Annotated in this window: 44 protein-coding genes and 1 pseudogene (1 of these 45 running past the window's edge); 24 read left to right on the forward strand and 21 right to left on the reverse strand. The window is 56.4% G+C overall.

Annotated features, from left to right (window positions below):
- Window positions 1-93: 93 nt before the first annotated feature.
- From radC to P3W75_RS06050, 3 genes are all read right to left on the reverse strand, one after another.
- Window positions 94-588, reverse strand: coding sequence for a RadC family protein (radC, locus tag P3W75_RS06040; RefSeq protein ID WP_034020995.1), 495 nt, complete (start codon window positions 586-588; stop codon window positions 94-96).
- Window positions 589-698: 110 nt separating this feature from the next.
- Window positions 699-1,172: a hypothetical protein gene (locus tag P3W75_RS06045; protein WP_276226457.1), complete on the reverse strand. Its 474-nt coding sequence runs from the start codon at window positions 1,170-1,172 to the stop codon at window positions 699-701.
- A gap of 10 nt (window positions 1,173-1,182) precedes the next feature.
- On the reverse strand, window positions 1,183-2,205 hold the full coding sequence (locus P3W75_RS06050) for a hypothetical protein (RefSeq protein ID WP_276226458.1): 1,023 nt from the start codon (window positions 2,203-2,205) through the stop codon (window positions 1,183-1,185).
- Between the two features lie 185 nt (window positions 2,206-2,390).
- On the opposite strand from P3W75_RS06050, the gene P3W75_RS06055 reads away from it, so the two are divergent.
- Window positions 2,391-2,753, forward strand: coding sequence for a helix-turn-helix domain-containing protein (locus tag P3W75_RS06055; RefSeq protein ID WP_034021032.1), 363 nt, complete (start codon window positions 2,391-2,393; stop codon window positions 2,751-2,753).
- A 1-nt stretch (window position 2,754) separates the two neighbouring features.
- On the opposite strand, the gene P3W75_RS06060 is transcribed toward P3W75_RS06055, so the two are convergent.
- The 10 genes from P3W75_RS06060 to P3W75_RS06105 all read right to left on the reverse strand — a co-directional run bounded on the left by P3W75_RS06060 (window position 2,755) and on the right by P3W75_RS06105 (window position 10,885).
- Window positions 2,755-3,318 (reverse strand): hypothetical protein, encoded by a 564-nt coding sequence (locus P3W75_RS06060; protein ID WP_276226459.1) that lies wholly within the window; start codon window positions 3,316-3,318, stop codon window positions 2,755-2,757.
- A gap of 92 nt (window positions 3,319-3,410) precedes the next feature.
- Window positions 3,411-4,352, reverse strand: a complete 942-nt coding sequence (locus tag P3W75_RS06065; protein ID WP_276226460.1) for a hydrolase or metal-binding protein — start codon at window positions 4,350-4,352, stop codon at window positions 3,411-3,413.
- Between the two features lie 76 nt (window positions 4,353-4,428).
- Window positions 4,429-5,430: a YqaJ viral recombinase family protein gene (locus P3W75_RS06070; protein WP_276226461.1), complete on the reverse strand. Its 1,002-nt coding sequence runs from the start codon at window positions 5,428-5,430 to the stop codon at window positions 4,429-4,431.
- Window positions 5,431-5,505: 75 nt separating this feature from the next.
- Window positions 5,506-6,474, reverse strand: coding sequence for a DUF932 domain-containing protein (locus P3W75_RS06075; protein WP_276226462.1), 969 nt, complete (start codon window positions 6,472-6,474; stop codon window positions 5,506-5,508).
- Between the two features lie 120 nt (window positions 6,475-6,594).
- Window positions 6,595-6,927 (reverse strand): hypothetical protein, encoded by a 333-nt coding sequence (locus P3W75_RS06080; RefSeq protein ID WP_276226463.1) that lies wholly within the window; start codon window positions 6,925-6,927, stop codon window positions 6,595-6,597.
- A 172-nt stretch (window positions 6,928-7,099) separates the two neighbouring features.
- On the reverse strand, window positions 7,100-7,393 hold the full coding sequence (locus P3W75_RS06085) for a hypothetical protein (protein WP_276226464.1): 294 nt from the start codon (window positions 7,391-7,393) through the stop codon (window positions 7,100-7,102).
- Window positions 7,394-7,626: 233 nt separating this feature from the next.
- Window positions 7,627-8,613, reverse strand: a complete 987-nt coding sequence (locus P3W75_RS06090; protein WP_276226465.1) for a hypothetical protein — start codon at window positions 8,611-8,613, stop codon at window positions 7,627-7,629.
- 226 nt (window positions 8,614-8,839) lie between these two features.
- Window positions 8,840-9,463, reverse strand: a complete 624-nt coding sequence (locus tag P3W75_RS06095) for a hypothetical protein (RefSeq protein WP_276226466.1) — start codon at window positions 9,461-9,463, stop codon at window positions 8,840-8,842.
- A gap of 188 nt (window positions 9,464-9,651) precedes the next feature.
- Entirely contained in the window at window positions 9,652-9,816 is a 165-nt protein-coding gene (locus P3W75_RS06100; RefSeq protein ID WP_276226467.1) for a hypothetical protein, read from the reverse strand.
- Between the two features lie 70 nt (window positions 9,817-9,886).
- The gene (locus P3W75_RS06105) at window positions 9,887-10,885 is read right to left on the reverse strand and encodes a helix-turn-helix transcriptional regulator (protein WP_276226468.1); all 999 of its coding nucleotides are present in this window, start codon (window positions 10,883-10,885) and stop codon (window positions 9,887-9,889) included.
- 274 nt (window positions 10,886-11,159) lie between these two features.
- On the opposite strand from P3W75_RS06105, the gene P3W75_RS06110 reads away from it, so the two are divergent.
- The 5 genes from P3W75_RS06110 (at window position 11,160) to recD (ending at window position 21,593) form a co-directional block, all read left to right on the forward strand.
- Entirely contained in the window at window positions 11,160-11,792 is a 633-nt protein-coding gene (locus P3W75_RS06110) for a hypothetical protein (protein ID WP_276226469.1), read from the forward strand.
- Window positions 11,793-11,804: 12 nt separating this feature from the next.
- Window positions 11,805-12,419, forward strand: coding sequence for a hypothetical protein (locus P3W75_RS06115; RefSeq protein WP_276226470.1), 615 nt, complete (start codon window positions 11,805-11,807; stop codon window positions 12,417-12,419).
- A 116-nt stretch (window positions 12,420-12,535) separates the two neighbouring features.
- Window positions 12,536-15,934, forward strand: a complete 3,399-nt coding sequence (recC, locus tag P3W75_RS06120; RefSeq protein ID WP_276226471.1) for an exodeoxyribonuclease V subunit gamma — start codon at window positions 12,536-12,538, stop codon at window positions 15,932-15,934.
- The gene (gene recB, locus P3W75_RS06125) at window positions 15,931-19,563 is read left to right on the forward strand and encodes an exodeoxyribonuclease V subunit beta (protein WP_276226472.1); all 3,633 of its coding nucleotides are present in this window, start codon (window positions 15,931-15,933) and stop codon (window positions 19,561-19,563) included. Before recC ends, recB begins: the two co-directional genes overlap by 4 nt.
- A complete protein-coding gene (gene recD / locus P3W75_RS06130; RefSeq protein ID WP_276226473.1) occupies window positions 19,560-21,593 on the forward strand; it encodes an exodeoxyribonuclease V subunit alpha in 2,034 nt (677 codons plus the stop codon). The genes recB and recD overlap by 4 nt, the downstream gene beginning before the upstream one ends.
- A gap of 194 nt (window positions 21,594-21,787) precedes the next feature.
- On the opposite strand, the gene P3W75_RS06135 is transcribed toward recD, so the two are convergent.
- The 6 genes from P3W75_RS06135 to P3W75_RS06160 all read right to left on the reverse strand — a co-directional run bounded on the left by P3W75_RS06135 (window position 21,788) and on the right by P3W75_RS06160 (window position 29,917).
- On the reverse strand, window positions 21,788-24,886 hold the full coding sequence (locus P3W75_RS06135) for a DEAD/DEAH box helicase (RefSeq protein ID WP_276226474.1): 3,099 nt from the start codon (window positions 24,884-24,886) through the stop codon (window positions 21,788-21,790).
- 3 nt (window positions 24,887-24,889) lie between these two features.
- Window positions 24,890-25,402 (reverse strand): hypothetical protein, encoded by a 513-nt coding sequence (locus P3W75_RS06140; RefSeq protein ID WP_276226475.1) that lies wholly within the window; start codon window positions 25,400-25,402, stop codon window positions 24,890-24,892.
- A gap of 5 nt (window positions 25,403-25,407) precedes the next feature.
- Window positions 25,408-25,917 carry a hypothetical protein gene (locus P3W75_RS06145; protein ID WP_276226476.1) on the reverse strand — a complete coding sequence of 170 codons (510 nt, stop codon included), beginning with the start codon at window positions 25,915-25,917 and terminating at the stop codon, window positions 25,408-25,410.
- Window positions 25,918-25,928: 11 nt separating this feature from the next.
- Window positions 25,929-27,236 carry a S1 RNA-binding domain-containing protein gene (locus tag P3W75_RS06150; RefSeq protein WP_276226477.1) on the reverse strand — a complete coding sequence of 436 codons (1,308 nt, stop codon included), beginning with the start codon at window positions 27,234-27,236 and terminating at the stop codon, window positions 25,929-25,931.
- Window positions 27,237-27,643: 407 nt separating this feature from the next.
- Window positions 27,644-28,321 carry a hypothetical protein gene (locus P3W75_RS06155; RefSeq protein ID WP_276226478.1) on the reverse strand — a complete coding sequence of 226 codons (678 nt, stop codon included), beginning with the start codon at window positions 28,319-28,321 and terminating at the stop codon, window positions 27,644-27,646.
- A 534-nt stretch (window positions 28,322-28,855) separates the two neighbouring features.
- A complete protein-coding gene (locus P3W75_RS06160) occupies window positions 28,856-29,917 on the reverse strand; it encodes an ADP-ribosylglycohydrolase family protein (RefSeq protein WP_276226479.1) in 1,062 nt (353 codons plus the stop codon).
- Between the two features lie 362 nt (window positions 29,918-30,279).
- Between P3W75_RS06160 and P3W75_RS06165 the strand changes: the two genes are divergently transcribed.
- The 13 genes from P3W75_RS06165 (at window position 30,280) to P3W75_RS06225 (ending at window position 52,102) form a co-directional block, all read left to right on the forward strand.
- Window positions 30,280-31,152: a helix-turn-helix transcriptional regulator gene (locus P3W75_RS06165; protein ID WP_276226480.1), complete on the forward strand. Its 873-nt coding sequence runs from the start codon at window positions 30,280-30,282 to the stop codon at window positions 31,150-31,152.
- Between the two features lie 172 nt (window positions 31,153-31,324).
- Complete coding sequence (locus tag P3W75_RS06170) at window positions 31,325-31,972, forward strand: HEPN domain-containing protein (RefSeq protein ID WP_276226481.1); 648 nt, start codon at window positions 31,325-31,327, stop codon at window positions 31,970-31,972.
- A 36-nt stretch (window positions 31,973-32,008) separates the two neighbouring features.
- A complete protein-coding gene (locus P3W75_RS06175; protein WP_276226482.1) occupies window positions 32,009-32,656 on the forward strand; it encodes a peptidase M15 in 648 nt (215 codons plus the stop codon).
- Window positions 32,657-33,066: 410 nt separating this feature from the next.
- Complete coding sequence (locus tag P3W75_RS06180; protein ID WP_276226483.1) at window positions 33,067-35,115, forward strand: AAA family ATPase; 2,049 nt, start codon at window positions 33,067-33,069, stop codon at window positions 35,113-35,115.
- The gene (locus P3W75_RS06185; RefSeq protein ID WP_276226484.1) at window positions 35,112-36,410 is read left to right on the forward strand and encodes an McrC family protein; all 1,299 of its coding nucleotides are present in this window, start codon (window positions 35,112-35,114) and stop codon (window positions 36,408-36,410) included. Before P3W75_RS06180 ends, P3W75_RS06185 begins: the two co-directional genes overlap by 4 nt.
- A 494-nt stretch (window positions 36,411-36,904) precedes the next feature.
- Entirely contained in the window at window positions 36,905-37,225 is a 321-nt protein-coding gene (locus P3W75_RS06190; RefSeq protein ID WP_276226485.1) for a hypothetical protein, read from the forward strand.
- Between the two features lie 117 nt (window positions 37,226-37,342).
- A complete protein-coding gene (locus P3W75_RS06195) occupies window positions 37,343-40,876 on the forward strand; it encodes a helicase-related protein (protein WP_276226486.1) in 3,534 nt (1,177 codons plus the stop codon).
- Complete coding sequence (locus P3W75_RS06200) at window positions 40,873-42,255, forward strand: AAA family ATPase (RefSeq protein ID WP_276226487.1); 1,383 nt, start codon at window positions 40,873-40,875, stop codon at window positions 42,253-42,255. Before P3W75_RS06195 ends, P3W75_RS06200 begins: the two co-directional genes overlap by 4 nt.
- The gene (locus P3W75_RS06205; protein WP_276226488.1) at window positions 42,252-42,842 is read left to right on the forward strand and encodes a retron system putative HNH endonuclease; all 591 of its coding nucleotides are present in this window, start codon (window positions 42,252-42,254) and stop codon (window positions 42,840-42,842) included. Before P3W75_RS06200 ends, P3W75_RS06205 begins: the two co-directional genes overlap by 4 nt.
- Window positions 42,843-42,857: 15 nt before the next feature.
- Window positions 42,858-45,770 carry a DUF1156 domain-containing protein gene (locus P3W75_RS06210; RefSeq protein WP_276226489.1) on the forward strand — a complete coding sequence of 971 codons (2,913 nt, stop codon included), beginning with the start codon at window positions 42,858-42,860 and terminating at the stop codon, window positions 45,768-45,770.
- 41 nt (window positions 45,771-45,811) lie between these two features.
- The gene (locus P3W75_RS06215) at window positions 45,812-47,908 is read left to right on the forward strand and encodes a RecQ family ATP-dependent DNA helicase (protein WP_276226490.1); all 2,097 of its coding nucleotides are present in this window, start codon (window positions 45,812-45,814) and stop codon (window positions 47,906-47,908) included.
- Window positions 47,905-49,263: a DNA-processing protein DprA gene (locus tag P3W75_RS06220; protein WP_276226491.1), complete on the forward strand. Its 1,359-nt coding sequence runs from the start codon at window positions 47,905-47,907 to the stop codon at window positions 49,261-49,263. The genes P3W75_RS06215 and P3W75_RS06220 overlap by 4 nt, the downstream gene beginning before the upstream one ends.
- A 19-nt stretch (window positions 49,264-49,282) precedes the next feature.
- Window positions 49,283-52,102, forward strand: a complete 2,820-nt coding sequence (locus P3W75_RS06225; protein WP_276226492.1) for an ATP-binding protein — start codon at window positions 49,283-49,285, stop codon at window positions 52,100-52,102.
- Between the two features lie 38 nt (window positions 52,103-52,140).
- Here the strand turns inward: P3W75_RS06225 and P3W75_RS06230 are convergent, their stop codons facing one another.
- On the reverse strand, window positions 52,141-52,443 hold the full coding sequence (locus P3W75_RS06230) for a hypothetical protein (protein WP_276226493.1): 303 nt from the start codon (window positions 52,441-52,443) through the stop codon (window positions 52,141-52,143).
- 393 nt (window positions 52,444-52,836) lie between these two features.
- Here P3W75_RS06230 and P3W75_RS06235 point away from each other — a divergent pair.
- Window positions 52,837-52,980 (forward strand): annotated as a pseudogene (locus P3W75_RS06235) (transposase domain-containing protein); the annotation flags it as partial.
- Window positions 52,981-53,006: 26 nt separating this feature from the next.
- On the opposite strand, the gene P3W75_RS06240 reads toward P3W75_RS06235, so the two are convergent.
- Entirely contained in the window at window positions 53,007-54,269 is a 1,263-nt protein-coding gene (locus tag P3W75_RS06240; RefSeq protein ID WP_276226494.1) for a hypothetical protein, read from the reverse strand.
- 81 nt (window positions 54,270-54,350) lie between these two features.
- Between P3W75_RS06240 and P3W75_RS06245 the strand changes: the two genes are divergently transcribed.
- The 4 genes in view from P3W75_RS06245 to P3W75_RS06260 are tightly spaced (at most 37 nt apart) and all read left to right on the forward strand, a layout consistent with a single transcriptional unit that may run on beyond the window.
- Entirely contained in the window at window positions 54,351-54,698 is a 348-nt protein-coding gene (locus P3W75_RS06245) for a hypothetical protein (RefSeq protein ID WP_276226495.1), read from the forward strand.
- A gap of 37 nt (window positions 54,699-54,735) precedes the next feature.
- Window positions 54,736-56,757 carry an AAA family ATPase gene (locus P3W75_RS06250; RefSeq protein ID WP_276226496.1) on the forward strand — a complete coding sequence of 674 codons (2,022 nt, stop codon included), beginning with the start codon at window positions 54,736-54,738 and terminating at the stop codon, window positions 56,755-56,757.
- Window positions 56,754-57,485, forward strand: coding sequence for a hypothetical protein (locus tag P3W75_RS06255; protein WP_276226497.1), 732 nt, complete (start codon window positions 56,754-56,756; stop codon window positions 57,483-57,485). Before P3W75_RS06250 ends, P3W75_RS06255 begins: the two co-directional genes overlap by 4 nt.
- On the forward strand, window positions 57,482-57,671 hold the 5' end (the start) of the coding sequence (locus P3W75_RS06260; protein WP_276226498.1) for a hypothetical protein. It continues 878 nt past the right edge of the window; only the first 190 of its 1,068 coding nucleotides appear in the window; the start codon lies at window positions 57,482-57,484; its stop codon lies off the right edge, out of view. Before P3W75_RS06255 ends, P3W75_RS06260 begins: the two co-directional genes overlap by 4 nt.

A 57,671-nucleotide genomic window follows, 5' to 3' on the forward strand; every position in this document is an offset into this window, starting at 1 on the left:
ATTGTTTCTTCGCTGAGTGAAGTGAAGCAATTGTTGCGGCATTGATCGCGCCTCGGAACTGCATGGCCAATTCTATGCTGCTCCTCCCTCGCTTCATAGGCAGCCCATTTCTGCCAGTGACACGCAGCCTTCACTACCGACAACAATGTGATCGAGCGTGCGTATGCTAACCAACTCCAGCGCCTGTTTGAGTTTGGTGGTTAGTACGCGGTCCGCTTGGCTTGGGGCCGGATCGCCTGAAGGGTGGTTATGCACCAATATGACCGCTGCAGCGTTGTGGGCGAGGGCGAGCTTGACGACCTCCCGAGGATAGACGCTGGCGCCATCCAGCGTGCCGCGAAACAGCTCCTGAAACTGGATGACACGATGTTTGTTGTCGAGCAGGAGTACGGCGAATACTTCGTGCTCGTACTCCTGCAGGAGGATCTGCAGGTAGCTGAATACCTCCGTGGGGTCATGCAAGGGATGACCTTTCCGCAGCCGCTGGCTGGCCAGGTGTTTGGCCATCGCCAGGATGTCGTGCTCCGTAAGCGGGGCATTCGCGATGTAGGTGCCGGTGGTTTCTCCGGCCTTGAACTTGGTTGTCATTGGATGAGTTCCATAGGTTTTCTGCGGGCATAAAAAAGCCTGACCCGTTGCCGGATCAGGCTGTTCGGTGGGAGGCGCCGCGGGGCGCATCCGTTATCTAGTGATGGGACTCACTCTTTCGGCAGCTTGCCTTCGCTACACCAACCCTGCCATTCCGTAATCTGGTCATGGGTGACCGCCGCCTCTTCGCCTTCTTCCCGGCGATAGGCTGCGACCCAGGTGTCCAGGCAAGTGTCAGGATCCATTTTGGTGGCGGCCGGCTTTTGTTGCGCCAGGCGATTGAGCTGTCCTATGCGCGCCTGGAGGCTGGACTCGACGCAGACGTAGTTCTGGCAGGTTGCTTGAACCTTTCGCTCCCATGCCTTTTGATCGTTCACGACCTGTGTCCTTGTCGCCTGGTTGTAGTCGGGGCTATTCAGAATTCTGGCCAACGACTTGTCGACAGCTCTTTTGAGACCCTGCAGGGATTGTTGGTAGCAGGTTTCTACTGCCTGCGGCGTTTGCCGGGTGTCGCAGTAACCATTGGCATATGCGTTGAGCGATAGCATCAGTAGTGCCGGCATGGCGGCTTTCAACGTGATCATGACGGTGGTCCTAAATCAGCGGAGCTTTCTGGCGCAGCTCGGCATAGGTTTTGGCGGTATTGCTGTAAACGTCGCGCAAGCTGCCTAGCCGATTCTCGTGGCCAAATCGCTTGACCTGGCCGTCGCTGTAGTCGCCCTCCAGGCCCGACCACACGAGTTCGACCTGCTCGCCTTTCACCACCCACTGAAAGACCTCGGCAACGGACTCGATGGTGGCGGCGTTATCAAACGCTGCGAGTTTTTGCGCACGTTCAGCGTCGAGCGCTGCCAACTGGGTTTCGTACTGACCCTGCAACTTGTCCATGGCCTCCCGTGCCTTGGCGAGCCGCTGCTGGGCATAGGCGGAGGACTCGTTACCCCGCGTTTGCTGGATACCAGCAAGGCGAGCGCGCTCCTCCTCGATAGCGGCCTGCAGCTGAGGACGAACAGTGGCTATAGCTTGGAGTAACTCCTGTTCAGCCTGCTGATAGGCGGCGAAGCGTTGCGGGTTGGATTTGTCGGGCGGGTACTGGTTGTAAAAGCGTTGGCTGAGCGACACGAGCTCTTGCCCAATCGGAGGGTTGACGTAGCCCCGCAGGGATTTCCATGGCGGGTTTTCATTGAGCATTTCGCTGAGATTCAGCAGTGCGCTGAGTCGATCGATTTCCAGCGGTGTCTTGTTGAGGACAGGGGCGTTGAGAGACTTTTCGGCGGACTCCAGCTCCACCCGGGCTGACTCCAGGAACGGCTTGATCTGGGGCTGCTGCGAGGCCAGGTAGCTGACCAGGTTGTTCTTCTGACGTTGCCGTTCGTTCTCGTAGTAGGGCTCGATATCGGCGATATGGCACTTGTACTGCACCAGCTTGCGATTTCGATCGTCGGTGATGATTTCCCAGTCGACGCTCTTGCAGATATTCCGATTGCTAAACGCCTGATCGATGGTGAATTGCTCGTTCACCTGCATGCGGGCGTTTTTGACAGTATCGATGTCGTCGTTGCAGCCAGTGAGCGCCATGGGCAGCAAGGGGACGAGCATAAGCTTTCGCAGGTTCATGATGACCTCGAATGGTGTAGGGATGGAGTGAGGGAGTAGAGGTGAGAGACGCGGGTTGCTTCCTGCAGAACCAGATCCTTCAAATTGGCAGTGGATGTTCGACCTTATGAGTTGAGATTCATCTTTTTGTGTCCTTCATGTCAATCAGTGGATAGCCAACCATCGAAGTTGAGATGGGAGGTGCCATGTCCGAGATTGATCAGAAGCACTTGGCTGAAGTTGTGGGCCGAGCGATTGCCAAGCAGCGGGTTCGCTGTGGCATGACCCAAGAGGAAGTTGCCGAGCGCCTCGGAGTGGGAAGCGAGGCGGTATCGCGCATTGAGCGTGGGGTGGTCATTCCGACGGTGCTGCGCTTGCTCGAGCTGGCCTCTGTCTTCGAGTGCGAAGCCGCCGAACTGCTCAACGAGTCGAGTTCACGCGTGACCGATCAGGCGAGCCGAATCAGCCAGCTGTTGGGTGGACTGAACGAGGCGGATCGTCTGTTGGTGATGGAGATCGTGGAGCAGTTGAGCGGGCGGCTTAGCCGGAAGCAGGGGAAGGTCCGCTGAATTAGGCAATGTTCGTGAAGCAGGGCAATCCCGCCAGCGACGGCGCATCCGGATCGAAGATCAGAAAGCGCACATTGGCTTGCCCAGCCAGGTGCAGGATGTCGACGAATTCCACGGGCAAGCCGTAGTCCAGCTGCCGCTGGCGCAAATCGGCCGGGCGGGTGCTGAACAGTTCCAGGTTATCCTCCGTCCAGGGGGTATTTCTCAGTTTGCAGCCGACGACACTGTGTCCGGACATCTCGAAGAACTCGATGTGTAGTTCGCGTAAGTGCAGTGGTCTATCGGCATAAGCGAGGCTGAACAAGTAATCCACGACGGCTTCTGGCAGATGCGCAGTACTGATTTCCCAGCAGCGGCTGAAATGCCCAGTCGCGAAGGTCAGCCGTTCAACGATTTGCTGCGCCTGCTCCAGTGTGGGCTGTACACCCAGGACCAGCGTGTGATCCCGGTCCTTTGCGTGGATCACGTAGGACAACGCTCGCAGCGAGCCACCTGGTTGCAGGTCCTGTACCAGCAGTTGGATGGACAGTTTGTCGTAACCGCGGAGAAAGGGATTGAGAGTCATGGGGCCTCCGAACGGATGCCGGTTGGCATCCAGTGACAGTGAAGAGATGTGATGGACGGCAGGAGCCCAAAGGGGCTCCTGTTTATGCCGTCTCAGGCGGGTGGGTTCTCGAGCGAGCGCGCTTCGGCACGTTCTTTCAGTAAGCTGGAAAGCGTGGAGCGGGATTTGCCAGTCGTTGGCAGGGGCGCCGAGTGCTTGGGCTGCGATAACGCTTGGGCTGGCGTATCGGTAGACGGCGCAGGGAAGAACTCATCGACGATGGCGTTGCCTTCGTCCTCGCTGTCCTCGAAGGCGCCATTGGCAAAGCCCAGGCGAGCGGTGGCATCCAGGGCCGCCTGATCAAACCCCGAAGCCTGGCGTAGTTCATCGAGCTCACGCGCCTGCTGCAATGCCAGCTCTAGGGCAACGCCGTTACGTACGGTGATGTCGACGTAGAAGATCGGCGAACCATGGCTTTGACGGGTGGACTTGCCGCGCAGGCGCAACTCCAGGGCGAGACAGGCCAGGCGATTACCGGAGATGGCCTGCAGGTACTGCAGTCGCGCCGCCAGGGTGCGGATGCTGTTGAAGCCGGTCGTGCGAAAGACGAAGCTACCCAGCGCATCCTCATCGCCGATGACCACGTTGAGTCGACCGTAGGGCTTGCAAGCTCCACCCTTAGCCAGAGGACAGGCATCGGGTGAAGGGCAGGGCAGCGACTCGATACCGTCCTGGCCACGACGCTTGCAGGTTTCGCCATTGCCAACACATACCGGGCGCCCTGACTGCCGGTCGAACAGGCAATATTCGGCGCGAAAATTCAGCTCCGGTGCGTTGAACATCAGTCGAATCGGGATGCAGCGGATCTTGCCGCCCTGGGCCTTACGCAATGCTTCGTCCAGGGGATGATTGATCCACCCATCGCGCAGTTGCACCTGCGAGGTAATGGTGAATTGGTCGTCCTTCTCCGGCAGGCGCTTGCCGTTCTTTTCGACGACCTTGCCGATGGAAATCCGCCCGAGCACCGGCGGGGTAATAGCCAAGCCTTTGAGCATGGTGGTTCTCCAGTGGAGGAATAAAAAAGACCACCCCGACGCAGGAGCGCCGGAGTGGCCAATGGGGGAAACGAGATCAGAGGATCAGAAAGCGGCGGCTGCCGGTCTTGGTGCTGGGATAGCGCGCCAAGAGGTGGGGCTTTTCCTTGAGCAGTAGCGGTACGTCGAGCACCACGCTGTCCTTGGCCTTGCGCCAGGACACCGAGCCATTGGCGAACTGCGCCCGGCTGGCATCCCCCATGGCTTGCTGCAGTTGCTGCTTCAGTTCGGCTTCGCGTTTGCCCTGGGCTTCCAGGTTGGCACGAACCGATTGCAGTTCATCAAAGGCGCCCGACAGATGCGGGTTCTGGGTGAAGTCCAGGGTGCTGCCACTGTCCAGTGGGTACAGACAGCGCAACGCCTGCTCCGCTGAGTCGGAGCCATCCGCCGGTGGCGGCGTGTCGCGTTGTACGTAGCTCCAGAAGTCCCGCTCCAACTCAATCAGCCGCGCGATGAGTTCGTCGTCGCGCTCGATGCGATGGATTTCCAGGTACTGACCCCCGAGCAGTACAGCCACATCGGCGGCCTGTTTGCCGGTCACTGCCAACTGGTGCATGACCTGCAGTTGCACATACACCGGTACGCCTTCTTTCCAGAGGCGCGCACCGTTGATGCCGGCGGTTTTGCATTCGAGGATCTGTACAGCGCTGGCGCCGATCACCTCGCGGTCGATATTGGCGAGCATCCAACTCAGTGTGGGATCGGGATGCTGCAGCACGGCATTGATCCGCCGTACTCGATTACCAGTGCGTTGGGTGTAATGGGTGGCCACGATAGGTTCTAGGATGTTGCCCCAGTAGGTGGGGCTGTCTTCATCGTGGGGATCGCTCTGGGGCAGCAGGGCATCGCGGCCGGTCTTCTCCAGCCATAGCTCCAGCTGCGACTGGTAGGGATTGAGGCCGACAGCGGCGGCGGCATCCGAGCTGCCGATACCGTGTTTACGCACTGACAGCCACTCGTCACGAGTCAGATCCTTGGTGCTGACCAGGCGCAGGGCCGGACGGGGGCGGGTGCTGTCATGCAATGAGATTGCTTTCATCGTATTCACCTGCAGACATAAAAACGCCCGATCAGCGCGAGGCTGATCGGGCGAGAGGATTGATGAGCGAGCGGGTTAGGCGACCAGGCGCAGTGCGGCATCCAGGGCGCGTTGCTTGATCTGGGCGCCCTGGCCGAACCAGGCCGAGTCCATGCGGTACTCGTTACTGCGCGCACGACGCTCGTGATCGACGAACTCGGTGACGGCATTGAGCAGTCCCCAGGCGGTGCCTCGCGCCGAATCCAACTGACTGCCTCGGCCGTGTCCTTGGTACAGGCTTTCCACCTTTTGCATGGCGCGAATGTTCGGCACAGCCTTGCCTTGCTGACTGGTGGGCGAACTGTCACCGAGTACCGTGGTGATGAAGCTCAGCGCTTCCTTGGATTTCACTTTTCGCTCAGCCAACGTCCGCATGCGATACATGAACTCGTCCCATTGCGAGACGGCGATGCCGAGTTGCTTCTTCACTAGCTGCGGATCGAAGCGGGTGTTGTGCGGCACCTTGATCGCCCGGCTGGAGCCGTCCAGGGCGATGGTCAGGGTGTTGTTGCACACCACGCGCACCGTGGTCGGCGTCGCCGTGGTAGCCAGGGTGCCGTCGCAGGAGGTGGCCAGCAGCAGATAGCCATTCACCTGGTCATTGCCCTTAAGGGCTGTGCCTTGTCCCGTGCGCGCCAGTGCCCAGAACTTTCGACCACCCTTGAGTACGCCAGCGGTCTCCAGCTCATAGCCAGAGACCTCGGTGAGGTCGCGGTAGAATTCCAGTACTTCGCGTGGCTGCACGGTGTGGTAACGCTGGGAGACCACTGACAGCGGCGCTTTGCTGTCCGAGCGATAGAGAACCTTCTGCTCGGGGAAGGAGTGGATGGTGCCGAGATGGCCGATGGCGTCGGACTTGAAGTGAACCGGACTCTCGAGAATTTCCCAGTCCATGCCGGCTTCACGTTGCCAGACCTCGATGGGTTGTTGCTGGGTGAGTTGATTGCCCAGGCCATGCCACGGCGTGGCACCGACATAAGCCATTTGTTCGATGAGATGAGCCATAAAAATCTCCTTGCCAGAGATGAGCTGGCGAGCGCCGATGCGCGCTTCAGCAGCGCGCATCGGTGTGCGGAAAAAGTGAGGGAAAGGCGGCGCGTGGGAGTGGGGTGCTACAAGGGAGGGCTAGTTTTCGCTGACCGAAAACACGTGGCCGCAGGCCTGGCATTCGAAGTTGTCGAGCACCCGGGCATCGATTTCCTCACCCATGCGGGCACCGGCCAGGCTGCCAACGGCGCCACCGGCCAGCCCGCCCAGGATTGCGCCTGCTACGCCACCGAGTACGGCGCCAATGGGACCCGCAACGGCGCCCAGAGCCGCGCCACTTTGGGCGCCAGTGACCGTGCTGGCGGCACCGGTCGCAGCACCACCGAGTGCTCCGGCTGCGCCGCCCACTTTGCGGGCGAAATTGCGGGTACGAATGTGCTCAGAATTACAGGAAGGGCAGTAAATCGGCATTTTTCAGACTCCTGTTCAACGGAAAGGGCTGAAGAGGGCCATACGTGCCCGTCTTCGCTTAGGTGATACAGGTCTGAAATTTCTTTGAAACCAGGGCTTGCTTAGTCATCGCAAGCCCCAGGCCTACGCGCACTTGCAGAGTGCTTATGTAGGATCTGCAGATAGAGCTCGATTATATCGGCCACCATGCAGGACAGCGCCGAATATCCATGAACAGCGGCTCCTTGTACGGCCACCGAAGCCAGCGCTTCAAGGCCGCTTGGTTAATCTGACGAAGCTTGCGGTCATCCACTTTGCGGAATTTACGCGGCGGACGTTTGCGCCAACTGAAGAAACTGTCGCTGTGAAAGCGTGCCAGTCGCCGGCGGACGGCAACGGACTTGAAGTTCCAATCAGGTTCGTCGATGTCCCAGAGGGCATAAATAAAGTCGTACTGGCAGGTGCGGCGCCGGAAGGTGCGTGCCATGTCGTGACTCCTGAAGAGTTATCTGGATGACATGGCAATCTCCTGGGCGAGGTTCGGTGGCTGTCTAACTAACTGGGACAGTATGCCTCAGTGTTGCGACAGGTTATGTCGTTGGCCTTCAGACTTCTGTCCGCAGGCTAGGAGCTTGTCGACTATAGCGGGCACATTCTTCGGTCTGCCGCCGGTTCGGGGCGGTATTGTCGCTCCGAACCGCCATCGCAATTCAGGTCTTGTTACGACACATGTGGGAGCGGCTGAGGAGGGAACTGAGGTTCTACGCTGAAGCCAATCATGAAGAGTGCTTTCTCGATGTCGCCGATAGACGCAATGCTTGAGTTAAGGACCATCATCTGTTTCAGGAGCTGTCCTGCTAACCGTACCTGGCCTGCCCACACTTCATCTTTATGATGAGTTTTCGTACTGGGGGAGTACAGCTCTGGAAAACTGTAACCTCCAAGAGAAGGATCCCTCTTCGCGCTGCCTTGCCCTCGTCCCCAACGAAACGCCAGATCAGCAGGCACACCTGCAATGTGGGACATCTCAAGCCAGTAGCGCGCCAAGAGTCCCAATGCTGCCCCCACACGCCCGTCATAGATGATGATGTTAGCTGGGTCAGCTGCCGCATAAACCTTTGTCATGGCGGCGTTCATCAGGAGCCCGCGACCATCGAATGCACCAAGCGCCTGCGAAGAACCCGGCTGAAGCAGTTGAGTTGCCTGCATAATGGATTGGCATAGAGTAATTTTCTGATATTGGTCCTCTACCCAGACTCGAGACTTATCGTTTGCTTTTCGCGCGACACCACCCCACTTGAAGATAGCCAAGCATTCGTGACGTGTGGCGGCTTGATCTTTCACTGCAAGTGCTTGCCGTAAGCGAGCAGCGATATGCTGGAAGGAGTTCGGTTGAGGGTCCTCAGGCCAGGAGTAGTGGAAAAATGCTTCCGAAAGTGAGTGGCACCACCAGTGCTGGACGGGCTTGACAATGCGAGTGCGCCAAGGCTTCCAGTGCCTGGATTGACTAATACGGTAGCCATGTAGGAGTCCTGCCCTGCCGGAACATTTTGCAGAGGGGACGCTATTGCTCGCAGCACCTTCATCACTAGGGAAGTCACGGCTCTCTGCTGTAACTTCCAGCTTGCCCCACAGGTCGGCAAGGTACTCCGCAAAGAGACGTTGATTATTAGTCAGACCAATAGGTCCCATTGCTTGTGCACCCAATTTCGTCCCTCCTAATTGCCCAGGCGGAGGCCCGAGCACTCCTCGTCGCTATCTTATGAGTTTTTGCATGCGGATGGACGCTCGCCTTCGAAAACATATCGTCTCTTTGTGCAAGGAGCACTCCTGGCTGTTCTATGGAGATTTCCATCTTTTGGGGGCTTCAGAGTCTCTGCTGGAGCTGTCATCAGAGGTGACCTTCCCGCTAGCTGGTGGCTATCTTTGTCATTCATACAGGAGCAAATATCAGTAGCTTGAGGCCGTAGCCTACATAGTTGGCAGCCTGCCAACCCGTGGCGATTACTTCGCAACCGATGGCCACTCCAAGAAGGTCCAGGGTGTTGGCGTAGTCACCTAATGTGAAGCTGTGATTGGCTTCGATCACCAGCAAGGCTTGAGCTGCATGTCCATGCATCTCGAGTTTTATCTCGGCCAACAGGGCCGCAACTGCGGTGGCGGGTGTGGTGCCCCAACCTGCGGATACTTGGCCAATACAGAGGCCTGTTGACCATGTGGCATAGCTGCTCCAGTCGAGTCCGAGAATGTTCTGGGCTTCCCTGGCCTGGTACAGGCTGGCCCAGAACGCGGTCAGATCCTGCCGGTTTCGCCATCGATAGTGGTGAGCGGGAGACTGGATATCGGGGCTGGGTGGGGTGAAGTGATGGATATGAAGAGTGTCCGCTAACTCGGACAGGAGCTCCCAGGGCATTGGGCTGGTTGTTGAGGTATTCAGCCAGTGGAGCTCATTGAAATGCCCCTTAGGCCAATCCTGGTTCAGGCTGAGAGCAGTGAAGTGGTGTAGGTAATAATGCTGGTGGCCTACGGAGTGGGCAGCGTTGTAGTGCTTTAGCATACAGCGCAGTATTTGCCTGGCCTCGGTTTCCGTTGCCGCTACCAGCGCTATTTCGAAGCACCCTACGGTCAGTTCTCGGCGACTCTGAGTCTGACATGCCAGAAGCGTTGCATCACTTTCGAGATCTTCGCTCTGGCAATGGAGATGACAGAGATAATCGCGAGTTCGCCAACGGCGGAGGCCCATCGTCAGCGCACCTGCACCGGCGCACTGGCGCATTTGTATCCGGGGTACTGAGCTTCTGCCGTCACTCGTGCCATTTCCGAGCTAACGGCCTGAACCGTGATGGTGAAATTGGCGCGAGGGCCGGCATTGGGAGCAACACGTTGCAGGAATGCAGAGTAAGTTTTCATTCTAGGGTCTCCTTATCTGGGTGACAGGAGACAGCATGCAGGACGTGTGCGACACCTCATGTCGTAGGGACTATCTCTTTTCGTAGAGCATAGCCATGCGCGTTACCGTTTCGGCCATTTGTTCACGTAACTCAATTGGCTCAAGTACCTCCAGGTGCTCGCCTTGGCTCAGTAGCCATAGATCGAGTCCCTGGCTTAGGTGCAGGCTGCCGGTCATGATCCACCAGCCTGGAGCACTCGCTTCCAAGTGCTGGTCACTCGTGAGTGCGTTTTCCAGCAAGCGCTCATGTAGCGTTTCGCTCACGCGTAGCTTCAACTGGACCGGATTATCCGTCTTCAGACTTACCAGGCTTTTCTGGGCGGCGATGGAGTTTATGTGGTAATTGGGGGGGGATGGCAGGTCTTCGCCCGTCGAGCGAGCTGAAAGAAAACGGTGTAGAGGCAGCGCCGCGATGTTGCCTTTCGGCAGGCCCTTGAAGATGCAGGACAGATAGATATTGGAGTCTTGGTAAGACAGGCCCAGGGGCTTGAGATGGAGCTCCTTGGGCTCTTGAGCTCCGCGCTTCAGGTAACTGGCTTTCACGCTGCAGTCGTCCAGCAGCGCTTGCTGCATCACTTCGAGAACTTCAGGGGACACTGAGCTTGGGGCCAGGGTTACAAAGCGTGTATTGCTGATGATCTTGCCGGAGCAGTCCTGGGCAGGACGGGTTCCCTTCAGCAAGGATCTTGCGTATTCCCGAATAGAGGCGAGCTTTTGTACCTGTGCCTCCATACCGAACCGGGATGCATGATCCATGATCATGACAAGGTTCATCGCATCGGTCGGCAACATGCTAAGGCGTGAGAGCGACTTGTCCGCCCACCACAATTTAGCTTTTCCGCTGCCCTTAAGGCGACTGTGCACATGGGGATACTTCAGCTCGAGCTCACTCAGATCCCGCTGGATGGTGCGCTTGTCGACGTCGAGCCCTTGGCTGGTTACACGTTGATGAACGGCGGCGCTATCGAGCGCATTTTCCTTGTTCGGAAGTAGGCCAAGGATTAGGTCTTGGCGATAAAGCTGTTCCACTCAGTCATCCCTGTTTGCTTGCGACACGAGCTGTCGCATGGCTGTTGAAAATAGGCTGAAGCGAATGATCAACGATGGGCATCAGCCCGTGCGGGTCCACCGACATGCTCAATCGGATGAGGAGTCTCTTCCTACCCATGGCCTCGCTTCCCGTGATCCGGGTGGCTGCTTTAGCGCTTTGAGCGTGATATTGCAATAAGGCTAGGAAGTGGAGGGGCGAAATAAATTTCTGCCTAGTTTGATAAGTGTCAAATGGCCATCCATCGATAGTAGGATGCTTGAGCTCAAATTTATGGTGCAGCAGGGAGGCGGCATGGAGCTTTTCAGGGCAATTCCGTCCAACCAGATAGCTAAGGCAAGAGAAGGACAGCGGAGGCATTCGTCCGCTCGCATCCCAAGCAACGTGCCTTATGTGGTGGATAACCTCTGGGAGTGGCTAAGGCCTTTGAGCATGCCCTCCCGGCGGCACGCTATCTATGCCAGTCCCACTCCCGAAATGGCGCTTGCCAACGCGAGTGCCCCCCTCAATGAGGGCGAGCACTACATTGCGTGCCGCGTGATCGTCGATCCAGACCATGTACGAATTGCGCAGCTCCCCGTGCGTGATGCGCGTGAGCATCCAGATATTCGAGTGATCACTCGTTGGGTGAGCAGCAATGGCAATGCATTTACCGCACTAGAGCCTGCGCAAAAACAGCAGGTAGCGCCGCTGTTCATGCCTGGCTTGGGACGCGAAGAGCTTGAGGACTTACTCCACAAGGACCGTCTGGTGGAGCAGCTCTGCCGCTACATTCGCCAGACTTCGACCTTCTGGAGCGCTGCGTCGACGCCAGTCGCTGGATCTGAGGGGGAGCTGTTCTTTGAGCTTATTGACCCGTTTGTTACCTACCGGCTGGAGCCGGTCTGAGGAAGTAGTGACATGAACGATGTTTTCCAGATTGAGCCGTTCACCCAAATTGACCGAGCGCAGTCCTACATCCGCGCCTACCCCCATATTTTGTCGGCGTTGAAGACGCCGTACGTACTGGATGAGCAGGCCTTCGTTTGCGGTGCTCACATGGTGTACGGGTGGATGCCAACCATTTTGGAGATCCACGTCAGCGAGTCGATTGATGTACATGCCGGGGTGGCATTGCTCAACAAAGCTCGCACTGCTGGACGCCTTAGCTGTGAAGAGATTGAGCAACTAGCAGGTCTCGTTAATCGCTCTGTCGTTGGGGCATCCAAGCTGCTGCACTTTGTGAATCCTGAGGCATTCGCAATCTGGGACTCTAGGATCTATCGCTTCCTACACCAGAAGCCTGCACACGCTTATCGAGTCAACAACGCCGGCGAGTATGAAACCTATCTGGGACTGCTGCAGCGCTTGCAGCAGGACGATCGATTCCCTGAGCTCCATGCCTCCGTCAATCGGAAAATGGGGTATGCGGTTTCGCCGCTACGTGCGCTTGAAGTGGTGATATTCCTCAACTCTCCCGCCGTGACGACGCCCCCAGAGAAAGGACCGGATGCGGCAGTGGCGGTTGCCGTTTAGCGATGCTGCTTCAACGCTGTTGCGCGCTTTGTGAGCCATGAGTTGGTGGTGACGACATCCGTTGTCGTCGCGCTCCTTTAACGTTTCCCTTCTGTGCATATGCAGGAACCTGACTGATGCAGGAGCTTGAGCCTGGCCTGATCATCATCCACGGCAATCACCTGGAAGAGCTGCGTTCTCTTTCGGTGCAGTGGATGCGCCGCTACCCATTGCGGCCACTGGAAAACGAAGTACTACTGGTGCAAAGCAATGGCATCACTCAGTGGCTTAAGCTTGCGCTCGCTGAGCACGACGGCTGTGGGATAGCCGCGGCGCTTGACGTTGATCTGCCGGCGCGCTTTCTGTGGCAAGCCTACCGCACCGTGTTGGGTAAGGACGCGATTCCTCCTCAATCGCTGTTGGACAAGGCCCCCCTGACGTGGCGTCTGATGCGATTGCTCCCTGGCTTGCTCGCTGACGATGCTTTCGTTCCCTTGCGCCGCTTTTTGTCGGACGACAGCGATCTGCGTAAGCGATACCAATTGGCCGAGCGCTTGGCAGATCTGTTTGACCAATACCAGGTTTACCGCGCCGACTGGTTGGCTGATTGGGCCGAGGGGCAGGATCGGCTACGCACATCGCGTGGCGGCGAGCGTCTGTTAGACGATACCTCTCGGTGGCAGCCGGCTTTGTGGCGCGCCTTGCTCAGCGATGTAGGGCACGAGCATTTGGCGGAGAGCCGGGCCGGCGTGCACCCACGCTTCGTAGCCCGCCTGCGAGAGCTTGAGGAGCGACCACCGGGCCTGCCGCGTCGGTTGACGGTCTTCGGGATCTCTTCCTTGCCAGCCCAGGTGTTGGAGGCGCTGCAGGCAATGGCACGTTTTACCCAGGTCATGCTGTATGTCCACAATCCTTGCCAGCACCACTGGGGCGATATTGTCGAAGACAAGGATCTGCTACTCCACGACTACCGACGGCAGCAGCGTAAAGGTGGACTAAGCGGGCCATTCGACGACACGCAGATGTACCAACATGCTCAGCCGTTGTTGGCTGCGTGGGGGAAACAAGGGCGCGACTACATCAACCTACTCGACCGGTATGACGAGCCTGAGCGTTATCGTGAGCGGTTCGAGCGCATCGATTTGTTCACTGTGGCTCCTCAAAGCACGTTGCTTGGCCAGTTGCAGAACGACATCCTGGATCTGCGCACGCTGGCCGAAACTCGAGCGACTCATCCGCCGGTGGATCCTGATCTTGATAGCTCGTTGCGCTTCCATGTAGCCCACAGCGCTCAGCGTGAAGTGGAGGTGCTGCACGATCAGCTTCTGGCGTGCTTTAGCTCCGACCCGAGCCTACGGCCGCGCGATGTAATCGTGATGGTGCCGGACGTGAATGCCTATGCGCCGCATATTCAGGCGGTTTTCGGTCAGTTCATCCCTGGGGACGCGCGGTTCATCCCGTTCACCTTGGCTGACCAAGGCGTACGTGGCAAAGAACCTCTAGTGATTGCATTGGAGCATTTGCTGCGTCTACCTGAGAGCCGACTTAGTGTCAGCGAAATACTCGACCTTCTGGATGTAGCAGCTGTACGTGCGCGCTTTGGCATCGCTGAAGAGGACATGCCGACGCTTCGTCGTTGGCTTGAGGGTGCTGGCGTGCGTTGGGGCTTGGACGCTGCCCAGCGTCAGTCTCTAGGCCAGAGTGAAGGGCTGGAGCAGAACACATGGCGCTTCGGTCTTCGACGCATGCTGCTGGGATATGCAGTTGGGGCTGCTGGGAGCTTTGCCGAGATCGAGCCTTACGATGAGGTGGGTGGCCTCGATGCAGTGCTGATAGGTCCACTAACTCGTTTGCTGGACGCACTCGATCGACATTTGCAGGTTCTTCGAGAGCCTGCTGTCCCGTCGACTTGGGGAGAGCGTTTGCGCGGGCTGCTGGAGGCTTTCTTCCTGCCCTGTAGCGATCGCGATGAGATGTTGCGTACTCAACTGCTGGACGCTCTCGAGGGCTGGTTAGCGCTTTGTGATACTGCGGCATTGAGCGAGATGCTGCCCTTGCCCGTGGTGCGCGAGGCGTGGTTGGCAAACCTCGATCAGGGGCGGCTGAGTCAGCGATTCTTGGCTGGATCGGTAAATTTTTGCACGTTGATGCCGATGCGAGCCATCCCATTCCGTCACGTCTGCTTGCTGGGCATGAATGATGGTGACTATCCGCGCAGTCAGGCGCCGCTGGACTTTGATCTGATGGCTGGTGATTACCGCCCTGGAGACCGATCGCGACGCGAGGACGACCGCTATCTGCTGCTTGAGGCGTTGTTGGCTGCTCGTGAACGACTCTATGTGAGCTGGGCCGGACGCAGCATTCGTGACAATAGCGAACGTCCTCCATCAGTACTGATCGGCCAGTTGCGCGATCACTTGGCTAGTGGGTGGCGCTTGTCGAGAGCAGGGAAACTGCTTACGGCGCTGACTACGGTGCACCCTCTTCAACCCTTTAGTCGCCGGTACTTTGGGGGTGAGCCAGGTCTATTTAGCTACGCCCACGAGTGGGCTGAGCTGTATGCGCAGGTAGCTGCACCAACAGCGGCGCCTGCCCTTTCTCAGTGGGAGGAGAGCCGCAAAGTCAGCCCCGAGCAATTGCAGAGCTTCCTGAAGGATCCGGTTAAGTACTTCTTTACGCGTCGCCTAAGGGTGTACTTGGACGAAGAGGAGCAGACGCAGTTTGATAGCGAGCCCTTTGGCCTTGATGGCTTGGAACGCTATCAATTGCAGGATCAATTGCTCAAAGCTGCACTGGCAGTGCCGCAAGCAGATCGCGAGGGTGCTTTGGAAGCAGCTGCCAATCGATTGAGGCGCAGTGGTCAACTGCCGCTTGCTGGCTTTGGCGAGCAGTACCGTGCAGATCTGTTGGGGCCATTGCCAAATCAGATGCAGCGATATAGCTCGCTATGCGAGCTCTGGCCCGAATGCCAAGAGTCTTCCCTGCAACTGGCTTTTGAAGCCTCCGGTATACAGCTGCAGGGTTGGCTCAGTGGGCTGCGTCGTCATGCTGATGGACGTCTGGCTCGTTTGGAATTGATGCCTGGTAGCCTCGCCAACGATAACGATTTGAAGTGGCACCGTTTGTTGCGGCCGTACGTGATGCACGTTATTGCAGCGGCCTGCGGAGCACCACTGACGACGCTGTTGGTGGGGGAGGATCAGTCGCTGAGCTTCGCGCCGGTATCAGAGGTCGATGCCGAACGCGTACTAGGTGGGTGGTTGCAAGCTTGGGGTACTGGTATGGCGGTTCCTCTGCCAGTGGCTCTGAAAACCTCTGTGAATTGGCTGCAGAACCAGGATGAGGACAAGGCGCAAAGCTGTTATGAGGGCGCCTTCAAGGTCGTCGGTGAGGTTGCCACTAGCGCCAGCCTTGCTCGCCAATATCCCGACTACTCTGCGCTCATCGCAGACGGGCAGTTCCCGATTTTGAGCGAACAGCTCTATCGATCTCTTTTGGATAGTGAGCTGACCCAGCTTGAGGAGTCCCAGGCATGAGTTCGTCACAACGGCCTCTGGCCCTGCGCTTCCCGCTGTATGGCAGCAGACTGATTGAAGCAAGTGCAGGTACGGGTAAGACCTTTACCATATCCGCACTCTACTTGCGGCTGATCCTTTGTCATGGAGGCGAGCACGCCTTCCGTGAGCCCCTCTTGCCGCCCCAGATACTCGTCGTGACCTTTACTGATGCGGCTACTCGAGAGCTGCGAGATCGTATTCGTGCGCGGTTGGTGCAGGCGACGGAGGTTTTTCGAGGAGACGGTGAGCCTGACGAGTTGCTCGAGGAGTTGCGCGGTGATTTCCCTGAAGCTGAGTGGCCAAGTTGTGCTCGGCGCTTGGAGCTGGCTGCGCAGTGGATGGACGAGGCTGCGGTCTCAACCATCCATGGCTGGTGTCAGCGCATGTTGCGCGAACATGCTTTCGACAGTGGCAGCTTGTTCAACCAGACCCTAGAGACCGATCACAGCGACCTACTGGCTGAGGTAGTCCGTGACTATTGGCGACAGCATTGCTATCCGCTAGATGGGGCTGCGCTGTCATGGGTGGTTAAGAACTGGGAAACCCCTGCGGGGCTTGGCAAGAAGTTGCAGGATCTGCTTGGCGAGATGGATGCTCCTGACGGCGTATCGCTTCGAGAGGTGATTGATCACAGCCAGGCCAGGCGAGCGCAAGAATTGTCAGACCTGAAGGCACCATGGTCGGCCTGGGCAGATGAGATCGAATCGCTGCTAGATGAGGCACGAGAATCCAAAGCGTTCAACGGAAGTAAGCTCAAACAGCCGGACTACAAGGGCTGGAGCAGGAAGTTGAGGGAATGGGCCTCTGGTGCTGAGGTGGCACTGAAAATTGGCAGAGGCTTCGAGCGTCTGACTCCCAACGGCCTGGCTGAAATCTGGAAAACGACGCCGCCCGATCACCCAGCCCTGAACGCCATGATCACGCTGCCCGAGCAACTGAAAAGGCTCCCTGATCCAGTTGAGGCAGCTCTGCGCCACGCAGCAGCCTGGGTGAGTCATCGCTTCGATCACGAAAAGCGCCAACGTGCTGAGATGGGCTTTGACGACATGCTGTCCCGTCTTGACGCAGCGCTGCAGAGTGACAATGGTCCGCGCCTTGCTGAGGTAATTCGTCGGCAGTTCCCGATCGCGCTGATCGACGAGTTCCAAGATACCGATCCGCTGCAGTACCGCATCTTCGACACGCTTTACCAGGTCGAGGCCAATCGGGACGACTGTGGATTGTTCATGATTGGAGATCCCAAGCAGGCCATCTATTCGTTCCGTGGCGCCGATATCTACACCTATCTGCGGGCACGCCGTGCTACTCAGGGGCGGCACTACAACCTAGAGCGTAACTTCCGTTCCAGCCAGAACATGGTTGATGCTGTGAACGAGCTCTTCTTGCATGCTGAGCGGTCTGAAGTCGGGAGTGGGGCATTTCTCCTACGTGATGAGCTGCCGTTCATTCGCGTGGATGCAGAAGGTCGCGAAGAAGTTTGGACTGTGGAGGGCGAGGAGCAGCCGGCCCTCACCGCTTGGCAGTTGACCCAAGATGAACCAGTGGCAAAAAAGGTCTATCTCAAGGCTATGGCAGAAGGGGCGGCCAGCGAGATTGTCCGTTTGCTCGATTTGGGGCAGCAGGGGAGGGCTGGATTTAGACACGAAGGCGAGTTTGATTCGCTGCAACCTAGCGACATTGCAGTGCTGGTGCGCGATTTCAAAGAAGCCCAGGCTATTCGAGGGGAGTTGGCAACCCGCGGTGTGCGCAGCGTGTATATGTCCGACAAAGACTCAGTATTTGCCGGACAGGAAGCACGAGATGTCTTGCTCTGGCTACGTGCCTGCGCCGAGCCCGATCAAGATCGTCCGCTGCGAGCGGCGCTTGCGAGTGCAACGTTGGGGCTGGAGCTCGTCGAGCTAGAAGCACTAAACCTCAATGAGCGTACTTGGGAACGTCGAGTGATGCAGTTCCGGGAGTACCGCCAGCGTTGGCAGCGCCAGGGTGTTCTGCCGATGCTGCGTCAGTTACTCCAGGATTTCGCACTGCCACAGCGTCTGATGGGGCGTACGGAGGGCGAGCGCGTACTAACTAACGTGTTGCATTTAGCTGAGCTTCTACAGCAGGCCTCTGCTGAGCTTGATGGCGAGCTGGCGCTGATCCGACATCTGAGTGAACTGCTAGCCAATGAGGGACAGGCTGCGGACGATCAGGTGCTTCGTCTGGAGAGTGATGAAGCGCTGGTGCGCGTGGTGACGATCCACAAGTCCAAAGGTCTGGAGTACCCGCTGGTATTTTTGCCCTTCATTTGCGCCTTCCGGTCGGTAGATGGCGATAAGCCAATTCAGATACATGATGGGGAGCAGCGGCGACTGGTGTTCAACGCCGACGCACAAACCCTGGCGCGTGCTGAGCGCGAGCGTTTGGGTGAAGATTTGCGCCTGCTCTACGTTGCTCTGACACGGGCACGACATGCGTGTTGGATGGGCGTTGCGGATCTGAAAATTGGTAACGCACACCGGTCGCGGCTACATGATTCTGCTCTGGGGTATTTGCTCGGCGGTGGCCTACCGCTAGCTGCTAGCCAAGATTTGAACAGATGGCTGGCGCCTTTGATCGATCCTTTGCGCAGTGCAGTCGCAGCTGCCCCAGAAGCCAGCCAACAGTATTACCGCGCAGATGAGGCACAACTCCCTCCCGTTCGATGGAGCACCCCAGAACGGGATGCCGCTGAGCATTGGTGGATTGCGTCATACAGTGCACTACGCCTAGACGAGGGGGCGATCATCCCGGTGAGTCGGCATGAGGATACTGCGCCAGACAGCCTGGCGATGCAGAACTCCACTGATGATGACAGCTCCGAAGTGGTACCGGCATCGTTGCTCATGTCCGCTCAGGGGCTGCATCGTTTCCCTCGCGGATCGAATCCAGGAACGTTCCTGCACGGCCTTCTGGAGTTGGCTGCTGAGGAGGGTTTTGCCCACTGTCTAGCGAACCAAGCACAGCTGCGCGAGGTCGTGGCACGACGTTGTCAGCGTCGTGGCCTCGAGGCTTGGATCGATCCGTTGCACGAGTGGCTGTTGGCATTGCTGAGTCAGCAAATGGCCCTCGGCGACGGGGGCTCGGTGAGCCTAGGAGATTTGACTCAGTATCAGGCTGAGCTGGAGTTTTGGTTCGAGGCCCGGCAGGTCGATGTCAGGCAGCTCGATCAATTGGTCAGGAGTACTGAGCTGCCCGGTCTACCGCGGCAGCCTTTGCAAGCCGACACACTGAACGGCATGTTCAAGGGCTTCATTGACTTGGCCTTCGAGTACCAGGGGCGCTACTACGTAGCGGACTACAAGTCCAACTGGCTCGGCGCTGATGATGCTGCTTACACGCGCGAGGCGATGGAGTCGTCGATGGCGGCCCATCGCTACGACCTACAGTACGTGCTCTACGTGCTAGCGCTGCACCGTCAACTGCGTTTACGTCTACTGGATTACGACTATGACCGTCATATGGGGGGAGCTCTTTACTTGTTTGTGCGCTCCCCAGGGGGTGGGGTTTACCAGGCTCGCCCCGCGAGAGGGTTGATTGAGCAGCTAGACGCCTTGTTTCTTGGCGAGTCCCAGGAGAGCTTCGCATGACTGTTGAATTGTCCTCGGCGCTTTTCGACCGCACTGAGACGCTTGCACTGCTCGAAGGTTGGTGCGAACGCGGCTGGTTGCGCGATTTGGACCGGGCATTGGCTCAGTTCTTCATTGAGTTAGACCCCACCGCCTCTCCGCTTCTGATCCTGGCTGCCGCGTTGGCAAGTCATCAACTGGGACAGGGTCACATATGCCTTGATCTTGAAGCGACGCTGAGACACCCAGACCTGACCCTGTCACTGCCGCCCGAAGGCGAAGCTCCGGAGGTGGCTGCGTTGCTGCCCTCCCAAATACTGGCGGGATTGAGCTTAGAGGAGTGGCTACAGTCGTGTGCCGGTAGTGCGTTGTTAGAGGGGGATTGCGCTCCGCTGGTGTTAGTCGGTCCTTGTCTGTATTTGCGCCGTTACCGGGATTATGAACAGCAAGTTGCTACCAGCATTGCGCGGCGGCTGCGAGCGCCGGCAAATACACCGGCCGACCTTGCGGCTCGCCTTTCGACATTGTTCCCCGAGCCGTTTCTGCTGAATGGTGAACGCCAGACAGACTGGCAGAAGCTGGCTTGCGCGCTTGCTACGCGAGGAAATTTCACCCTCATCACGGGAGGGCCGGGCACAGGGAAAACCACCACAGTAGTCCGTCTACTCGCCTTGCTGCAGGAGTCAGCGCTTGCTGAGGGTGCGCCGTTGCGATTGAGCTTGGCGGCACCCACTGGCAAGGCTGCGGCGCGTCTCACTGAGTCGATTAGCGGTCAGGTGGCTTCGTTGCCGGTGCCGGCGTACGTGCGCGAGCAGATTCCGACCACTGTGACTACATTGCACCGCTTGCTTGGCAGCCTGCCCGACACTCGCCACTTCCGGCACAACGCGAGTAATCCATTACCGCTTGATGTGCTCGTGGTGGATGAGGCATCGATGATCGACCTAGAAATGATGGCCAGCCTGCTCGGCGCATTGCCTGACCACGCTCGACTGATTTTGCTTGGAGATAAGGACCAGCTTGCTTCAGTGGAAGCGGGGGCGGTACTGGGCGATCTCTGCAGAGAGGCGGAGAGTGGGGGGTACAACGAAGCCACCCGTGCGTGGCTAGAGTCCCAGACTGACGAGCAATTAGTTGGCGCAGAGTTGATATCGGGCGACCAGGAACTGGCACAGCACATCGTGATGCTGCGGCACTCGCGGCGCTTTGGTAGTAGCTCTGGAATTGGCCGTTTGGCGCGCGCCGTCAATGCGGGCGATGCAGTCACTGCGCGGGCGACGCTGGCCGACGGAGATGAGAGCCTGCATGTGCAGAGGCTCGCGGGAGAGCAAGATCGGGCCTTAGAGCAGCTGCTACTCGACGGTGTAGGAACTGCTGATCGACGTCCCCGTGGTTATGCACATTACTTAGAGGTTATGCAGGCATATCGACCGTCGCTGGGTGATGCTGGTGAGGTCTGGAATGCCTGGGCGAGTCGTGTATTGACTGCCTTTGACCAGTTCCAGCTGCTCTGCGCTGTGCGTAAAGGACCTTGGGGCGTGGAGGAGTTGAATGGGCGTATCGCCCATGCGCTTCAGGGGCGAGGCTTGCTGGAGCAGGACCATGGTTGGTATGAGGGGCGGCCGGTACTGGTAACTCGAAACGACTATGGCTTGGGGTTAATGAACGGAGACGTTGGTATAGCCCTGCGCCTGCCAGAGCCCTCGGAGCTGCCAGGTTCACCGCCAAATCTGGTTCTGCGGGTCGTTTTTCCGCGTAATGACGGTAGCGGTGAGCTGCGGCATATCCTGCCGAGCCGGCTGAGCGCAGTAGAAACGGTGTTTGCCATGACCGTACATAAGTCCCAAGGCTCAGAGTTCGAACACTGCGCGTTGATCCTGCCGGATGCGCTGAGTCCCGTGCTCACCAAGGAGTTGCTCTACACCGGCATTACTCGCGCAAGGGACTGGTTCACCCTGTTGGAAAGCCGCGCTGGGCTATTGGAGCAGGTCGTGCGTAGGCGAATAGAGCGACGTAGCGGGTTAAGGGCGTCCCTTATTGCAGGGGACTAATGCTGCTGCCGTGGGCCTTGTCCCTTCAAGTGTCCACGCAGCCCGGGACAAACCACCTTGATCCCAAGGAAACGGTCAGCACAAGACTCCTACTCTTGGCTCGGAGTCTGTGCTGGTGATGGCTTTCAATACGCCGCTATGCAACTCGTACCCAAGTGCTCAGAGCCCCCAGCTGAACCGGGACAGGTCAGTTCTCAGGGCTGAGAGAACACTTGCGGCACAAGATCTTTGTGAAATCGCGCATCTGCAGGAAGGCTGATTACTTTCAAGGTCTTTGCGGCCTCCCCAGTTTTGATCAGCTCGGCAACAGGGCCATGCCCCTCATGTGCCAGGCAGTCAAGGTGCCCTAATATAACAACTGCGTCGCGGGCCCTAGAGAGCGCCACGTTCAGGCGATGGCGATCAAGCAGAAACTGAACATTACCACTGGCACGTGTCATCAGCAGGATAACCATATCTGCCTGCCCGCCCTGTACTGCGTCTACCGTGGCGACGTTCGGATTGAACGCATAGGGCTTCCCCTCAATGTCACGCTTCACTATTTCCAATTGCCCTTTGTAGGGACAAATAATCAACAACTCCAACGGTGTGCCCGCCGCTCGCACACGTTGGTCTAGTGTCTTGAGCAGTTGATACAGTGCGGCGCGTTCGGTCGAGTTGACCAATGACGACGCCATGTCACTACTATCAGCTTTCTTGTGGCGATAGTTCTGCATGTTGGAAAAATCAACAAACAGGGTTCGGGCAGTGGTTAAGGTCCATTCACCACCCTTTCGGTAAGACTGAAGCTGTTTTTTGTAGAACAGCTCGCTGACTAGATTACCGATGTGTTCATGCATGCGGTATTGCACAGTCAACATCCCTTTGGCCTGCGGCGCTAGGCCGTCATACAGCTCTTGAAAAAAGTTCTTGCGAAGTAGCGTTTCTACTTCTTCTAGTGGCAGCGTATATCCAATTCGATCATCTAGGGCATCAGCAGTCACTGTCGGTGGCAGCTGATTGTGATCGCCGACTAGGACTAAGCGTCGAGCCATGGCTGCTGGAATCATCAACTCGGCAGCGAAGGCTTTGCCGGCCTCATCGACGATCACTAGATCGAAGGGGTCTTTGAGCAGGGCCAAGTCGCTGCGGGCCATACCAGTGCAGGTCGCGCCATGGATCAACTTGTCACGAAAACTCCAGCGGCTAGCTGCTTCACGCCCTCTACGAGAACGTAGCAGGGCCTGCCAGCTCTCGTGCAGTTGGGGATTGATCTCTGCATTGCCGGTGGATAGCCCATCGAGTCTGGTTTGATGCCAATTCGGCAAAAGGGGTGGGCTGATCTTGTCTTCTTTTCCGTAGCGCACAGTTACAGGGCGCAAATAATCTGCGGCTTCGAGAAGGTCTTCGATCAGTTTTGTCACCGCCACGTGGGTAGGGCCGGTGATTAGGATGCGCGGCCATTGGAGTGGTGCATCTTCTGGGAAAAGTGTTTTGAGCCATTTCACCAGCGTGGTGGTCTTTCCGGCGCCTGGAGGCCCCCAAATGGCTACGACAGGCTCGCTCGAGTCCAGCGCTTGCATCACGGCGTCGTGCCCCAGATTTAGTGCAGGCCTTGGCTCAGGATCAAGTGAGAGCAGTGCGTTATGCACGTTGGGAGCTATGAAGTCTCCTGTGATTGCACGCTCTAGAGCTTTGGAGAGAGTTTCCTTCTGACTGCCTTCCTTTACCAATTCAAGACGATATAAGTCGAAAGGATTTATTTCGCTCTGACTCATTCGCTTTGGCGCTACCAGCGTGAATTCGCAAATACCTAGCTGTGGATCCAATAGGTTGAACGATTGTAATGGCCATATCCGGTTCCTACCTACTGCCCGTAAACGTGGCGTGCCTTTTTCGCTTAATGCGCTCTTCAGCCAGCTTGGAATTCCTTGCATGCTCAGGGTGCCGATTACCTTGCGGCCGCTGTCCTCCACCCGGCCGGGCAAGAAGCCACAACTAGCACTCTGTGATAAATGTATCTGTTGCTCACGATACACCAATGACAGCTTACGCAGGCTCATGGCCACCGCTCGTTGTTGGGCGGCACTCCGCTGCCCAAGGCGTTCGTCATTCAATGCACAAACGAATAGTTCGAATCGATTACTCCGTTCTAATTCTTCGTCTGTACTACCAAGTAAAACAGGTGCTAGAGCTACGTAGCAGCGCAAGACGTCTTCGGGAGTCTCATTGAGCTCAAGCACATGCTTCAGGCGAAAGCAGCTCTGCTGTGAATTGATGTCAGTGACTAGAGCATAGCGGCCCAATTGAAATACTAGGTATCCATCTTCTTTTTGGTAGATATGCCAGGGCCTATCCTGAATCGCAGGTGTTTGAAAGTAATCCCAGATTTTTTGGATCAGTGGTATCTGCTTCTCATTGATCCCCAATGCCACCGGCCACCAGTATTCCTCTAAACCAGTAATTCGTGGGTGTAGCCTGACCGGGAGTCCTCCAGACTGCGAATTACCGAGAATATCTCCAAGCGTCCAGCCATCGGCGAATACTTCCAACTCGCTACCAGGCTTTATCCATAGTCCTTCTTTCTTCCCTAGCGGAAGCCGCAGTGTGGCATTGAGTGTCTCCAGTTCTACCGCGTTGCCATCCAAACGCACCACCGTCGCAGTCAGAGGCTCTGCATTGCTTGCTAGCGCAGCATCGAGCAGTTGCATCCGGTCACTACTAATACGAGCACAGCGCGCCTGATGATCGACAGCATAAAAGACACCTCGGCCATCAAACTCGTCGGCTTCGATGACATAGTCGTGCAAGCGCCCAGGCAAACCCGCAGACAGCGTGACAATTGCCCCTTCACAGGGGTAGTCCTCCGGCATCTCAATCCATGCAACGGTTGGGATCTGCGCCGGCAGGACGTCGTAGAGTGTTCGGATGTACTGCGCAGTACGCGAGAGATATGTACGCTCTGCGGCAATGCGTGCTCGGGCCAGCTCAATCTCCAATGTCATCTGGCGAAAACTTGCCGACTCACGTGCACCAAAGCGCTGTCGCAAGATCTGCTGTGCTCTTGCATGCGCCCGCTCCAACTCACTGGCAATTTCCGTACGAATAGCTAGCTCGCTATCGAATAGCGCAGAAAGTTGAATTAGATAGGGGCGAATCAACGCTATGCTCTTGTGCTCATGAGCAGCGTAGATGGATGCCAACTCAGCCTCTAACTCTTCAATCTGCGCTTGTACGTCATCTAGGCGTTTTCCGTTCCACCAACTGACGGCGGTCGCGGTCAGGGTGATGCCCGCGAGTAAGAGCATGAACATTGATTAGCGTTTCCCTGCCATAACCAGCTCAACTACACGTGCCATATAAAACTCCATGCTTGCTCTGACCTCTCGCTGGTGGTCGTTGTCGATCAAGGACGGGTCCATGACGGACTCCAGCTTGTTAAACGCGCTCATTACTGGTCCCAGTATTAGGTCGAGATTGTCTAGCTGTCGGTGCAGAGGCTCATTTTCTGCCTGTATCTGCTCTAACCTTTTTTGTGCAAGCTTTACCTCTTCCTCGGCTTTTCTTACGCGCCCATTCCATTCAGTCGCTGTCTTTTTCACATCCACCGCTGACTGCAGTACGCCGACCAAGTCTCGGAGTAGGCCGATGCCCTCGGTCAGTACCTGAGCCCTGTTTCCGCTAAAAGCGGTATCGCGTTTAAGCTGCTCCTGTAATGTTCGTTCCTTGGCAAGGTCTAGCGCGTCGCTGCTCGTTTTACCTGATTGGCTGGTCGCTGCTGTTTTAGATTTGGTGAGACTTTCTGGTAGTTTAAATCTGTTATTTGACATCGTTATCACTCCACGCAGGCGGTGCTGCTATTGAAATATTCCATGCTGCGCCGCAGGCCTTGATCGGCCTCCATCAGACGCTCTAGGGTTTCCTCGAATGCCTGAAGATCAGGTAACTCACTGCTCCTGATCAGAGCGAGCTCATCTAGGCAGTGTCGTGTCAGTTGTACGCAACTAAGCATCATTCGTCCTACAGCCTGTCGTGCAATCGCAGTGTGCTGCATTTCTCGCCGGGCTAGGTCGATATCCTGCGCTAATGCCTCGCGCTCAAGTTCTAGGCGCTTTTCCTCTTTCGGGATAAGTGTCTTGAGACCGTCCCGGTGCGCACGGGCTTGGCGCAGCTTTAGATATGAATCAACCGCGCCCAATACGGCAGATGCGGCCTCGATACTCATTAGCAATGGGTTGGCGCCGGCTGCGGCTTTCTTGAGGCCATTGGCAACGCCATGCCGACTGGCTGTGGAAATAAAGGTTTTAGTGAAATAGAACGCATGTCGTGGAATCTGAGGAGCCATAGTCGTTCGCTCTAAAGCTGTACCCAGCACCAGGTCGCAGCGCTGGCTTGGGCCACGAGTTGTGCCAATTCGGCGGGCATGTGCTGGATGAAATCGTCTTCGCAGACGTCGGCCTGATTAACCTTGTGCTTTCCAGTGCGCGGTGCCCACAGTGTGCGGGTGGCAGGTTCCCAGAATAGAGGCTGCTCGCCTTGTAGATAACGAACCATCAATACGGTTTCGCATCCCTGCTCCTTGGGTGCTGGTCGGAAAGGCACCGGTCCTACTGCTTCAAGGTTCTTCCATAAACCAGCAAGCAACCAGCGAGTAGGCACATCGAGTGCCAAGGTTTTCCAGTTAGGGGTTTGCGACAAGAACACATGCACATGTGGGTTGCCGAGCATGGCTGCGAGTTGCTCGCGTTGCTCTTCTCCCACTTGGGCTTGGTTCAACAAACCATCGGGCAATGTCTCTCCGCGCATGCGCAAAAAGCGGCTCAGCTGTCGGGGGTTTATAACAGGTGTTGGAAGGTGGCGTGGGTAGCTATCGCTCTCACGGCTCAGCGGGTGGATCTGCTGGTTTGCAGGTGCGGCGCTCGCAAATAGACCGCCGACGTTCGACGCGTTAAGCGATTTGGATATTTCTAGCCCTGCCAACAATCGCCGTCCTGAAGCCAAGACCTGTTGGTCACTTACTAGCCCCTCTTCGGTCAGCAACGTTACCAGCTGTTGCACAGAGGCCACTGGTAAGCCGGTCAGTTCTGCAATATCAGCTACGTCATGATTCTGATACAGGGCCTCAAGTACAAACAGGGCAACTGCGTCGCAGCGTCTCGGCACGCGTGCGAAGGTCCGCACCTGAAACTCTATGGCCTTGAAGTGCAAGGTAACCCGAGTCTCGACTGGCTGTGCCTGGCAGGTCTTGATGCTGGCACTGATGCGGGCCCGACGAGCTCGTTTGTCCGTTAGCCACTGATCGTTCAGCAAAATATTGCTGATTTGTACTAGGTGCTGTTGATTGAAGCTCAAAACCTCGGACGGATGGTCGATCCAGCTCCAGCTGATCTCGCCCAGAGGAACCCAGAGTGTGAGTTGCCCGGCCTGTAGCCAGGCACCTTTATCTTCGATCCGTGTCACTTGAGCCTGCAATGTGTCGCCTTTCTGAAGGTTGCCCAAGGCTTGGCGTAACCGCGCCTCAGGCAGGGCGTGGACGCTTCCCTTCCAGCCCTTTTCATCCTTCCCTATGAGCACGAGCTCTAGGTTGTCTCCTTCGCTGAACAGGCTTGCAGGATTCTCGGCCTTGGCATTTCCCTCCAGCAACTCATGACGGGGGATCAACACCGAAGTATCACCATATTTCACCAGTACAGAACCCGCTAATACCTTGACCACATGACCGGTTACTATTCGACCGCAGTTCTCAATACCAAGAGTTGGTGCACTGCTGCGCATAGGGCGCGACGAAGGGCGTGGCTGTGCTGGCGATGTACTGCGCCGTGATGCGGGGGAGTCTAAGGCTCTGAGCAGTTGCGTAAAGAATTCGAACAATCCAGCATCTCCATTTCATAGCTGAACTGATGAGGGCGGCCGCTGGCTTTGACAACGTAGCCGACGGTTTCGAAAAATTGGCTTTAAGGCCATTGGGGTCAGGTACCGGCTAAATCGCTCCAGTCTTAAAAGTGATCGGCTCGACTATAGGGCAATGATTGTGACTGATTAGGGCGGCGTCCCGCTCATGGGGGCGTGGGCTATCTCCGTTTCACAATTGCCAATGCATTGATGATCTTGCACTTGCTGGGAGCGGAACCACTCCAGTGGTTTGATGGGAAGCGGCCCGCATTGGGTACCAATCCGTCTTTGGTCTGTACTTCGAGCACCGCATTCCAGAGAGAGACCTTAGGAGACTCGCAGAAGGGATCCAAACAGAGGAGGTGGGTGCATTCGATTTTTGTCCCATCGATGCCTTTGTCGACAAGCTTGCCTTGGTAGCCAACAACCAACAGCCAGTGGCCATCGCCGCCAGGCCAGTTGACGCTGACAATGCTCGAGTGTCCCTGGCGAATAGCTTCGACCAGTTGATCGACCATGGAGCGGGTATTGCCTTCTAGTATTTCGATTTCGATCTGGCGGCTAAAGCACTCACCCAACCAGTCAAGATCGTACTCATCAGTGCCATTGCTAATCAGACCACCAAATTCGGTGAGGCGATGGTGGAACTTCCCTAGCCGAGTGCGTCCGTCGCGCAGTCCCATATAGGAGGCTTCCTCGCGGCGGATGATGGCGTTGGTCACCAACGGCATCACTAAGCTGTAAGGACCGCAGGCTCCATCGAGATCACCTTGACGAAAATGGACGGATTCTCCGCGCTCGTTCACCGGACCGGATTCGGACAGGGACAATTGAGGCATGACATTCATTACGTTCATGGGAAGGCCGTTTCTTCCGAGTGCGTAGAGGCGTTAGCTGGATGCCTGCCATGTCTGGTGTTTGCGTGTAGATGTAGCGGCAATGCCGTCGTCCTTGGCTGGCTAGAGCTGTCCATAGAATGGAGGAAGTGGTCGGCGTGTGGCAACTGGCCACTCTCGTCAGATTGACTGGTCGGGTCGTGCTACCTAACCATAAACGCCCTGATTCGCTGCTCAAGCCTCTGTGCGAGTCGTGCCTTCATTACTTCAAATAGTGTTGCTAAACGGTGCTCGACCGGCTGTCTCCCGCATTTTGGGCACGATGTGTAGAAATCTCGACCAACGAAGAGCGCATCGCTCTTCGGCAGGGACGTTTTCTGCCACGAACAACGTGAACACCTAAATGTGAGTGGCGGTGGTGGAATAGGCATAGGAGGACCTTCAGTCTTTGCTGCTCAGCAATTTAGGTGTGTCACACGACAGCTTGTGTCGCTGACGTAAGGGGCAATTCGAGTCTTCCTGTCGCGCGATTGGGCAAGTTGAGGGGCGCCTCAATCACCACCCAGGATATCGCCGACGGATCTGCTCATCGTGGGCGTGATCCTCGCCAGATTCACCGCCGTAAATGCGCGGCACCTCATGGATATCGATGGCGAGTTGTTCGATCACGTCTCGCAACTCCAGCGATGTGAGCCAGCGCTCTGGAATGCTGGCGCAGCCGAGTTGGATGCCGAGCAACTGTCCGGTGATCATCCCTGTGCTGTCGCTGTTACCACTGTGATTGACAGCCCAGGTCACGCCTTGCTCGAAGCTGTCGGCCATCAATGCACACCACAATCCGATGGCCAGTGCTTCTTCAGCTGTCCATCCGCGACCTAGTAGCTCAATGACTTTGGGCGTCGGTCGAATGCCCTTCTGATAAAGCGCCAACACGTGTTCGATGAATTCGCGTGTCTCGCTCAAGCCTTCGCATTTTCCATACTGCCGGAGGCTATCCAGGATTGCTCCCTCCAACGAACAGGAAGGCAGTAGGAGGCGAGCTAGTATGTCGGCAAACAGCCCGGCGGCCAGATATCCGGTCGGATGCCCGTGAGTGAGATGAGCAGACTCAGCCGCTAGCTCGAAGGGGCTAGGGAAGAAGGCATGAGGCGCTACCCTCATGACGCCACCGCAGCCCTTGCTGTCGTTACTCGCCTGCTCGCCAAAGGACTTGCAATCACGCAGCGCCGATAGACATTCCATACCCGGTGCACGGCGAGACCAGAGCGCGTGCTCTTGAATCAACCATCCGTCTTTTGCCACCTCAGTGGCTGGCTCGCCGCCCTGCGTGAGGTGCCAGCGCAATAGAGCGTGATGGATTACCGATGGTGGATGACAGAGACCGCGCGATGCCTGCCTGACATGGGCGCGCAACAGTCCTTCGGCCGTGAACAGCATCATCTGCGTGTCATCGGTTATCGCTCCGGTGATGCCGTAGGCCTGACCAAGGTCCCGGATACCTAACGGGCCAAACTTCCGCTTAATGGTTGCCCAATCGAGAAATTCCACCGGGGCCCCTAAGGCACCTCCGACTGCGCCACCAAGCAGGCAGCCCTTGATCCTGCCCAGACAATTCATATTTCGCTCCTTAGACTTCTTCAGCCGCTCTGCAACTGCTAGACATGGCGCGCTGTGTGCATAAGGCTGCGCTCAACTCTTGGTCATGCATCACCATCGCGCCAGTTATGCTGAGCACTGCTTCGAGCTGTGCTTGAAGTCCCTGACAGAGCTGAGTTGGCTGTGCGAGTTTGCACGCGCCCAGCATCGACAACGCCGCCAGAGCAATTGGTATCAGCGCACTCCAGATACCTGTACACAGCCCCATTTGCGTCAGTTCACTGTTGAATCTGTTGAATGACGGTTTCAGGTTATGTAGCTTCTGACGACATATCCATGGTGTTTACCTGTACAGGTAAAGTTTTCGAACACGAGAGGGCTCAATGAAACGCAAGCAGTCGATCGAATCTGTCCGCTGGGATCTGGCGCTGCGCTATCGCTTGATCGAAACTGTGGCCTGGTGGGAGGGGCGGCTCACCACGGGACATCTGATGCAGAGCTTCGGTATCAGTCGGCAGCAGGCGTCGAAGGACATCAACACTTACATCGCCGAGCATGCGCCTAAAAACCTGACATATGACAAGCACCTAAAGGGTTATGTCCCTAGCCTGAGGTTCTCACCAAAGTTCATCGACCACAGTGCCAGCGCCTATCTGCACCTGTTGAGTCAGAACAAAGAGCGTGCACCACATATCGAGGGCTTGGCCCTGGCTTATGCGCATACTGAAGTGCTGAAGGTGCCGGATCGATCCGTGCAGCCAGAGGTGTTGCGTCCTTTGCTTAGGGCTTGCCGTGAGGGGCTGCGGCTGGAGTGCGAGTATGTCTCGCTGGCTAATCCAGTACCGGAAACGCGACTCATCGCTCCACACACGCTCATCTATACCGGCATACGCTGGCATGTCCGAGCCTTCTGCGAGAAGAATCGGGACTATCGCGACTTCGTTCTCAGCCGTTTCCGCGGCGAGCCGGACGTACTGGATGCCTCCGAAAACGGACGAGAAGAGGACACAGGTTGGTCCTCCGAAGTGACGGTGATCATTGAGCCTGACCCGCGCTTGAAACCGGAGCAGAAGGCCATCGTCGCGCAGGACTATGGCATGCAGCAGGAGCAGCTGCTGATCCCTAGCCGCGGTGCTCTGGTGCAATACGTGTTGCAGCGCTACCAGATCGATCCGAACAAGATCCAGGCGAAAGCTGCTGCACAGCAGATCGTGGTAGCGAACCTGGAGGAGCTCCGACAGTGGATCTATCAGTGACGGGGAGAAGTAGCGGTGCGGAGCGATTGGTTGAGTAGTTCCTAGATAATCGGTCCGCCACTTCACCCCACAGTAGCCACGCTTATGCCAGGTGACGCTATAGCACATCGTCGCAGTTCCAGCGCTTGGGCAGGGCTGCTATCGTTGCGCCATTGTCACAGGGAGTCGTCGCATGCAGTACCACGCCTTGAAGGAGCGTCATCGCCTGGAGCGAGACCAACAGCACCCCAATCTCCGCCTACGTATTCACCGTGCCCTCAGTTGGCTGAACCGCGCCGAGCAGGCCGATGATGCCGACGGCCGTTTCATCTTCCTGTGGATTGCTTTCAACGCCGCCTATGCCACGGATATTGACGAGCAACGTCGACTATCCGAGCAGGAGACCTTCAAGGCCTTTCTGGAAAAGCTCTGTTCACTCGACGTTTCGCGCAGCATCGAGATGCTCGTCTGGTCTGAATTCTCCGGGAGCATCCGTGTATTGCTGGATAACCCCTTTGTGTTCCAGAGCTTCTGGGACCATCAAAATGGCAAGATCAGCGAGGCGGAGTGGAAAGAGCGCTTTAGCAACGGTAAGCGTGCCGCTCAGCTAGCACTTGCCAGTCGCAACACACCAGCGGTGTTGGGGGTACTGTTCAATCGCATCTATACCCTGCGCAATCAACTCATCCACGGTGGAGCTACGTGGAACGGCAGCGTCAACCGCGATCAACTGCGTGATTGCTGCAGTCTGCTAAGCAAGCTAGTCCCCCTGATCATCCAGCTGATGCTGGACAACCCGGAGACTCTTTGGGGTGACGCTTGTTATCCGGTAGTGAGCTGATCATTTTTCCCAGTGGATTTGCCGAGAGGCGTGCCGATGAATAAGCCCACCACCGTCAAGGCTTTGGAAGATCTAGGACGGGTAAGGCTGTCCACCCACTTCTTCATGCGTGACTTCCTCTACTCGGAAATCAGCCAGATCGAGGGCATTCCCAATATTCCGGATTTCCCGGATCGCGCCATCGAGGCAGGAAAACAGCTCTGCGAACAGCTGCTGGAGCCCTTGCAGGGCCGTTTCGGCCGGATTGTTATTCGCTCGGCCTATCGCTCGCCAGCGGTGAATGCCAAGGGAGCCGAGAACAACAACCAGTACAGCTGCGCCGCCAACGAGAAGAACTACGCCTCGCACATCTGGGATTACCCTGATGCAGAAGGTTACCTAGGCGCCACAGCTTGCATCGTAGTGCCGGCATTGCTGCCCTGGTATGACCAGACCGATGACTGGACCCCGTTGGCATGGTGGATTCACGACAGCCTGCCCTATGCCAGCCAGTTCTGGTTCCCCAAGCTCGCCGCCTTCAATCTGCGCTGGAGCGCCAACCCGGGTGCTCTGCCGAATATCAGCACCTACGTCAGCAATCCTCACACGGGTGACAAGAAGGCGTTGGTCAAAAACGGGGTGGCAGCATTGGGGGGCGAAGAGCGTAGGCGAATCGTTGATACCTGGTTGGCCAGTATCGGCTGAGCCTGTACCTAAACTTGACACGTGCTCGGGTCTGGGGCCCGTACTACGTGCCTTTGCACCGCACATCGCAAGTATCCTGATCGAAAACTTGACCTGTATGAACACCCATTATTGGTGTGTTCAGTAGAGCGACATATCCTGCCAGTGTGCTCACCAGAAGTGGGTTGGGATAGCACCTGTGGGGCACGGTACCCCTCGCGGGCGTGATTCGGTATCGAGCAGAGAACGGGGCAATGGAGTTCGGTGCATGCGCTATTTAGCGCTGCAATCCGCGATGTCTCCGGACGCGGAGGCCGCCCTCTCAAAAGGCGTTGCAGATATCTAGGGTGGCCCTGCAGTTAGGCCGCTTGCTCGGCAAGCTACCTGTTTTTTCAGTCCCGAGTTATTCAGATACAAGCCAGGATGTCCCAATGATTGAAGGTTATTCCAACGCTAAGGTTGAGGCGCTCATCAATAGGGCCTCGCTTGAGGAGCAACGCTGGGTCTGGGCGTTGCTGGAAAATTTCCGTACGCGATTCCCGCAGGCTGACCACTGGACGGTCAACATCAACCCGCCAGATATTCGAATCGGAGTTCGCTCAACCAGAAGCACTCGAGGCCGGGTGGCGTTCTCGTTCTATTGGAGCGGTGGGGAAGTCTGCTGCTCCCTGCGTGGTTCAGCGAATTTTCGGCATCAAATGGAAGAGAATGGTTTCGATTGGGAAATCAGATTCAGCTCCTACCCACTGCAGTCGGATGTTGAGGACTGGTTCAGGGCTATTGGCAATGTCTTCGAGCCTGGAGAGCTGCCCTTGGAGGGCGTGGGGCATGTGCCAGCTGACTACGCGATTGAAGATGACGACTACGAACAGGAAGGAGATGAGCTCATGCAATCTCGGGATCAGGGTGGCGCGTCGGAGCTGAATCGTATCCTCTATGGCCCGCCTGGTACGGGGAAAACCTATGCCACCATCAACCACGCATTGGGTGTGCTCGACCCGCAGTTTTTAGCGGAGAACCCTGGTGAGGATAAGGGCACGCGAAAGCGTCTCAAGACGCGCTTCGATCAATTGGTGAAGGACGAGCGTGTGCGTTTCGTAACCTTCCACCAGAGTTTCAGTTATGAGGATTTTGTCGAGGGGCTGCGTGCAGACACCGACGGTGACAGTGCGCAGATCGAATATCGCGTGGAGCCGGGTATTTTCAAGCAGCTCTGCGACGACGCGCGCACCAGAGATGGCCAAGCTGAAAGCGGCATTCGCGATAAGGCACGTATCTGGAAGATTTCCATCAATGGCACGGGTGCGTCAGCGACTAAAACCTACTGCCTTCAGCATGGTGAGGCGCGTATCGGCTGGGGGAGTACTGGCGATTTGCGCAAGTCACCCGAACAGGGTGATTACTACCAGTCCCTGGGCTCCGGAGATAGGGGCACTCTGAGCTACTTCGCCGAGCAAATGGTGGTGGGTGATATTCTGCTGTGCATTCATTCGGCCGACATGATTGGTGCCATCGGGGTGGTCACTAGCGATTATCGCTACGAGGAGAGGGCGCCTGCTGGCATCATCGGAGATTACCAGCATGTACGCTCGGTATCCTGGCTTTATCGCGACATCAATCTTTCGATTCTGCCGTTGAACGATGGCCGGCAATTCACCCTGAAAACGGTCTATGCAATGAACCGTTTCTCCTGGGCTGACTTGCTTAGCTATTTGCAGCAGCAAGGCGTCCAGCCTGTCGAGCAGGTGCCCGCGTCGACGAGTGAGCGCAAGCCGTACGTACTGATCATCGATGAGATCAATCGCGGGAATGTTTCGCGCATTTTCGGTGAGCTCATCACTCTGATTGAGCCTTCCAAGCGTGAGGGGGCTGCGGAGGCGCTGAGTCTGAAGCTGCCGTATTCGAAGAAACCTTTTAGCGTACCGGACAATGTGTATTTGCTGGGTACTATGAACACAGCCGATCGCTCGTTGGCTGGATTGGACATTGCACTTCGTCGACGCTTTACCTTTTATGAAATGCCGCCACGCCCTGAGCTTCTTGATGGTGTGATGGTTGAAGGAGTTGTCGATGTCGGCCAGCTATTACGGGTGATGAACCAGCGTATCGCGGTGTTGCTGGGTCGCGAGCATTGCCTCGGCCATGCCTACTTCATGCAGCTAAAGGATGACCCGACACTGGCCCAGCTGGAACTAATCTTCCGCAACCAGGTGTTGCCATTGCTGCAGGAGTATTTTTTCGAAGACTGGCAGCGTATTGCTTGGGTCTTCAACGACCACCGAAAACCTTCTGCGGACCAGTTCGTGCAGCGCCATGCCCAAGATATAAGCCTGCTGTTTGGAAGCGATGTGCCGGTGCAGGATCGAGTCTGGCACATCAATTCATCCGCGTTCAGCAAGCTCTCCGCATATGCTGGAGTGATAAAGGCGAAGGTGGAGGCGGGTGTCTCGGTCGCAGAGCTTGAGGGGCTTACCCCTTGAAGACTCACGTCACGGTTCGTGAATACGCCAGGTTAACTACTGCTGTCGTTCCACCTGGCAACCTCGACTGTGCACAGATATCCGAAACCGCCTTCGACTGGCTGTGCGAGCTAAGTGCCAGTTTCAATCGCAATGGTGCCACGCTGCTGCAAGTGGAAGGACGACGCTCCCTGAAGTGGGATTCCTATGTGGGTGTGTTGGAGACTCCCTGTGGTACGCAGCTGGAGATTTTGCCTAAGCACCATGAGCAGGGAGACTGTCAGGGAAAAAGTCGGCGGCTGCTGCGTAAACTGATTCAATGTGCGTTGCAGATCAAGCCGCGAGAGGCGTCGGTGAGCAGTCTTGAGCTGTTCGATGCTCCCCTCAGCGAGTGGGTGATGGGGCAGTTCCTAAATGAGCTGGACTTGTTGGTAAAGCGAGGGGTGCGCTTCGATTATCTGCGCGTCGAAGAGGAACAGAGTTTTCTGCGCGGGCAACTGAACGTGGTTGCGCAGATGCGCCAGCCTCCAGGACGACAGCATCGCTTCCAGATTCGCCATGATGTGTTCTTGCCTGACCGCGCTGAGAATCGTCTGCTCAAGTTAGCGCTAGAGCAGGTGGCTAAGACCACGCAGAATGCCACCAACTGGCGCCTGGCCAACGAGCTGCGGGCTATGTTGGCTGAGGTGCCGGCTAGTCGACAGGTGAGCCTAGATCTGCGTGTTTGGAGTCACGACCGTCTGATGGCGCACTACCACGCCATCAAACCTTGGTGTGAGCTGATTCTCAATCAGCACATGCCAATTGCCGTGACTGGTGAATGGCGAGGCATGAGCTTGTTGTTCCCGATGGAAAAGCTATTTGAGCGCTATGTGGAGAGCTGGTTGCAACAGCGCTTGGCGCTCGGTGCAAGGCTGAAATCACAGGCTGCCAGCCAGTACTTGTGTGAGCATGACAGCAGTTGGATGTTTTGCCTAAAGCCAGACTTGCTGATCGATACGCCCGAGCAGCGCTGGATATTGGATACTAAGTGGAAGCGAATTGATGCGCGCAAGCCTGAGTCGAACTATGCCCTCAGTCAGGGTGACTTCTATCAGTTGTTCGCATATGGCCATAAGTATCGCAGAAGGTCGGATATTCCCACGCTAGTGCTAATTTATCCGCGTTGGTCTGGGTTGGAGAAAACGCTACCCGTTTTTGAGTATGGCAACGGGATGGAGCTCTGGGTATTACCTTTTGACTTAGAGATCGACTACCTGATGGGCGCAAGCTCTGCCTGTATTCCGCTGAACGACATCAACCGCTCTGCAAGCTAAGACCTAGTAAATGCTAGATACAGCAGGCGCTGAGCAGATGCCCGCTGTTTACGGCTCTCGACGGGGCTCGATGCTCAACTGATATTCAGAAAGGTGATCAATCGGGGACCCTGCCTGAGGGCGGGCTGGTTTCCAACCCTCACCTTGAGGGACTGGCGAACAGTTCCGACCAGTACCGCACGCTCAACGAGCTAATCGGCTACGAGTTGGTCATGTGAAATGGTTTTGCTTTCATCTGCGCCGCGGATGTTTCGGAGATTGATACGGACGACCTCGCTTATAGCTTCCAGGGCCTTTTGTTGGTGTTGTTTCGCGGACTCATGGAGTTCGGTTGCGCCATGGATATTTTTCTCAAGGACGAAGCAGGTCTCTCTGATATACGTATAGATGATTGGTAAAGAGCAAGACAAGTCGCCTTCCGAGCTCCAGCTTTAAGGGCTATCGCGCCCGCTTAAAAATACGCGGACATCATAGCCCCTATCCCCGGGATATCCATGCGCCAGCGAATCTCTTACCCGAATCCATTCAAGTCTCAGTTTGTTCAGGAGTGCATCAAGCCAGGCGCATCAGTGGCAGGTGGCGCCTTGAGCCACGGTAGCGATGCCAACGTCGTCCGCAAATGGCTACCGCTTCACTGCGATCAGCCGGCGACGACACTAGATCAGTTCATGGCGCTTCAGTTTGAGCTGGATGAGGCGAACGCCAATTATGCGGCAGGATTGCAATCAGGCATGAGCATCAGTCTGGTGTGCACTGGACGCAGCGATGTAGCAAAAACGCCTATGTCGAAGGATTGTCTGTCAGATACTCGATGAGTGGTTGGTCGGCATTTAATGCCCGATCAGGCCTCTGGATCGGCGGGGTTGATTCGAGTGTCGATGTCCATCATATCCAAGTAAACTCAACAATTTGACGATTATCTGGAAGCTCAAATGGTCAAGCTGGAAGACATCGCAAAAGACGCCCAGATTCGTGGCCTGCATGGCGACGAGGTGGTCAAGATCGTCAGTGTCGACAAGGTCGGTGACTCGGCAATCAGCGTCGTCTACCAGAAGAGTGCGGGTGGCTATGGCGACCAGATGCTTTTCCGCAGCGATGAAGCACGGTTGGAACTTGCCCAGGCCGGTAAAGCTTGGGCTTTTGATGCCCCTGGTGGCGATTTCAAGCTGGCCCTGGAAGCCTGGCGCATCCAACTGGCTCACTTGTTCGATCCGATGATGGCGGTGCACACCTCCAACGTCGACCCGTTGCCGCACCAGATTTCCGCCGTCTACGAATCCATGCTGCCGCGTCAGCCACTGCGCTTTGTGCTGGCTGATGATCCTGGCGCCGGTAAGACCATCATGGCCGGCCTGCTGATCCGCGAGTTGCTGATGCGAGCCGATGCCCGGCGCATCCTCGTGGTGTCGCCAGGCTCGCTTACCGAGCAATGGCAGGACGAACTGCTGGAAAAATTCGGCATCAAGTTCGAGGTGTTCAGCCGTGAGAAGCAGGAGCAGTGCGCCACTGGCAATTACTTCGAAGAGCAAAATCTGCTGATCTGCCGTCTCGATCAGCTGTCGCGCAACGAGGACTACCAGCTCAAGCTCAAAAATACCGACTGGGACCTGATCATCGTCGACGAAGCCCACAAGCTGTCGGCTAACTACTTTGGCAACAAGGTCAACAAGACCAAGCGTTTCGAGCTGGGAGAGCTACTCGGTTCGATTACTCGTCACTTCTTGCTGATGACCGCCACCCCACACAACGGCAAGGAAGAAGACTTTCAGATCTGGCTTTCGCTGCTTGATGGCGATCGCTTCTACGGCAAGTTCCGCGAGGGTGCCCACAAGGTTGACGTATCCGATCTAATGCGGCGCATGGTCAAGGAGGAGCTGCTCAAGTTCGACGGCACCAAACTGTTCCCGGAGCGGCGCGCCTACACAGCCAATTACTCGTTGTCTGATCAGGAGGCGGCGCTCTATCACGATGTGACAGAGTACGTGCGCAACCAGATGAACCTGGCTGATCGTCTCGATGGCCAGCGCAAAAACAACGTTGGCTTTGCTCTTACTCAACTGCAGCGCCGCCTGGCTTCTAGCCCTGAGGCGATCTACCAGTCCCTGCGCAATCGTCGCAAGCGTCTGGAGAATCGCGTCGAGGAAGAGAAGCTCCATCTACGCGGTGGTGGTGTCGCCAGCGTGCTGGGTGAATACCTGGTGAAAAAGCGCATCGAGGTGCCAGACAACCTCGACGAGATGGAAGACGACCTCAGCGCTGACGAGTACGAGCTTTACGCCGACCAATTGGTAGATCAGGCGAGTGCAGCCGAAACCATCGCCGAAATGGAAACGGAAATCTGCTTGCTGCAAGGCTTGGAGCGACAGGCGCAGCGCTTGGTGGCCTCCGGTAGTGATCGCAAATGGGAAGAGTTGTCTTGCCTGTTGCAGGATTCCCCGCAGATGTACAACGGCGATAGTCGCCGAAAACTGATCATCTTCACTGAGCACCGTGCCACGCTGGACTATCTGGTCAAGCGCATCGCCGACATGCTGGGCGATCTGCAGGCCATCGTCACTATTCATGGTGGAACTAACCGTGATGAGCGGCGCAAGGTGCAGGAAGAGTTTCGCCACAACCCGCGTGTGCTGGTGCTGATCGCCACCGATGCGGCGGGTGAGGGCGTCAACCTGCAGAACGCCAACCTGATGGTCAATTACGACTTACCTTGGAACCCCAACCGCCTGGAGCAGCGTTTTGGCCGTATTCACCGCATCGGCCAGGATCAGGTCTGCCACCTATGGAACATCGTCGCCAATGAGACCCGCGAAGGTGAAGTGTTCCAGAAGCTGTTCGAGAAGCTGGAAATCGAAAAGCAGGCCTTGGGCGGTAAGGTGTTCGACATCCTTGGCGAGGCCTTCGACAACGTATCGCTCAAGGATCTGCTGATCGAAGCCATTCGCTATGGCGACTCGCCCGAAGTGCGTGCACGGCAAAACCAGGTCATCGAAGGTGCACTGGACACCGAGCATTTGCGTGAAATCCTCCGTCGCAATGCACTGGTTGAGCAACACATGAGCCTCGACCAGCTGTATGCCGTCAAAGAGGAAATGGAGAAGGCCGAAGCCCGCAAGCTGCAGCCCTATTTCATCCGCGCTTTTTTCAATGAAGCCTTCACCAGTGTTGGTGGCGAGCTGCGTAATCGCGAACCTGCGCGCTACGAGATTCGTCACGTGCCGGCTTCATTGCGCGAGCGTGACCGGGTAATCGGTGAAACCCGTACACCTGTGCTCAAGCAGTACGAGCGCATCTGCTTCGAGAAGCAGCAGGTACGTGTGCCTGGCAAACCCATGGCGGACCTGATCCACCCCGGTCATCCGCTGATGCAGGCGCTGACCGACATTACCCTGAGTGCACATCGCGGCAAGCTTAAGCAGGGTTCAGTACTGGTCGATCCAAATGATGACAGTCTGATCCCTAAAGTGCTGTTCATGCTTGATCACAGCGTGCGTGAAAGCGCGAGCAGTGGTGTTGACCAGCCCAAAATCGTCTCCCGCCGCCTGCAGTTTGTGGAGATCGACCCTCAGGCCCACAGCAGCAATGCTGGTTGGGCTCCACACCTTGATCTTTTGCCGATCAAGCCGGAGGAAATTGCTCTGGTGCAGGACGTGCTCAACGCATCATGGCTGCAGCAGAATCTGGAAAATCTCGCGCTACAACATGCCTCGCAACAACTGGTGCCCGAGCACTTCAGCGAAGTGAAAACCCGTGTTGAGTGTCAGGCCGAGCGCGTGCTGGCCGCTGTGCATGAGCGCCTGGTCAAGGAAATCAACTACTGGTCAGATCGCTATCTCAAGCTCAGTGACGACGTGGCTGCAGGCAAACAGCCGCGCATGCAGCCGGAAAATGCACGCCGCCGCTATGAGGAGCTGACAGCTCGACTGGAGCAGCGCACCCGCGAGCTACAGGCCATGCAACAAGTCAGCTCTGCCACCCCTGTGGTGATTGGCGGAGCCCTAGTGATTCCTGCCGGACTGCTGGCCCAGCGCCAAGGCGATACCGCATTCTGCGCAGATGCAGAAGCGCGCTCGCGTGTTGAGTGGGCTGCTATGCATGCCGTCATTGCAGCTGAACAGGCTCTGGGGCATACCGTGAAGGATGTTTCCGCCGAGAAGTGCGGCTGGGACATTACTGCGCGTCCGTCAGTTGCCGCGGATGGCAGCATCAAGGATGACCGACATATTGAAGTCAAAGGACGCATAAAGGGCTCAACCACTGTCACCGTGACCAAGAACGAGATCTTCTCTAGCTACAACCAGGGTGAGAAATACATCCTCGCCATCGTGCTGGTGGATGGTGAGCAAGTGGACGGTCCGTACTACATCAAGCACCCATTCAAGAGTGAGCCGGAGTTCGGCATAGCCAGTGTCAACTACGACCTGGGCGAGTTGCTGGCGCGTGCGATCACGCCGGAGAAAAGTCAGTGAAATTAACCAAACTGCGCCTGCAGAACTATCGCTGCTTCGATGCGCTTGAAATCGAATTCCATGAAAAGTTGACAGTGCTGATCGCCCCCAATGGCGGCGGCAAAACCACTCTGCTGGACGCTGCGCGGGTTGCGCTATGGCCCTTTGTCAAAGGCTTCGATCTGGGCAGTCAGACAGGCAAGGCGGCTACCATCCAAATCGATGACGTGCGCCTGGCATTGCTCAACGAAGGCAATATGGAGCCGCAGACTCCCAGCGTCATCGATGCTTGGGGCGATTGGTCGGTAAACGAACGCAACAGGCACTGGCTACAACAACGCAGCAGTCTGAAAAAAGGCACAAACACCACAGGCGATGTTGCCGTCAAGGCGATGACCTCTCATGGTAAGGCGTTGGAAAGCCAGGTACGTAGCGATCAGCAGGTGACCCTGCCGCTGGTCAGCTATCTGGGTACCTCTCGGCTGTGGTTTGAAGGGCGCTTCACTTCTGTTGCTGCCGAAACGACCCTCGACAAGAGCGAATACTCTCGCACTTCTGGCTATCTCAATTGCCTGTCTTATTCTTCGAGTTTTAAAACCTTTACCGCTTGGTTCGGGTGGATCTACCGCAGCTACCGAGAAGAGCAATTGACAGCGTTGGAAAGAAATTCGGAGCTGTCGTCAAAAGGTCAGCGATTTTTGCAAATCATCGAGGCGATCAAGGTTGCCATCAATACCCTGATCGAGGCTCCTACCGGCTGGTATGACCTTGAGTACAGTGCCAGCCATCAGCAGCAGTTGGTCATGCACCATCCCGTGCAGGGCGTAATGCCCGTCGATATGCTAAGTGATGGCCTGCGTAACGCCATTGCCATGGTTGCCGATCTGGCGTTTCGTGCTTGCAAGCTCAATCCTCATTTGGGAGAGCGTGCGCCCTTGGAAACGCCTGGTATCGCGCTGATCGATGAGGTGGATATGTTCCTCCATCCGCAATGGCAGCAAACGATTCTGGCGTCCTTGCAAAGTGCTTTTCCTGAAATCCAATTCATCGTGACCACCCATAGCCCGCAGGTGCTTAGCACTGTTCGCCGGGAAAGCATTAGGGTTGTAGAACAGACGGAGTCTGGATTGTGTGCAGTTATGCCCGACTTCAGCCCTCTTGCGCACGAGTCAGGTGATGCTCTGTCCAAGATCATGGGTACCCACCGTGAGCCACCCTTGCCGATTCAAGAGCAGATACGCCATTTTGAGCAGCTAGTACGTGCTGGCCAAGAAAGTTCTGATCAGGCTAAGACTCTGCGCCATGAGCTTGATCAGGCTGGTTATCAGATCCATGAAAGCGATCTGGTCACTTGGCGCTTTTTGGCGCAGCACAAGGCGGTGCAAGGAGGTAAGGCATGATCGAGCTGCACCATCGTGCTGTCCCGACGCCTGCGCTTTCTGTATTCATCGCTACGCATCCGCACGCATCAGTAGCTGATTTCGACAGCCTTACATTCCAGCCGGTAAAGCAAGCTGTGAAGGCTGACCTCAACGCTGATCAGGGCGGGCTTTGTGTGTACTGTGAGAGTCCACTGGCCCCCACTACAGGGCAGGTTGAGCACATAAAGCCGAAAGCGGGTGCTAACGCTCATCCTCACCTGTGCTTCACCTATACCAACTATGGCCATAGCTGCATCAACCCCAAAACCTGCGGGCAGAAAAAGAACAACGGTCTATTGCCCATCGAACCCGGGCCGGGTTGCAACAGTGAGTGGACGCTCTCAACCGACGGGACTATCGAACCTATTGCTAGCCTGACTCGGAAGCGCAAGCATGCGGTCACTCAGGCTCGTGACATGCTTGGTCTTAACAGAGATTCCAACCTGGTTGATGAGCGTCAGCGCTGGCTAAAAAGCGCATTGGCTGTGTTGCAGCAAGCCCCCCAAGACATTCAGCAGTTTCTGCAGCTAGCACCATACCGGTACATGCTGTCGACTGTCCTGTGACATAGAGATCACTCAGTGACTTACCCAATCAAAACCCCGAAAAAACTCATCGAAGTCGCTTTGCCGTTGGACGCGATCAACGCAGCCGCGGCTCGTGAAAAGTCCATCCGTCATGGCCACCCCAGCACCTTGCACCTGTGGTGGGCGCGGCGGCCGTTAGCGGCGGCGCGGGCGGTGATTTTTGCGCAGATGGTTAATGACCCTGGCTACGAGCGTCATCTGGGGCGTGGGGTGAACAAGGAGAAGGCTGCGGCGGAGCGTGAACGCCTGTTCAAAATCATTGAAGAACTGGTGCAGTGGGAAAACACCAATAACGAAGAGGTGCTGGGTAGAGCGCGGGCGGAGATTTGGAAGAGCTGGCGCGAGACGTGTGAACTGAACAAGGGCTATCCGCAGGCTGCCGAGCTGTTCAATCCAGAAAAGCTGCCGGGCTTCCATGACCCCTTCGCCGGCGGTGGTGCGCTGCCTCTGGAGGCACAGCGCCTCGGCCTAGAAAGCTACGCCTCCGACCTTAATCCGGTGGCGGTGACCATCAACAAGGCGATGATTGAGATTCCACCGAAGTTCGCCGGTCGTGCGCCGGTAGGGCCGGAAATCGCTGCTGACAAGGGCAGCAAGAAGCGCGCAACCCGTGATGCCTTTGAGGACTGGTCGGGCGCCAAGGGCCTTGCCGAGGACGTACGTCGCTACGGTGCCTGGATGCGGGAGCAGGCGCAGCAGCGCATTGGTCACCTGTACCCGCAGATCGAAGTCTCAGACGAGATGGTGGCCGAGCGTCCGGATTTGGCTCAGTACCAAGGTGAAAAACTAACGGTAATCGCGTGGCTGTGGGCTCGCACGGTAAGAAGCCCCAACCCTGCATTCAGTCATGCCGAGGTGCCGCTAGCTTCGACTTTTATCCTTTCAAAGATGAAAGGTAATGAGGCTTATATCGAGCCTGTCATCGAGAGTGATAACTATCGATTTACTGTAAAGATGGGCACTCCGCCGACAGAGGCGAGTGAAGGTACGGCAGCAGGAAAACGTGGCGGATTTCTGTGCCTGCTTTCTGGGACTCCGATTGATTACAAGTACATTCGTGCCGAGGGTTCCGGTGGTCGGATGGGGCAGCGATTGATGGCGATTGTTGCTGAGGGTGCGCGAGGCCGGGTCTATTTGGCTCCAACTGTTGAGCATGCCTCTCGTGCTGTAGAGGCGCAGCCTGACTGGCGTCCCGAAACACCTCTGCATGGTAAGTGTAGAGTGAACGTCTCCAACTATGGACTGGATGTCTACGGTGATCTTTTTACTTCCCGTCAATTGATTACCTTAACCACCCTTTCGGACTTGGTGCAGGAGGCTATCGCTCGAGTGCGAGAAGATGTTATAGCCGCTGGGTTGGCCGACGATGGGCAGGGGCTAGATGAGGGTGGAAGCAAAGCGACTGCATACTCGCAAGTTGTAGGGCTTTTTCTGGCAATCGTTATTGATAGGCTGGCCGACTACAACTCAACATTATGCTCGTGGCATGTCGGTGGTCCTACTACAGGGACTAAGAGTAGAAATACGTTTTCTAGGCAAGCTCTGCCTATGACTTGGGATTTTTTGGAAGTAAATCCACTGTCGGAGCAGTCTGGTAGTTTGGAAAACTCTTTGGGCTATACAGCTAAAAGTATTGCTGAGTTAGGTAGCGGCTCCGCGTTTGGATATGCATTCCAAGCTGACGCTACGACACAAAAGATTTCTGTCAAGAAAGTAGTTTCTACCGATCCACCTTACTACGACAATATCGGCTACGCAGATCTCTCCGACTTCTTTTATGTTTGGCTGCGTCGTTCGCTACGGCCGATTTTTCCTAACCTTTACGCCACCCTCGCTGTGCCCAAAGCTGAAGAGCTAGTAGCCACCCCATACCGCCATGGCAGCAAGGACAAGGCCGAAGTCTTTTTCCTCGATGGCATGACTGCTGCCATGCACAACCTGGCGGAGCAAGCGCATCCGGCTTTCCCGGTGACCATCTACTACGCCTTTAAGCAGGCGGAAACCAAGGGTGAGGCCGGTACCTCCAGCACCGGCTGGGAGACCTTCCTGGCTGCTGTGCTTAAGGCTGGTTTTGCTCTCAGTGGTACCTGGCCAATGCGTACCGAACTGAGCAACCGCATGATCGGCTCCGGTTCCAACGCTCTAGCCTCCAGCATTGTGCTGGTCTGCCGCCCGCGCGCAGACGACGCCCCAACCATCTCGCGCCGCGAGTTTATACGTGAGCTCAACGCCACCTTGCCAGATGCTCTGCTGGATATGACCCGTGGCGGCATCAACTCGCCGGTGGCCCCGGTCGACCTTTCTCAAGCCATTATTGGCCCTGGCATGGAAGTCTTCAGCAAATACAGCGCCGTGCTGGAGGCCGACGGCTCGCCGATGACTGTGCGCAGCGCCCTGCAATTGATCAACCGCTTTATCGGCGAAGACGACTTTGACCACGACACCCAGTTCTGCCTCGCCTGGTTTGAACAGCATGGCTGGGCAGTAGGCAAGCACGGCGATGCCGATGTTTTGGCCCGCGCCAAGGGTACTAGCGTTGGCGGCTTGGTGGATGCCGGCGTGGTGGAGAGTGGTGGCGGCGATCTGCGTTTGCTCAAGTGGGCGGAAATGCCGCGTGACTGGTCACCAGAAAATGACAATCGCATACCAGTGTGGGAAGCCCTGCACCAGCTGATTCGTGCGTTGAACCAGGAAGGCGAAACCGCCGCAGGCCAACTGCTCGCACGCATGCCCGACAAGACAGCCGGCCTCACCGCGCTTACTTATCGTCTCTACACACTTTGCGAGCGCCAAGGCTGGGCTGAAGAAGCCCGTGCCTATAACGAACTACAAGGCGCTTGGCTCGGTATCGAACAGGCCAGCCAGGAAGCCGGCCACATTGGCAGCCAGAGTGCATTGGATATTTGACGCAGTATCTTTGGGATGAATTGACGTAAAGGAATATAGGGATGCAACGGGATGATGCTGAGAGGCTGCTGAAAGTCGCTATTGGTAGCACGGCAGCCGTATTCAGGGATGGGCAGTGGGAGGCTATTGACGCCCTGGTTAACCAGCGCAAGAAGATGCTAGTTGTCCAGCGCACAGGCTGGGGCAAGAGCTCCGTGTACTTTATCAGTACGCGGATTCTGCGTGATCGAGGGCAGGGGCCAACCATTATCATCTCGCCTTTGCTGGCGCTGATGCGTAATCAGATCGAGGCGGCCGGCCGCCTGGGGATTAACGCGGTCACCATCAACTCCACCAATACCCATGAATGGGAGCAGGCTCGGCAGGCGGTGCTTGCTGATCAGGTCGATTGCTTGTTGATTTCTCCGGAACGGTTGTCGAACGAAGGGTTTATAGAAACCATTCTTCAGCCAATCGCGGACCGTATCGGCCTGATGGTGATTGATGAGGCGCACTGTATTTCCGACTGGGGACATGATTTTCGGCCGGACTACCGGCGCATCGTCAACATTCTGCGTTTCCTCCCAGCCAATACCCCTGTGCTGGGGACGACTGCTACAGCCAATGACCGAGTGGTTAAGGATATTCAGGCGCAGTTTGGCGATATCCATATCGTGCGTGGCACGCTGACCCGAGAGAGCCTTGCGTTGCAGAATTTGCGCATGCCTGATCAAGCGAGCCGCTTGGCATGGCTCGCTCAAACCATCCCGACACTGCCGGGTACTGGCATTCTTTATACGCTCACCCAGCGTGATAGCGAGCAGGTCACTCGCTGGTTGCGTGCGAATGGGATCAAGGCTGCGTCGTATCACAGTGATGTAGTCCACCCCGAATTCGATACCAGTGACCAATACCGTCAGCACCTGGAAGATGAGTTGCTGGCGAATAACATCAAGGTGTTGGTGGCGACCACTGCGCTGGGGATGGGCTATGACAAGCCGGATCTTGGCTTTGTCATTCACTACCAAGCGCCTGGCTCGATCGTCGCGTACTACCAGCAGGTTGGTCGTGCAGGGCGGGCGATCGATTATTCGCTCGGTCTGCTGATGTCTGGAGAGGAAGACGAGAAGATTCATGCTTTTTTTAGGCGCTCGGCCTTCCCGCCGGCTGGTCAAGTTCGGCACTTGCTGGGTGTGCTAGCGAGTCATGATGGTCTGACGCTGCGTGATTTGGAGGAGCACAGCAATCTCGCGCATGGGCAGATCGAGAAGATCCTTAAGCTACTCAGCGTTGAAAACCCTGCGCCGCTGATCAAGATCGGCAGCAAGTGGTATCGCACACCAGTTCCTTACGAGCTTGATGAAGAGCGAATTGCTCAGCTCACCCTGTTGCGCGAGCAGGAGTGGCAGCAAGTGCAGGCTTACTTGAATGAGCCTGGCTGCCTGATGGCGTTTTTACGCTCTGCGCTTGATGACCCCGAGCATGAGGCGTGCGGTAAGTGCGCAAACTGCCTCGGTAAGGCGCTGGTGTCCGGTGCTGTGGGCAGCAGGCTGGTGCATGAGGCCGCGACCTTTGTTCGGCATGCCGAGTTTCCCATCAAACCCAAGAAGCAGGTCGCCAAGGGGGGCTTTCAACATTACGGCTTCCCGACGAATCTACCCCCTCAGCTTCAGGCGGAAGAAGGGCGTGTTCTGTCGCAATGGCGTGATGGTGGCTGGGGAGATTTAGCGGCTGACGGCAAAGAACAAGGCCATTTTGACGACGCGTTGGTTGCTGCTATTGCAGAGATGATCCAAGCGCGTTGGCAGCCTGAACCAAAGCCTACCTGGCTGTGCTGTGTGCCTTCTCTGGGGCATCCAACGCTGGTTCCTGATTTCGGTCGACGGCTGGCTGCTGCTCTGTGGATTCCCTTTGTCGAGTGCGTAAGCAAGGTCAGGCAGAATGAGCCACAGAAGTGGCAATACAATCGCTTCCACCAGTGCCGGAATTTAGATGGCGTTTTCGCTGTAGGCGAAGGTATCCCATCGGGCCCGGTACTGCTGGTTGATGACATGATCGATTCAGGCTGGACGATGACCGTTATTGCTGCACTGCTTAGGCGTGCGGGTAGCGGGCCTGTCTATCCGCTGGCAATTTCATCTACGGCAAGCAAGGCATGATAAATACCAATACACAGTCGATCCTGCTGCTGACTTCTTATTTCTCGAAGTCAGCTGGCGACGCAAAACCGCTTTCTCCGACGGAGTGGGGGCGTTTCGCACTGTGGCTCAACGAGCAAGGCAAGACGCCTGCAGACCTGGTGACGGCTGAGCCGCGTGCAGTGTTGCAGGGCTGGCAAGACGACAAGATCTCGTTGGCGCGCATCGAGCAGCTACTTGGGCGAGGGCATGCGTTGGCATTGGCCCTGGAGAAATGGAGTCGCGCTGGGATATGGGTGCTTACTCGCTCGGATGCTGACTATCCCAAGCTGCTCAAGCAGCGACTGCGTAACAGCGCCCCTCCCGTTCTGTTCGGTTGTGGCAATGCGCGCCTGCTGAATCAGCGTGGTGTTTGTGTGGTCGGTGCACGCAAGGCTGATGAGGCGGATCTCGGTTTCGCCACTGCCTTGGGTGAGCGTATTGCGGTGGCAGGTTTTTCGGTGGTCTCCGGGGGGGCGCGTGGCGTCGATGAGGCTGCAATGTTGGGTGGTTTGAACCAGGATGGAACTGTAATCGGCATCATGGCAGACAGCCTGCTGTCGGCGGCGATGGCCAGCAAGTGGCGGAAGGGATTGATGGACAACAATCTCGTGCTGGTTTCGCCGTTTTATCCTGAAGCTGGTTTCAACGCCGGAAACGCCATGGCGCGGAACAAGTACATCTACTGCCTGAGCCAAGCAGCGGTGGTGGTTCGTTCTGATACGAAAGGCGGGACCTGGAGCGGAGCGATTGAAAACCTGAAAAAAGCATGGGTGCCTCTTTGGGTTAAGCGAGTTCAGGATGTTCAGTCTGGAAACCAGGCGCTGATATCGGAAGGTGGATATTGGTTGCAGGGGGCTGTCGAGAATCTGGATATTCAGAGTTTGTGTGCGCCAGTCACCTCTAATCCGGCTGCTGCCGATCTGCTTTCTACTGATAGCGGAGTTGCTGTTACCGATACAGAGCCAGCAGGCCCGAATGTCGCTGAGGAAGATCCCTCACAAGCATCGTCCTCAGTCAGTGGCCCGGTTGATCAGGCTTCTCAAACGAGTCCCGAGCCAAATGCCGTCGCTATTGAAATGAGTTTTTATCAGTTCTTCCTCAGCAAAATGGCGCACCTCCAGGCAGCCGTCACCGCTGACGAGTTGGCTGAGCGGTGGGATGTGCCAAAGAAGCAGATCAACGATTGGCTCAAGCAGTCGGTCGACGAAGGGCGTGTGCGCAAGCTTTCAAAACCTGTGCGCTATCAGCTCATGAAAGACCCTGGGCTAGAAAACGTAGCTGCTGAAAAAACAGGTAGTGAATCTGTCGGGCAGCTGGGGCTTGGCCTCGATTAATTTTTGAAGGGATTATCTAATGTCGTTGAAACCCTGGCGCCTTATCGCCGAACCCCATGAAGACGTGCGCAGCGGCACTTTTGTTCAGGCGGAGTTCGCTGCCGATATCACTCGTGTCCACACCGGCACGGCGGCGGCGGAGTACCAAGATCCAAAGCTGTTTTTTCAGCGCACCTTTATTACCGAGGGTATGCGTCTTTTGCTGGATTCGGTGGTTAAGCGCTTGTCTGGTAAAGGCGGCGACCCTGTCATTCAGCTGCAGACGGCCTTCGGCGGCGGCAAGACCCACACCATGCTGGCGGTCTATCACCTCGCTCAGGGCAAGGTTCCGGCTAGTGAGATGCCCGGCGTCGGCTCGATTCTTAACAAAGCAGGTGTTAACGAGCTGGCACCTGCGCGTGTAGCAGTGCTGGATGGCATCAAGTCGTCTCCCAACCAGCCGGTGCAGCATGGCGCCTGTTCAGTGCGCACGCTGTGGGGTGAGCTGGCTTGGCAGCTGGGCGGTGAAGAGGGATATGCTCTAGTAGCTGATGCCGACTTGTCTGGCACCTCACCGGGTAAAGATGTGCTGGTTACGTTGCTGAGCCGATATGCGCCGTGCGTGATCCTGGTCGACGAGTTGGTGGCCTATATCCGTCAGTTCGAGGAGGGCATTTCGCTGGCCGGCGGAACCTTCGACTCCAACCTGACCTTTATTCAGGCGCTAACCGAGGCGCTCAAGGCTGTACCGACGGCCGTGATGTTGGCCTCATTGCCAGAGTCCGAAAAAGAGGCTGGCAGTCAGCGCGGTGTGCGTGCCCTGGAAGCACTGTCGCACTACTTCGGACGTGTTCAGGCGCTATGGAAGCCGGTGGCCACGGAGGAGGCGTTCGAGATCGTTCGTCGCCGGCTGTTCAGCCGAATCAATGACCAGCTAGCCGCCGAGCAAGTTTGCCGTCAGTTTGCGGATTTCTATATTGCTCATAGCGGCAAGTTTCCCTCGGAAACCCAGGAAAGCCATTACTACGAGCGCCTGAAGCAGGCTTACCCGATTCATCCTGAGGTGTTTGACCGGCTGTATGACGACTGGTCGAGCCTCGACAACTTCCAGCGCACCCGTGGCGTGCTGAAGATGATGGCCAAGATCATCTACAGCCTGTGGAAAGACGGAAACAACGATCCGTTGATCATGGCCGGCAGCCTGCCGTTTTCGGATTCCGACACCCGTAACGAGTTCACCTATTACCTGCCAGCAGGCTGGGATCCGGTGGTGGATCGGGATATCGACGGGCCGCGTGCCGAAACTGTTGCCATCGAAAACCACGATGCGCGGCTGGGTGCTGTGCACGCCTGCCGTCGGACTGCACGTACGATTTTCCTCGGTAGTGCGCCGACAACCTCCAGTCAGCTGGTTCGCGGTATCGAACTTGAGCGCGTGCTGCTTGGTAGTGCTCAGCCGGAGCAGCAACTGGGGCTGTATGAAGATGCACTGCGTCGTTTGGGTGACAAGTTGCATTACCTGAACAGTGCCAATGGTCGCTATTGGTTTGACACTCGCCCGAACCTGCGTCGTGAGATGGAGGAGCGCAAGAAACGCTTCAAGGACCGCGAGGATGTTTTCCCGACCCTGCGTCAGCGCCTGAATAATTTGGGCGGCTGTTTTGGTGGTGTACACGTATTTACCGGCAGTGGTGATGTGCCAGATGACTGGACGCTGCGCCTGGTGGTGCTGGCACCTGACTCGCCTTACAGCAAAACTGGGCCGAATGCGGCGCGGAACAAGGCGCTGGAAATCCTTAAAAGTCGAGGTGAGCAGCCACGGCAAAAGCAGAATCGCCTGATTTTCCTGGCTGCGGATGCCGACAACGTGAGCCGCATGAAGGATCACGCGCGTTCAGTTTTGGCCTGGGAGTCCATTGTCAGCGACTACAAGGACAACCGTCTGACGCTCGACAATCTGATGGCCAATAATGCTTCGGCCAGTCTAGATCAGGCCCGTGATACGCTGAATCGTAGCCTGCGCGAAACCTGGAAGTGGCTGCTGGCGCCTGTGCAGCATGCTAGTAATTTGACTGAGATCGTTTGGGAACCCTATGCCATCAATCCGGGGGCTTCGAGCTTGTCCCAAGAGATTGAAAAGGTTCTGCGGGAAAACGAGCTGCTGATTACCGAGTGGGCGCCGATCCATCTGTCCAACATGCTCAAGCGCTGGTTCTGGAAGGACGGCGGAGCTGATGTCGGGGCGCTGGATGTGTGGCAGAAAACCTGCTGCTACTTGTACCTGCCGCGTCTGCGAGATGATCAGGTGTTTGCCCGCACTCTGAACCAAGGTGTGCAGAGCAAGGACTTCTTTGCAGTAGCGCAGGGCAAGGAGGGCGACCGCTATCCGGGCTTTGTGTATGGCAAATCAACTTCGGTCATTCTTGACGGTTCTTGCCTGCTAATCGAACCAAGCGCGGCGTCGGACTATGCGGAGGCACTCCTAGCCGCCAGTGCGGCATCCACGGTGCAGCCGTCTGCAGGGGGGCTTATCCATGACATTCCTGCCGGAAGCTCTGGAGGAACTGCTGGTGGTGCTGGTACGGGTGGCAGTTCTTCTGGTTCGACCGATGCAACAGTGGTCAAGGCATTGCCGACGCAGTTCTATGCCAGCGCTGAGCTAGATCCGGTCAAGGCCAAGATGCAGTTTGCAACGCTGGTTGACGAGGTGATTCAGCAGTTCACCGCCAAGCATGGCGTGAATGTGACCATCTCCATCGATATCCAGGCCAGCAGCGCGGGTGGTTTTGATGACTCAGTGCAGCGGTCGGTGAAGGAGAACTGCAGCGTATTGAAGGTGAATACCTACGAGTTTGAGTAGAGTCCTTGAGGGTGGGCGTCCTTGATAAACGCCCGCTGCTACTGCCAATGCCCCGGGATTTCGATGCCGTAGTTCTTGGCGACGGTTTTTAGCGTTGCGAGGATCTCTGCGTGTCGTGCCTGGTCGGCTGGCTGCCAGGTCTCACGGCGATCCAGTAGGCCTTTCAGCTCGCCCAGGTTGTACATTCCCAGTCGGTGAAAGTTTCCCCAGCTCGGTACGCCAAACAGGTTGTAGATGACCACGGTGGCGTCGCGTTCGCTGGCAAGACGCTTTTCCCCGCTGAGCTTTTCGGCAGCAGCTTCGGCTTCATCTCGATCGTCGTAGGTGTTGAGCAGTTTCATCAGTACTTGGCTGTAGTCCAATTAGGCGGTGGATTCTGCCTGACAGGCAAAAAAAGAACATCTAAGGATCTGTTCAGGTAGAGCCGCAGGCAAGCGGCTCTACCTGAACATGTACCAATCGAATTAGCTCCGTTGCAGCAGGCTGAGGATCCAGCACGTCAGCAATACAGCGACGAGCAGTGGTGAAAACTGCACCACCAGAATCACTAGTAGCAACGACTCACCGAGTTGAGCACCGAGCGCGCAGCTACCTACACCGCCGGCCAGGCCGCCGAGGATGTCTCTGTCGCTAGTCCCCCGTCTGAAGGCGTGACAGACCGCGCAGCCGTCAATGGAGCTATTGCGGCTGATTGTGGGTGGCCGGTCGGAATGGAGTAGTAGCCCATTGTTAGTATGAGCCTGATCCAGTCGGCGCGAATGAATGGGCATGATCCGTATGCCTATCTCAAGGATGTGCTCACGCGGCTGCCGACGCAGAAGGCCAGCACTCTGACTGAGTTACTGCCGCACAACTGGGTATCCGCCGGCAAGGTGTAATGCCCGTTCGCTTACCATTGTTAGCCTCAGGGGTTCTTGCGAAGGACGAGAAGCGTCTCGTTAAGTTCGGCCCGCCAGCCTTGCTGTGCTGAGGATCGCATGGAGCGGAACGCCTCACTTCGTACCCATTGGTAACCCATGCTCAACGCCAACTCTTTCAAGATATCTGCTACTGGCACCAGCGTACCGTTGTACAGGCTATCTCCAACGACAGCCCATACTTCGCCCCCGGCATAGATCTTGTTGTGCAGGTCAGCCAGTATTTGATGCATGTCCGCGAAGTAGGCATCCACCATTGCTGGAATGTTCTTATTCCAAAGCAGGCTCGCCTGGTCATGAAGGCGTTCGGAGACGATATCGAGTGCTTTCGATCCCGGCGGTTTAGCCGCGTACTCACGGTGAATCTGAACGTGAGAAGTCAGCGTTGATTGCCTTAGGGTTCGGTTAGAAGCTGTGTCTGAAAGGTACCCCAGCATCCACAACTCGACGTTGTACACATCTGTGTAGTCGAACGAGTTTGGGTAGGGGGGGGAAAATACCGCGAGGTCAGCTTGCGGTACCTCCCGCAGCTTTTCCCTTGAATCCCCCCGAAGCAGAGTAAAGGAGCGAACCGGCCTAAAGGCATGGGCAGTGAGTTCGATGAGCGCCATCTCAACCCGCTGCATGAACATCTTATCAAGTGCCTCTGGCGTTGCTTGGCGTGAGAGCCAATTCTGCCGATAGCGTCGTCCTTTACCGCTTACCAGAACATTGCTGACATCGACAACAACCCCCCCCAGCAATGCCAGGAAAAAGCGTCGATGCGCCTCTAGTTTGAGTGCAGAGACTCCTACTCGATACGCCTCAATCCGTTGCGCAACTGCATCGGAGTATATCCAGCGACCATTTACCCCAGGTTCGACAAATGTCGGGGGGAGGTGGCTTAGGTCAAAACGAGGAGCATCACGCAACCCCATCTTCAGTCGCTGAAAGTCCCGAAGTAGTCCAACGGGATCGTGATCCGTCAGCTTTGCCTCGATCAAATCGGCAAGATAGGGATTGACCTCAATCGTGACAGGCTCAACCCCTAAAAACTGACAGGTGAGAGCCGTTGTTCCCGACCCGCCAAAGGGATCGATGCAGCGCGTTACCGGACGGCCGCTCTCGCCCAGCGCGCGAGCAACAAGCTCAGGCGCGAACGCTTCCTTGAATTTCCGCCACTGTTGGAATGGCAGAGGATGTGCCCCTGCGTTAGTGCCCAGAGTTGGCACCACCCGACCTTGAGTCCAGCGCTCAAATGCAGCCTGCATTTCTTCTCCTTCGAACCTGTTGCGCGTGCGCTGAAGTGATGATAAATATGCGCATAGATTTGTCAATAAATGCGCGTTTAAATGCCGAAAAGAAATGCTACAGCCATCGACGTCGGAGCTGCGCTGGCGAGCGCCTTCTCTCGACGAGGCCAGACGCAATCACAGGTGGCTGCGATGTATGGCGTATCGCAAAGTCGCATTGGGCGTATTTATGCTGGTGATTTCACTCGGCGATCTCACACGGCCAAACAGATGTGCGAGGACACAGGGGTAAAGTTCCTTGATGCGCCAGCCGATATGGATCGATATGCGCATAACAGGAAGCGCTTGATTCGGCTGCTCGATGTCGTGTGGAAAGGTACAGATGAGGATGCGGCATACTTAGCCGATGCATTGATCGCGATCGGCCGGTTGCGGCATAGCGACTGATCCGGGCAAGGTGCGATTATTTCTACAAGGAGGTACTGTGAAACGAACCATATCTTTGCCAGTGCTTGATCACCTCGTAGTGCGGCACTATCCCTTGTATCCAGGCAAAGACGGGCAGGGCCTCGAACTAAATCTCAAAGATGGCGTGTCAGTACTCGCGGGCATCAACGGCATCGGCAAGACTACTCTACTCAATTTACTTCTGCGCATGCTGATCGGTCCTGCCGACCCTAGGAAGGCTGAGCAAGAACTGGGAAGAGTCAGCAAGCGTGATCTGACACTCCCTCGCAAGTTTGACTACTTTTCTTTGCGAGTTCCAGACAAGCTTGGCGAAGACGCTACAGCCACTCTGACATTCCGCATTGGCACACGAGCTATCACAGTTACGCGCTTGATGCGCGACATGGCACTGAAATCCGTTACCGTGGACGGAGCCAAGCTGAAGGTTGCTGGAGAGATCGAATTCATCGCTGAGCTTGCCAATTGGGCGGGCATAGCCTCTGCGTACGATTTCCATATCACGGTTCGATACCTGCAATTCTTTGCTGAAGATCGGCTTCCCATCTTGTGGTCGCCCGGCACGCAGTTCGAGTTCTTCAAGATCCTCTTTTTCGAAAGCGCACTGCAGGATGAGCTGAACGAAGCCTTTGCACAAATCCAGCGGGTCGACACGGACTATCGAAACAGAAAGCACCAACTCGAGAAGCGGGAAAAGGAGTTGCCGCCCCTCCCAGAAACATCGGGCATCAGCACCGATAAACTACACGAACTAGCTGGCGAGGCGGAAAAAGTATTCGAGCTCGCTGACGAAGAGAGCGAGCGTGCGACAGACCAGTACCAGCAAGCCCGCCAGTGCCTCTTTGACGCCGATGATGCGCTTGCTCACGCAGAGACGAACCTGACACAAGCAGAGGCAGATTTCATAGCAGCCGACGCTCATTACATAGCTCACTGTCTCCCCAGCCTCGACGACAAACTGAGCTTTCTCATGCAGGGCCTGGGAAGCTCTCAAGGATGCTTCGTGTGTGGTACTCGCGGGAAAAAGCAGCACGATGACATAAGTAAGAGTCTTCGACAGGGCCATTGCTTCGTTTGCCACTCCCCGCTGCCGGCAGACCAGCAGGCACTCAGTCCCACTTCCGCATCCGTCGTCCGGGACGCAGAGGATTTGTTGGAGCGGGCGCATGCAGAGGTTAACCAGGCGCGCGAACGCCGTGAACAGATTGAGGTAGAGCTGAAAGATCACGGCGAGAAAATGCAGCAAGCCAGCTCGAAACGAAGAGTTACGCTTCAGCAGCTTGAAGATTATCGGCGAAGCATTCCTTCTGACGCCACAGACAAATTCGGCGACGTGCGCTCAAGACTCAACCAAGAGCGCAAAAACCTACTGGCACTCATCGCTGAACGTGATCGTCACGTCGAAGCTTATCGAGCCGCTGTCGATAAAGGGCAGATCACGATGGCAACATTGATGGACAATCTTCGGCAGATATTTACGAACTATGCCGAAGACTTCCTCATGGAAGAAGTAGCGGTCGACATGGCGCGGAATACGCCTTTCAAACCCGCGACGGGTGCAAAAAAGGTAAACATTCCCACGTTCACCGTAAAAATGACCTCGAGCACTTTCAGGCAGCCCGAAGCGCGCCTTAGCAGCAACAGCGTCTCTGAATCGCAGAAGGAGTTCCTGGACCTTGCATTCCGAATGGCGATGCTTGATCTCATTGCTCCTGGTGAGAGCATGACCGTCGTGGTCGAAACACCAGAAGCCAGCCTTGATAGCTGGTTCATGCGTCGAGCGGCTGCACTTATGCGTCGATTCACTCAGGTAAGCGCGACCGCCTCACGTCGACTCATCGCTACGTCGAATTTGAATGGCACTAAGATGATTCCCGCCCTACTGGGCATTTTAGGCGATGACAACCAGATCATCACCCCGCGACCGAAAAACGCCGGCCATCTGGTAAACCTTCTGGAAGAGACCGCTCGCCCTACAGTGCTGCGGGAAGCAGATGCGACCAGCTTGCTCGAGGAAGAGATCAAGGGGTATATCGCATGAAAGGGACCGTCAAGCCCAGAAAGAGCGATTACGAGGGGCTGCAGTTCGTCCGCTGGGTTCTCATGGTTGTTGTTGCATCGCGCGCGGCCGGAATGCGTGAGCTCAACCGCGGGCGTCTGCACGTCCTACTCTTCCAGTCCTTTGCATCCTCACTGTATTACGGAATAAAACCACTCAGGCAGCGGGCCCAACGTACTGTTCATGGCCCGTATTACCGCGCGGCGCATATTGCCGTCGGAAAGCTCGTTCTGAGTGGTCTGGCTACTCTCGAAGAATACAATCCCCTAGATCATAAACAGGGCATCCAGTTCGACGGAAAGCTTTCCCCTACGCCTGCAGGATTGAAAGTTGTACACGCATTGCGGGCAACAAAATCCGGTGAGCTGCTTTATCGCTTCTTACTCGACTTGTGTCTTAGCACCGTAGAAGCGGTACACGTCACACGGGACAACGAATTTCCCCAGGGCACAACTGAGCCAGAGCTCGCCGAGCAGTTGGAGCTCTTGGCTCAAGCCTCCATTGATGACGTTCTGCTCGCAGACCTAAGCTACCAGAGGGCAAGTAAGCGCGAGGGTGTACTCTTGCAGGTAGTAGAAAACCCGGACGATATCCCGCTGACAGTGCGTGGACTCCGCGAGGTCGCTGGCGCGATTGCCGACGGACGGTATAAAAATCGACGAGACGTGCTTACTGCCTACCAATTCTTGCTTCGCCAGAGGGTGGCATGACCGACGAAAACTCTTTTTCGCATAACGAACTGTCGTCTGCCATTCAGCTTCAACCAAGCATTTCAGGAGCAGATGAAGCTGCCCGCTTTACGCAGCATTGTGTAGATTATTACCAGCGCTGGTTCGCATCCAGCAGCTATAGGATTAACTCGATTCCGCCTGACCAGGCCGCGCTCTTTGTTTACA

The sequence above is a fragment of the Pseudomonas citronellolis genome (assembly GCF_029335315.1).
Classification (GTDB): domain Bacteria; phylum Pseudomonadota; class Gammaproteobacteria; order Pseudomonadales; family Pseudomonadaceae; genus Pseudomonas; species Pseudomonas citronellolis_A.

Bases quoted from the DNA above. Each gene is read 5' to 3' on its own strand.
- P3W75_RS06215 (WP_276226490.1), top strand. From the start codon at position 45,812: ATGCAACGGGATGATGCTGAGAGGCTGCTGAAAGTCGCTATTGGTAGC.
- P3W75_RS06060 (WP_276226459.1), bottom strand. From the start codon at position 3,318: ATGACTCTCAATCCCTTTCTCCGCGGTTACGACAAACTGTCCATCCAA.
- P3W75_RS06180 (WP_276226483.1), top strand. From the start codon at position 33,067: ATGATTGAAGGTTATTCCAACGCTAAGGTTGAGGCGCTCATCAATAGG.
- P3W75_RS06045 (WP_276226457.1), bottom strand. From the start codon at position 1,172: ATGATCACGTTGAAAGCCGCCATGCCGGCACTACTGATGCTATCGCTC.
- P3W75_RS06255 (WP_276226497.1), top strand. From the start codon at position 56,754: ATGAAAGGGACCGTCAAGCCCAGAAAGAGCGATTACGAGGGGCTGCAG.
- P3W75_RS06220 (WP_276226491.1), top strand. From the start codon at position 47,905: ATGATAAATACCAATACACAGTCGATCCTGCTGCTGACTTCTTATTTC.
- radC (WP_034020995.1), bottom strand. From the start codon at position 588: ATGACAACCAAGTTCAAGGCCGGAGAAACCACCGGCACCTACATCGCG.
- P3W75_RS06160 (WP_276226479.1), bottom strand. From the start codon at position 29,917: ATGAATTGTCTGGGCAGGATCAAGGGCTGCCTGCTTGGTGGCGCAGTC.
- P3W75_RS06155 (WP_276226478.1), bottom strand. From the start codon at position 28,321: ATGAACGTAATGAATGTCATGCCTCAATTGTCCCTGTCCGAATCCGGT.
- P3W75_RS06070 (WP_276226461.1), bottom strand. From the start codon at position 5,430: ATGAAAGCAATCTCATTGCATGACAGCACCCGCCCCCGTCCGGCCCTG.
- P3W75_RS06115 (WP_276226470.1), top strand. From the start codon at position 11,805: ATGAACGATGTTTTCCAGATTGAGCCGTTCACCCAAATTGACCGAGCG.
- P3W75_RS06245 (WP_276226495.1), top strand. From the start codon at position 54,351: ATGCCGAAAAGAAATGCTACAGCCATCGACGTCGGAGCTGCGCTGGCG.
- P3W75_RS06165 (WP_276226480.1), top strand. From the start codon at position 30,280: ATGAAACGCAAGCAGTCGATCGAATCTGTCCGCTGGGATCTGGCGCTG.
- P3W75_RS06050 (WP_276226458.1), bottom strand. From the start codon at position 2,205: ATGAACCTGCGAAAGCTTATGCTCGTCCCCTTGCTGCCCATGGCGCTC.
- P3W75_RS06145 (WP_276226476.1), bottom strand. From the start codon at position 25,917: ATGGCTCCTCAGATTCCACGACATGCGTTCTATTTCACTAAAACCTTT.
- P3W75_RS06095 (WP_276226466.1), bottom strand. From the start codon at position 9,463: ATGCTAAAGCACTACAACGCTGCCCACTCCGTAGGCCACCAGCATTAT.
- P3W75_RS06085 (WP_276226464.1), bottom strand. From the start codon at position 7,393: ATGGCACGCACCTTCCGGCGCCGCACCTGCCAGTACGACTTTATTTAT.
- P3W75_RS06110 (WP_276226469.1), top strand. From the start codon at position 11,160: ATGCTTGAGCTCAAATTTATGGTGCAGCAGGGAGGCGGCATGGAGCTT.
- P3W75_RS06055 (WP_034021032.1), top strand. From the start codon at position 2,391: ATGTCCGAGATTGATCAGAAGCACTTGGCTGAAGTTGTGGGCCGAGCG.
- P3W75_RS06140 (WP_276226475.1), bottom strand. From the start codon at position 25,402: ATGTCAAATAACAGATTTAAACTACCAGAAAGTCTCACCAAATCTAAA.
- P3W75_RS06080 (WP_276226463.1), bottom strand. From the start codon at position 6,927: ATGCCGATTTACTGCCCTTCCTGTAATTCTGAGCACATTCGTACCCGC.
- P3W75_RS06230 (WP_276226493.1), bottom strand. From the start codon at position 52,443: ATGAAACTGCTCAACACCTACGACGATCGAGATGAAGCCGAAGCTGCT.
- P3W75_RS06100 (WP_276226467.1), bottom strand. From the start codon at position 9,816: ATGAAAACTTACTCTGCATTCCTGCAACGTGTTGCTCCCAATGCCGGC.
- P3W75_RS06175 (WP_276226482.1), top strand. From the start codon at position 32,009: ATGAATAAGCCCACCACCGTCAAGGCTTTGGAAGATCTAGGACGGGTA.
- P3W75_RS06195 (WP_276226486.1), top strand. From the start codon at position 37,343: ATGGTCAAGCTGGAAGACATCGCAAAAGACGCCCAGATTCGTGGCCTG.
- P3W75_RS06225 (WP_276226492.1), top strand. From the start codon at position 49,283: ATGTCGTTGAAACCCTGGCGCCTTATCGCCGAACCCCATGAAGACGTG.
- recB (WP_276226472.1), top strand. From the start codon at position 15,931: ATGAGTTCGTCACAACGGCCTCTGGCCCTGCGCTTCCCGCTGTATGGC.
- recC (WP_276226471.1), top strand. From the start codon at position 12,536: ATGCAGGAGCTTGAGCCTGGCCTGATCATCATCCACGGCAATCACCTG.
- P3W75_RS06135 (WP_276226474.1), bottom strand. From the start codon at position 24,886: ATGTTCATGCTCTTACTCGCGGGCATCACCCTGACCGCGACCGCCGTC.
- recD (WP_276226473.1), top strand. From the start codon at position 19,560: ATGACTGTTGAATTGTCCTCGGCGCTTTTCGACCGCACTGAGACGCTT.
- P3W75_RS06240 (WP_276226494.1), bottom strand. From the start codon at position 54,269: ATGCAGGCTGCATTTGAGCGCTGGACTCAAGGTCGGGTGGTGCCAACT.
- P3W75_RS06190 (WP_276226485.1), top strand. From the start codon at position 36,905: ATGCGCCAGCGAATCTCTTACCCGAATCCATTCAAGTCTCAGTTTGTT.
- P3W75_RS06170 (WP_276226481.1), top strand. From the start codon at position 31,325: ATGCAGTACCACGCCTTGAAGGAGCGTCATCGCCTGGAGCGAGACCAA.
- P3W75_RS06075 (WP_276226462.1), bottom strand. From the start codon at position 6,474: ATGGCTCATCTCATCGAACAAATGGCTTATGTCGGTGCCACGCCGTGG.
- P3W75_RS06205 (WP_276226488.1), top strand. From the start codon at position 42,252: ATGATCGAGCTGCACCATCGTGCTGTCCCGACGCCTGCGCTTTCTGTA.
- P3W75_RS06065 (WP_276226460.1), bottom strand. From the start codon at position 4,352: ATGCTCAAAGGCTTGGCTATTACCCCGCCGGTGCTCGGGCGGATTTCC.